Source organism: Turicibacter sp. HGF1, from assembly GCF_000191865.1.
Classification (GTDB): domain Bacteria; phylum Bacillota_I; class Bacilli_A; order MOL361; family Turicibacteraceae; genus Turicibacter; species Turicibacter sanguinis.
This window is the reverse complement of record NZ_AEXQ01000069.1, coordinates 1-51,252: the sequence shown is the minus strand read 5'-3', so window position 1 is coordinate 51,252 and position 51,252 is coordinate 1. Positions and strand designations below refer to the sequence as shown.

The 51,252-nt window shown below is 34.2% G+C and carries 46 protein-coding genes and 4 other annotated features; of the genes, 41 read left to right on the top strand and 5 right to left on the bottom strand.

Going from position 1 to position 51,252, the window contains the following annotated elements:
* Positions 1-4: 4 nt before the first annotated feature.
* Entirely contained in the window at positions 5-823 is an 819-nt protein-coding gene (locus tag HMPREF9402_RS06825; RefSeq protein ID WP_009606906.1) for a metallophosphoesterase, read from the bottom strand.
* A 470-nt stretch (positions 824-1,293) separates the two neighbouring features.
* On the opposite strand from HMPREF9402_RS06825, the gene polA reads away from it, so the two are divergent.
* Entirely contained in the window at positions 1,294-3,930 is a 2,637-nt protein-coding gene (gene polA, locus HMPREF9402_RS06820) for a DNA polymerase I (protein WP_009606914.1), read from the top strand.
* 921 nt (positions 3,931-4,851) lie between these two features.
* Here the strand turns inward: polA and HMPREF9402_RS15025 are convergent.
* Positions 4,852-5,220 (bottom strand): response regulator, encoded by a 369-nt coding sequence (locus HMPREF9402_RS15025; protein ID WP_009606917.1) that lies wholly within the window; start codon positions 5,218-5,220, stop codon positions 4,852-4,854.
* A 58-nt stretch (positions 5,221-5,278) separates the two neighbouring features.
* Between HMPREF9402_RS15025 and HMPREF9402_RS06810 the strand changes: the two genes are divergently transcribed.
* Positions 5,279-7,993 carry an ABC transporter ATP-binding protein/permease gene (locus tag HMPREF9402_RS06810; protein WP_009606903.1) on the top strand — a complete coding sequence of 905 codons (2,715 nt, stop codon included), beginning with the start codon at positions 5,279-5,281 and terminating at the stop codon, positions 7,991-7,993.
* 417 nt (positions 7,994-8,410) lie between these two features.
* On the opposite strand, the gene HMPREF9402_RS06805 is transcribed toward HMPREF9402_RS06810, so the two are convergent.
* Positions 8,411-9,514, bottom strand: a complete 1,104-nt coding sequence (locus HMPREF9402_RS06805; RefSeq protein WP_039930885.1) for an LPXTG cell wall anchor domain-containing protein — start codon at positions 9,512-9,514, stop codon at positions 8,411-8,413.
* A 255-nt stretch (positions 9,515-9,769) separates the two neighbouring features.
* Between HMPREF9402_RS06805 and srtB the strand changes: the two genes are divergently transcribed.
* The 3 genes from srtB to pepF all read left to right on the top strand — a co-directional run bounded on the left by srtB (position 9,770) and on the right by pepF (position 13,460).
* Positions 9,770-10,540 (top strand): class B sortase, encoded by a 771-nt coding sequence (gene srtB / locus HMPREF9402_RS06800; RefSeq protein ID WP_009606913.1) that lies wholly within the window; start codon positions 9,770-9,772, stop codon positions 10,538-10,540.
* A 183-nt stretch (positions 10,541-10,723) separates the two neighbouring features.
* The gene (locus HMPREF9402_RS06795) at positions 10,724-11,248 is read left to right on the top strand and encodes an NUDIX hydrolase (RefSeq protein WP_009606905.1); all 525 of its coding nucleotides are present in this window, start codon (positions 10,724-10,726) and stop codon (positions 11,246-11,248) included.
* Between the two features lie 412 nt (positions 11,249-11,660).
* A complete protein-coding gene (gene pepF / locus HMPREF9402_RS06790) occupies positions 11,661-13,460 on the top strand; it encodes an oligoendopeptidase F (RefSeq protein WP_009606909.1) in 1,800 nt (599 codons plus the stop codon).
* Between the two features lie 43 nt (positions 13,461-13,503).
* Here pepF and HMPREF9402_RS06785 read toward each other — a convergent pair whose 3' ends face one another.
* On the bottom strand, positions 13,504-13,974 hold the full coding sequence (locus tag HMPREF9402_RS06785) for a GNAT family N-acetyltransferase (protein ID WP_009606908.1): 471 nt from the start codon (positions 13,972-13,974) through the stop codon (positions 13,504-13,506).
* A 245-nt stretch (positions 13,975-14,219) separates the two neighbouring features.
* Between HMPREF9402_RS06785 and HMPREF9402_RS06780 the strand changes: the two genes are divergently transcribed.
* The 19 genes from HMPREF9402_RS06780 to radC all read left to right on the top strand — a co-directional run bounded on the left by HMPREF9402_RS06780 (position 14,220) and on the right by radC (position 36,586).
* Positions 14,220-15,650, top strand: coding sequence for a hypothetical protein (locus HMPREF9402_RS06780; RefSeq protein ID WP_009606915.1), 1,431 nt, complete (start codon positions 14,220-14,222; stop codon positions 15,648-15,650).
* A gap of 40 nt (positions 15,651-15,690) precedes the next feature.
* Positions 15,691-16,524, top strand: coding sequence for a DNA-formamidopyrimidine glycosylase (gene mutM / locus HMPREF9402_RS06775; RefSeq protein WP_006785454.1), 834 nt, complete (start codon positions 15,691-15,693; stop codon positions 16,522-16,524).
* A 14-nt stretch (positions 16,525-16,538) separates the two neighbouring features.
* The gene (coaE, locus tag HMPREF9402_RS06770; RefSeq protein WP_006785455.1) at positions 16,539-17,153 is read left to right on the top strand and encodes a dephospho-CoA kinase; all 615 of its coding nucleotides are present in this window, start codon (positions 16,539-16,541) and stop codon (positions 17,151-17,153) included.
* 39 nt (positions 17,154-17,192) lie between these two features.
* Positions 17,193-17,558: a hypothetical protein gene (locus HMPREF9402_RS06765; protein WP_006785456.1), complete on the top strand. Its 366-nt coding sequence runs from the start codon at positions 17,193-17,195 to the stop codon at positions 17,556-17,558.
* Positions 17,559-17,621: 63 nt separating this feature from the next.
* Positions 17,622-18,989, top strand: coding sequence for a replication initiation and membrane attachment family protein (locus HMPREF9402_RS06760; RefSeq protein ID WP_006785457.1), 1,368 nt, complete (start codon positions 17,622-17,624; stop codon positions 18,987-18,989).
* A 5-nt stretch (positions 18,990-18,994) separates the two neighbouring features.
* Positions 18,995-19,903 (top strand): primosomal protein DnaI, encoded by a 909-nt coding sequence (dnaI, locus tag HMPREF9402_RS06755; protein WP_006785458.1) that lies wholly within the window; start codon positions 18,995-18,997, stop codon positions 19,901-19,903.
* An 84-nt stretch (positions 19,904-19,987) separates the two neighbouring features.
* Positions 19,988-20,202: a binding site (T-box leader), on the top strand.
* A 76-nt stretch (positions 20,203-20,278) separates the two neighbouring features.
* Positions 20,279-22,216, top strand: a complete 1,938-nt coding sequence (thrS, locus tag HMPREF9402_RS06750; RefSeq protein ID WP_006785459.1) for a threonine--tRNA ligase — start codon at positions 20,279-20,281, stop codon at positions 22,214-22,216.
* A 163-nt stretch (positions 22,217-22,379) separates the two neighbouring features.
* Positions 22,380-23,396: a hypothetical protein gene (locus HMPREF9402_RS06745; RefSeq protein ID WP_006785460.1), complete on the top strand. Its 1,017-nt coding sequence runs from the start codon at positions 22,380-22,382 to the stop codon at positions 23,394-23,396.
* A 43-nt stretch (positions 23,397-23,439) separates the two neighbouring features.
* Positions 23,440-23,564: a sequence feature (ribosomal protein L20 leader region), on the top strand.
* 25 nt (positions 23,565-23,589) lie between these two features.
* On the top strand, positions 23,590-24,126 hold the full coding sequence (gene infC, locus HMPREF9402_RS06740; RefSeq protein ID WP_170837685.1) for a translation initiation factor IF-3: 537 nt from the start codon (positions 23,590-23,592) through the stop codon (positions 24,124-24,126).
* Between the two features lie 24 nt (positions 24,127-24,150).
* Positions 24,151-24,348, top strand: a complete 198-nt coding sequence (gene rpmI / locus HMPREF9402_RS06735; protein WP_006785462.1) for a 50S ribosomal protein L35 — start codon at positions 24,151-24,153, stop codon at positions 24,346-24,348.
* A gap of 41 nt (positions 24,349-24,389) precedes the next feature.
* Positions 24,390-24,749, top strand: a complete 360-nt coding sequence (gene rplT / locus HMPREF9402_RS06730; protein WP_006785463.1) for a 50S ribosomal protein L20 — start codon at positions 24,390-24,392, stop codon at positions 24,747-24,749.
* A gap of 142 nt (positions 24,750-24,891) precedes the next feature.
* On the top strand, positions 24,892-25,977 hold the full coding sequence (locus HMPREF9402_RS06725) for a M42 family metallopeptidase (protein WP_006785464.1): 1,086 nt from the start codon (positions 24,892-24,894) through the stop codon (positions 25,975-25,977).
* A gap of 455 nt (positions 25,978-26,432) precedes the next feature.
* On the top strand, positions 26,433-28,436 hold the full coding sequence (locus HMPREF9402_RS06720) for a hypothetical protein (protein ID WP_009606907.1): 2,004 nt from the start codon (positions 26,433-26,435) through the stop codon (positions 28,434-28,436).
* Entirely contained in the window at positions 28,414-29,397 is a 984-nt protein-coding gene (locus HMPREF9402_RS06715; protein WP_006785466.1) for a hypothetical protein, read from the top strand. The genes HMPREF9402_RS06720 and HMPREF9402_RS06715 overlap by 23 nt, the downstream gene beginning before the upstream one ends.
* Before the next feature lie 491 nt (positions 29,398-29,888).
* Positions 29,889-30,109: a binding site (T-box leader), on the top strand.
* Between the two features lie 270 nt (positions 30,110-30,379).
* Positions 30,380-33,016: a valine--tRNA ligase gene (locus tag HMPREF9402_RS06710; RefSeq protein WP_006785467.1), complete on the top strand. Its 2,637-nt coding sequence runs from the start codon at positions 30,380-30,382 to the stop codon at positions 33,014-33,016.
* Between the two features lie 270 nt (positions 33,017-33,286).
* Positions 33,287-33,799, top strand: coding sequence for a PASTA domain-containing protein (locus tag HMPREF9402_RS06705; RefSeq protein ID WP_006785468.1), 513 nt, complete (start codon positions 33,287-33,289; stop codon positions 33,797-33,799).
* A 35-nt stretch (positions 33,800-33,834) separates the two neighbouring features.
* Complete coding sequence (locus HMPREF9402_RS06700) at positions 33,835-35,115, top strand: bifunctional folylpolyglutamate synthase/dihydrofolate synthase (protein WP_006785469.1); 1,281 nt, start codon at positions 33,835-33,837, stop codon at positions 35,113-35,115.
* Positions 35,116-35,244: 129 nt separating this feature from the next.
* Entirely contained in the window at positions 35,245-35,880 is a 636-nt protein-coding gene (locus HMPREF9402_RS06695) for a sporulation protein (RefSeq protein ID WP_139058189.1), read from the top strand.
* Between the two features lie 34 nt (positions 35,881-35,914).
* Complete coding sequence (gene radC, locus HMPREF9402_RS06690) at positions 35,915-36,586, top strand: RadC family protein (RefSeq protein WP_006785471.1); 672 nt, start codon at positions 35,915-35,917, stop codon at positions 36,584-36,586.
* 31 nt (positions 36,587-36,617) lie between these two features.
* Here the strand turns inward: radC and HMPREF9402_RS06685 are convergent, their stop codons facing one another.
* Positions 36,618-36,956, bottom strand: a complete 339-nt coding sequence (locus tag HMPREF9402_RS06685; RefSeq protein ID WP_006785472.1) for a DUF1622 domain-containing protein — start codon at positions 36,954-36,956, stop codon at positions 36,618-36,620.
* 308 nt (positions 36,957-37,264) lie between these two features.
* On the opposite strand from HMPREF9402_RS06685, the gene HMPREF9402_RS14550 reads away from it, so the two are divergent.
* From HMPREF9402_RS14550 to nagB, 17 genes are all read left to right on the top strand, one after another.
* Positions 37,265-37,423, top strand: coding sequence for a hypothetical protein (locus HMPREF9402_RS14550; protein ID WP_006785473.1), 159 nt, complete (start codon positions 37,265-37,267; stop codon positions 37,421-37,423).
* A 95-nt stretch (positions 37,424-37,518) separates the two neighbouring features.
* A complete protein-coding gene (locus tag HMPREF9402_RS06680; RefSeq protein WP_009606904.1) occupies positions 37,519-38,121 on the top strand; it encodes a GNAT family N-acetyltransferase in 603 nt (200 codons plus the stop codon).
* A gap of 293 nt (positions 38,122-38,414) precedes the next feature.
* Positions 38,415-39,266, top strand: a complete 852-nt coding sequence (mreC, locus tag HMPREF9402_RS06675; RefSeq protein WP_006785475.1) for a rod shape-determining protein MreC — start codon at positions 38,415-38,417, stop codon at positions 39,264-39,266.
* Complete coding sequence (gene mreD / locus HMPREF9402_RS06670) at positions 39,259-39,774, top strand: rod shape-determining protein MreD (RefSeq protein ID WP_006785476.1); 516 nt, start codon at positions 39,259-39,261, stop codon at positions 39,772-39,774. Before mreC ends, mreD begins: the two co-directional genes overlap by 8 nt.
* Before the next feature lie 201 nt (positions 39,775-39,975).
* The gene (locus HMPREF9402_RS06665) at positions 39,976-40,767 is read left to right on the top strand and encodes a hypothetical protein (protein WP_006785477.1); all 792 of its coding nucleotides are present in this window, start codon (positions 39,976-39,978) and stop codon (positions 40,765-40,767) included.
* A 20-nt stretch (positions 40,768-40,787) separates the two neighbouring features.
* A complete protein-coding gene (locus HMPREF9402_RS06660) occupies positions 40,788-41,606 on the top strand; it encodes a site-2 protease family protein (protein WP_006785478.1) in 819 nt (272 codons plus the stop codon).
* A 46-nt stretch (positions 41,607-41,652) separates the two neighbouring features.
* Positions 41,653-42,024 carry a response regulator gene (locus HMPREF9402_RS06655; RefSeq protein ID WP_006785479.1) on the top strand — a complete coding sequence of 124 codons (372 nt, stop codon included), beginning with the start codon at positions 41,653-41,655 and terminating at the stop codon, positions 42,022-42,024.
* 188 nt (positions 42,025-42,212) lie between these two features.
* Positions 42,213-42,288 (top strand) — a sequence feature (ribosomal protein L21 leader region).
* 18 nt (positions 42,289-42,306) lie between these two features.
* Positions 42,307-42,615 carry a 50S ribosomal protein L21 gene (gene rplU, locus HMPREF9402_RS06650; protein WP_006785480.1) on the top strand — a complete coding sequence of 103 codons (309 nt, stop codon included), beginning with the start codon at positions 42,307-42,309 and terminating at the stop codon, positions 42,613-42,615.
* A gap of 11 nt (positions 42,616-42,626) precedes the next feature.
* Positions 42,627-42,938, top strand: a complete 312-nt coding sequence (locus HMPREF9402_RS06645) for a ribosomal-processing cysteine protease Prp (RefSeq protein WP_006785481.1) — start codon at positions 42,627-42,629, stop codon at positions 42,936-42,938.
* A gap of 11 nt (positions 42,939-42,949) precedes the next feature.
* Positions 42,950-43,234: a 50S ribosomal protein L27 gene (rpmA, locus tag HMPREF9402_RS06640; protein ID WP_006785482.1), complete on the top strand. Its 285-nt coding sequence runs from the start codon at positions 42,950-42,952 to the stop codon at positions 43,232-43,234.
* 148 nt (positions 43,235-43,382) lie between these two features.
* The gene (obgE, locus tag HMPREF9402_RS06635; protein WP_006785483.1) at positions 43,383-44,666 is read left to right on the top strand and encodes a GTPase ObgE; all 1,284 of its coding nucleotides are present in this window, start codon (positions 43,383-43,385) and stop codon (positions 44,664-44,666) included.
* Between the two features lie 537 nt (positions 44,667-45,203).
* The gene (locus HMPREF9402_RS06630; RefSeq protein WP_006785484.1) at positions 45,204-46,139 is read left to right on the top strand and encodes a LysM peptidoglycan-binding domain-containing protein; all 936 of its coding nucleotides are present in this window, start codon (positions 45,204-45,206) and stop codon (positions 46,137-46,139) included.
* A gap of 269 nt (positions 46,140-46,408) precedes the next feature.
* The gene (locus HMPREF9402_RS06625; protein WP_006785485.1) at positions 46,409-47,338 is read left to right on the top strand and encodes a dihydrodipicolinate synthase family protein; all 930 of its coding nucleotides are present in this window, start codon (positions 46,409-46,411) and stop codon (positions 47,336-47,338) included.
* Positions 47,339-47,438: 100 nt separating this feature from the next.
* Entirely contained in the window at positions 47,439-48,404 is a 966-nt protein-coding gene (locus HMPREF9402_RS06620) for an acetylxylan esterase (RefSeq protein WP_009606902.1), read from the top strand.
* Between the two features lies 1 nt (position 48,405).
* A complete protein-coding gene (locus HMPREF9402_RS06615) occupies positions 48,406-49,374 on the top strand; it encodes an acetylxylan esterase (protein ID WP_009606911.1) in 969 nt (322 codons plus the stop codon).
* Positions 49,371-50,309, top strand: coding sequence for an ROK family protein (locus HMPREF9402_RS06610; RefSeq protein WP_009606912.1), 939 nt, complete (start codon positions 49,371-49,373; stop codon positions 50,307-50,309). The genes HMPREF9402_RS06615 and HMPREF9402_RS06610 overlap by 4 nt, the downstream gene beginning before the upstream one ends.
* Before the next feature lie 129 nt (positions 50,310-50,438).
* Positions 50,439-51,215 (top strand): glucosamine-6-phosphate deaminase, encoded by a 777-nt coding sequence (gene nagB, locus HMPREF9402_RS06605; RefSeq protein WP_006785489.1) that lies wholly within the window; start codon positions 50,439-50,441, stop codon positions 51,213-51,215.
* The last annotated feature ends 37 nt before the right edge of the window (positions 51,216-51,252 follow it).

Sequence of the window (51,252 nt, the reverse complement as noted above, 5' to 3'; positions counted from 1 at the left end):
TTTTTTATTGCTCTTTTATGAGTAAAAATGATTGAAGGGTGGGTCTTCTTAAAAGGGCTGCCACCTCATTAGAGCGGTTAAGTCCTTGGTTAACATGTAAAGTTAGACGATCGGCAAAACGGTAAGTGCCGTTATAGAATTGACTACAATAGTTGGGTTGAGTCTTATCATTTGACGTAATGCCTCGGCAGTGGCCAGATAGTTGTAATTCAACCGGATAATCGGTAACAACTGATGCAAGAGTCGGTTCATGAAGTAATAAAATGTTAAAGGTATTAGCATCGCTGTTCTGTGCTAGAAGGGTTTGAAGTGGAGGCGTTGTGGTTAATGAATTAACACCGATTAACGTGATAGATTCGCTTGAACCATTGTATAAAGGTAAGGATTCGTTTTTTAGAACTCTAAAGCCGGCATTCGTTAGAAGGTCGGTTATGGCCTGTTCATTTTCTAAATCATCGTCTCCAAGAACTGCTACTTTTGCTAAAGGGCTCTGGATGTTTGAAAGTAACTTTGAAGCTTCATTACTTAGAGCTGATGAGATAGTTCCCTTTTGAAACAGTCCTCCTGTGAAAATCACGATATCTGGATTTAAACGGTTGATTTCATTCACTGCTTTTTCAAATACGGATAAATCTTCTTCATTCTCAAGTAGTGTATCTCCAAATTGAATGAGGCGGATTCCATCAAAGGTAGTTGGAATATTCGGGTTTTTTATAATCGTTTCATCCACTTTGATCGAAAATTTTAAGATACAAAGCGAGTAGAAGAAAAAGAGTATGATAAGACCTGCGACCGTTAAAACATAGATAGGAAATTTTTTCACGTTTTACTCATCCTTTACCAAAAAATCTAAATATATTTTATTATATCACAGATTAATTCGGTTTGGGAAAATGCATTAAACGTAAAAGAGTAAGTGGATAAGGTGGTAAAAAGCAAACAGTAAGGAAAGGATTCGAATAGTAGCAGAAAATTCACTGTCCTTTTTGATAAAGGTGAAGGTAATTAAGCTAAGGTATCCTAAAATTGGAATCCAATCGAGCATAAATTTAGACGTCTGGATAAGTTGCGAGATGAGGGGTTGATTAGGTTTGAAGGGGAAGGTCAATAATAAGGTGATATTGAATAAGAGGAACAGACTTTGTGAGTTTTTTGTTGTTTTTTCGACCATTTTTAGCACCATCCTTTTAAAAGTATGTTTTAAATATGTATCAGTTTATAAATTGTGTTAAAATAATATTAAAGTATAGTTAATTAGGCGTTCAAATATGCCAAAGATAAGGGTTGATTAGCATGAACACATTAGTTTTAATTGATGGAAATAGTTTAATGTATCGCGCATATTATGCAACGGCATATAGCGGGAATTTAATGAAGACGAGTCAGGGGATTTTTACGAATGCTCTTTATGGATTCGTTAATATGATGAATAAAGTGATGGATGATTATCATCATACGCATATGCTAGTGGCGTTTGATGCAGGTAAAACGACATTTCGTCATGAATTTTTAGAAACGTATAAAGATGGTCGTAAGCCGATGCCAGATGAGATGCGTTCTCAAATTAATTTAATTAAGAAGTATCTTGATTTACTAGGTGTCAAGCGATTAGAGCTACCAACTTATGAAGCAGATGATATTATTGGAACATTGGCTCGTCTTGGAGAGAAAGCCGATTTTGAAAAAATTCATATTATCACAGGAGATAAAGATTTACTTCAAATGGCGGATGAGAAAACGACGGTTCATATTACAAGAAAAGGGGTAACCGATATTGAGTCGTTTACACCAGAAGCGGTGTTTGAAAAATATGAATTATCACCAAGCCAAATTGTTGACTTAAAAGGTTTAATGGGCGATCCATCAGATAATTTACCAGGAATCCCAGGTGTTGGGGAAAAGACAGCAATTAAATTATTAAAAGAGTATCAAACAGTTGAAAATTTAGTTGCTAATACGGCTTCTTTAAAAGGGAAGATGAAAGAGAAAGTAGAGGCGAATGTTGAGCAAGCTTTGCTTTGCAAACGAATGGCGACCATTCATACGGATGTGCCGCTTTCTGTGACTTTTGATGATTTATTATATCAAGGACCTGACGTAGCGGGTTTAATTGAATTGTTTAAAGAAATGGAGTTTAATGCTTTCCTAAAAAAAATGAAACTGCAAGAGGTGAAGGATGAAACACCTAAAGCTCCTGTTGCAATCATCGGAAGTTTAGAAGAATTAAACACTAAAATCTTTAAGCATAGTGCGATTCATGTTGAGATTTTTGAAGAGAACTATCATCATGCTAATATTTTAGGGATTGCGGTTGTAAATGATGAAGAGTCTTATTATGTCCCATTTGAATTAGCGAAGCAGTCTGAGGCCTTTATGACATTCTTAGCAGATGAAAAGATTGCAAAAGATATCTTTGATTTAAAACGTTCACGAGTTGCCCTGATGTGGCAAGGATTTGATTTACGTGGGGTGGCATTTGATTTATTACTCGCAACGTATATTATTAATCCGACGAATGTCAGCAATGAGTTTAAAAAAGTGGCGATGAGTTATGACTACGATGATGTGTTGTACGATGAAGAGGTTTATGGTAAAGGGGCTAAGCGTGCTATTGCAGAAGAGAGTCAAATTGCCCGTCACTCGATTGATATTGCGACTGCCGTTTTGAAGTTAAAGGAGACGGCGCTTGAACAGTTGAAAGAACAAGATCAGTTAACGTTATATGAAGAGATGGAAATGCCACTGGCAGATGTGTTGGCTGAGATGGAATTTAACGGAATGGCTCTGGATTTAAAGACACTTGATGAGATGGGGCAAGATTTAAAAGGACGCATCACGGCGCTTGAAAATGAGATTTATGAACATGCTGGAATGTCATTTAACATTAACTCACCTAAGCAATTAGGAGAGGTTTTATTTGATAAATTATCCTTACCAGTTATTAAGAAAACGAAAACAGGATATTCAACAAATGCCGATGTATTAGAGAAATTAAGTGATGCCCATCCAATCATTAAATCGATTATGGAGTACCGTACGTTAACCAAACTTTATTCAACTTACATCGAGGGTTTAAAGAAAGCATGCTACAGTGATGGAAAAGTTCATACGATTTTTAATCAAGCTTTAACTCAAACAGGACGTTTATCATCGATTGAACCCAACCTACAAAATATTCCGATTCGCTTAGAAGAAGGGCGTTTAATTCGTAAGGCCTTTGTCCCAAGTGAAGAAGGTTGGGTTATTTTAGGAGCGGACTACTCACAAATCGAACTTCGTATTTTAGCTCATATTTCAAATACGGAGTCATTAATCGAAGCCTTTAAAGAAGGTGAAGATATTCATAAAAAAACAGCAATGGATGTGTTCAAAGTATCTGAGGAAGAAATGACATCAGACTTACGACGTTCAGCTAAGGCAATTAATTTCGGAATTATTTATGGAATGAGTGCCTTCGGATTATCTGAAAATTTAAATATTACGCAAAAAGAAGCGAAAAAATATATTGATCATTACTTAAAGACTTATTCAGGAATCAATCAGTATATGGAAGATACCGTGAAAGATGCAAAATTCCATGGTTATGCAACGACTTTATTTAATCGTCGTCGTTATATCCCTGAATTAAGTCAGAAAAATTATGCACTTCGTCAGTTTGGAGAACGTACTGCAATGAATGCACCAATCCAGGGAACAGCAGCCGATATTATCAAAAAAGCCATGATTGACGTCGCAAATGCCATGAAAGAAAAACAAGTTAAATCTCGTTTATTACTTCAAGTGCACGATGAATTAATCTTCGAAGTTCCACAAGAAGAGTTAGATTTAATGATCGAACTTGTAACCAAAACAATGGAAGACGTTGTAAAGCTTCAGGTGCCATTAAAAGCAGACTACTCATACGGACCAACATGGTACGACGCGAAGTAACCCTGAGTAAAATCTTTCTAAATCTCGAATTTTCGAGATTAGAAAGATTAAATACCCAGGATAAGATAGTCTAACGCTTCATACTTCAGCGAGAATATCTAAAAGGCTGAGATAACCGCTTTGACTCTTGAAAACCCCTAAAGGGATAAGAATATCTAAAGTTTCACTAGAAGTTCAACTAGATATTCTAAAATGCAAGGGAGTAGCCTGTGTTTCTTTTTTTGAAACATGGGATGCTCCCGATTTTTTAGATGAACTGATTTCTAAAAGAAATCTAGAGAATCTTATGTATTTGCTCTCAAGAGTCAGGTTATCGAAGATAGATTGTATTCCAGTTACTGTGACTGTAGGGTATGAAGTATAGTGAGTTGACGTCTACCTCACTCCTCTGCTTTTTAGGAGTAGTGTAGACGAAACTTTATGGTTTCCCTACACCACGTAGCGTAACTCGTGGTTTTCTATCGCTAGTAGGGCGAGCATTTGGTCTTCGAAACTCAACTGAGGTCCAGTTACTGAGTCTGTGGGGTGTGAGGTTCACGTGTTTAAATCACAAAGTACTATGACTTAGACTTTTAGTTATGAATCATTTATAAGATTTGTAATTCGTTTCCTATAAAAAGATGAATAATAGTTAAATCTGTGTTACTAAGTGTTAGACATTGGTTTATGATATAAAATAAAAAAACTTCTTTAATTTCAGAATTGATTTCTGGTGTAGAGAAGTTTTTTTATAAGTTAGGGTGGAGATGGAGGGAGCGGTTAGTATCCACGTCCGAAAGAAATTCGAAATACCTATTATCTCTAAATAACTGAAAACATCAAAGAAAGTCGCATATCTTTTAATACTTTTTTTACTTTATTCATATTTTAATACTACTTTATAACTAATTCCTTATCGTGAAATAGTTAACGCATTCTAATCTAAAGTGATTTTCCAATATGTAACTTGTGTTTATTGATAATCTGAGAATGACACAAAAGTGCCCTCATACGAAGAAGTATCTCCTCTTTGTTAACAGATTTCACCATATAATCATAGGTATCTACTAGGAATCCTTTACATGTTTCTTCGAGTAATTGTTTAGCTGTAAATATTAGAATCACTATATTATTCTGACAGTTACGTAGATACTCTGTAAATTCATAGCCATCCATTTTAGGCATCATCACATCTAATATAATTAAAGCAATGTGTTGTTTATCTATATCCAAATTATTATATTTCAAAAGATTAAGTGAAAATTTAAATGTATTAGAAAAAAAGCATAAATAAATTCCTAAAATTAACATTCAGTTTATAAAAGCATTGTAAAATATGATGACAAGGAAACAAAGGGGGAGAATAAAGATGCTTCAAATTGAAAAAATCCATAAAAAGTACATAACTGGAGATTTAGTGCAAACAGCTCTTAATGACGTAAGTTTAAATCTTCGTGACAATGAGCTTGTTGCTATTCTTGGACCTAGTGGTTCGGGGAAAACTACCTTACTTAATATCATTGGTGGTCTAGATCATTATGATAGCGGTGACCTAATTATTAATGGAATTTCGACTAAAAGATATACAGATAGAGATTGGGATTCTTATAGAAACCATACAATCGGCTTTGTGTTTCAAAGCTATAACTTAATACCTCATCAGACGGTACTTTCAAATGTTGAACTTGCACTTACTATTTCTGGGGTTTCAAAGTCAGAACGTAAAAAACGTGCAATAGAAGCTTTAGAAAAAGTTGGATTAGGTAATCAACTTCATAAAAAACCTAATCAAATGTCTGGTGGACAAATGCAGCGTGTGGCTATAGCTCGTGCATTAATTAATGACCCAGATATTTTACTTGCTGATGAACCTACGGGTGCACTTGATTCTGAAACTAGTGTTCAAGTGATGGAACTTCTAAAAGAAGTAGCAAAAGATAGACTGGTTGTTATGGTTACACATAATCCTGAGCTTGCAGAAGAGTATGCTACTCGTATCGTAAAAGTGCGTGATGGAAAAATTATAGATGACTCTAATCCATATCAGGTAGATGCTTCACAACTTGGGCAAGCAAGACATGAAAATATGGGTAAATCTTCAATGTCATTTTCGACATCGCTTTTATTGTCTTTCAATAATTTAAAAAGTAAAAAAGGAAGAACATTATTAACAGCTTTTGCGGGCTCTATTGGAATTATAGGGATTGCATTAATTCTATCGATTTCTAATGGAGTTAATACTTATATTTCTGATATTCAAAAAAGTACAATGTCTTCTTATCCTATATCCATTCAATCTCAGTCTATAGATTTAAGTAGCATTATGTCATCAGGACAAGAGAATATGAAGAAACTGAAAAGCGGTGAGGTTGACCATGATTTAGATGCAGTTTATTCAAATGGTACAGAACTTGAAATGGCATCTAAGATGACGACAAGTATTACCGAAAATAATCTAACAGAATTTAAAAAGTACTTAGATGATACAGAAAATGAAATTCACCAGTATATTGGTGAAAACGGAATTGTGTATTCTTACGATACAAAATTCGATGTATATACTTATGACTCAGAGGATACTCTTGTAAATACAGATGGTAGTACATTAGAGGGGAGTCAATCTTCTGCTTCAGTCAGCTCTCCAATGATGGCAGCTATGAGTTCAAGTAGTTCTAATCATTTTGAAGAGTTATTACCAGGTACTGAAGATGAGTTAATCAGTTCAACTATTACAGATAGCTATGATGTTTTATATGGTTCATGGCCGAGCAAATACAATGAGCTTGTTATAGTGCTTAACCATAATAATGAGATTTCTGCCACAACTCTTTATAAACTTGGACTTCTTCCTTCTTCTGAATATAATGAATTAATATCGAAGATAGAAGACGGAGAAACAGTTACTTTAGATACACAAAAACTAAGTTATGAAGATATTATAGCTCAAACATTTTATATGATCCCTAGTTGTGATTTATATGTAGAAAATGATAATGGTACTTTCGATTATATTGGAGACGATAACTCAGAGATAAAAAATCTACTTGAAGATGCAGTTGAGTTAAAAGTGGTAGGTATTATTCGTCCTAAAGAAGATACAGAAACTGTTTTAATTAGCAATACTGTAGGTTATACAAAAGCATTAACAGATTATATCATTGATTATACAAATAACAGTGAGGTTGTAAAAGGACAGGAAGCTAGTAAGAATCTAAATGTATTAAATGGTATGGAATTTTCGCCTAGTGATGATGTAGATAAAGTCAAAGATGCAAAAACTTATATCGATCATTTAGGAGTTAGTGAAAAAGCTAATCTTGCTAAACAGATTTTACAATACACTTATTCAGATAATCCAACTGCAACATCTCAAATGATGTCAATGAATGAAACACAACTTGCAGCGGCACTAGATGAAAATTTAGATGATGAGGCACTTCTTTCGATTTATGATCATTATATATCTACTGGAACTTATGATGATAATATGAAAACTTTTGGTGTTGTAAGTTTAGATGCACCATCTAGTATCAACATATATTGTGATAGTTTTGAGGACAAAGATGTTATAGCTGATTATATTGGGAAATACAACGAATTGGTTGATGAGGAAACTCAAATTACTTATACAGATTATGTAGGACTTTTAATGTCTTCTGTAACAACAATTATAAATGTAATTTCATATGTATTAATTGCTTTCGTTGCAGTTTCCTTAATAGTATCTTCAATAATGATTGGAATTATCACTTATATTTCAGTTATGGAACGTACTAAAGAAATCGGAATACTTCGTGCAATTGGGGCCTCAAAACATAATATTTCTCAAGTGTTTAATGCAGAAACATTTATAATCGGTATATGTTCAGGAACAATTGGAATTGGAATTACGCTGTTACTTCTAATACCAGCAAATTCTATCATTCACACTTTAACGGGTACAGATACTGTTAATGCCTCATTACCTTTTAGTAGTGCACTTCTTCTTATTGCTTTAAGTATCATACTAACTTTAATGGGGGGGGTCATCCCTGCCAAAAAAGCAGCAAGGAAAGATCCAGTAACTGCTTTAAGAACAGAATAAAATATTAGAAAATTAGGAAGGAAGCTGCGAAGAAGATATATATAGTGACTATATTTACCGCAACACTTTTATGTTATTAAAAGAAAAAGGATATTTATAAGTGATGCTGACGTTAGAGAAATTTTCAGGATTAGATTCAACGGAAATTAATGATGTGAAAATATTTCAATAAATGTTAGGATAATACTCTTATTTAAAGAAGGGTTAGGTGTTTATATATCAAGATTAATACGTATTTCTAGGGGGGATCTATAATGGGAATCTGGAATATATAATGAAGCATGAGGTTCAATTATTTAGAGAGGTTTTTTATAGATGTGAAAGGAAATCATCTATTGAAGATAAAAGTAATATAAAGTAGGATCAATAAAAAGGCGAGAAGATGAAATCTTTTCTCGCCTTTTTTGATGAATATTATTATTTAGCTACTGTTTTTTTAGGTGTCGTTTTTTTGAAATATAATAGACCGATAGTAGAGATGAGGGCCATTCCAATCATAAGAGATAGATTAGTCTCATCTCCTGTATCAGGCATATCTGTTTCTGGAGTGATTGGTTTTTCTATTTTGATCACATTTCCTTGATCATCTAATTGATAGTCATATTTTTCTGATGCGATTAAGTTTCCTAAATCCATCCCTCGATCATCAAGTTTAACGGTTTTAAAGTTTAATTCAGAAGACTGATCGACTTGAATTTTTCCTGAATTTTTAAATCTGATGTCGCCTTCAACGGAATGGCTCAAATCAACGACAGAATTATTCTTAATATTTATGTTTGTTCCATCAACTGTTAAAGCACGTCCTAGGCTTTCGGTAATTGTAAGTTTGGAATGGTCGATGGTTAAATCTAGCCCTTCAGCCGTTGTATTGATCCCATTGCTTAACCCCTTCATGTTGACAGTAGAATCTTTTATATTGATTGTTCCATCTAAAAATCCACGTGCAGTATTTTGAAAGTTTAAAGTAGAGTCAGTGATGTTAATTTTTCCATTTTTTCCGGCATTCGTTTTTATCACTCCTCCTGATAAACTTTTTTCATTTTTGGCATTTAAAACAGAATTGTTTTCGATATTTAAGGTACTGTCATTGTAGACATAAATTAAAGCATAGGGTGAAGTATAGTTACTTGCCTGTAGCGTTACTTGATTGAGTGTTAAGTTAGCACTGCTTCCATAATCACCTACTCCTAAGATACAATCTGCATGACCTTTGATTTTATCTAGAATCATTGTTCCATTTTTAAAGGTTACATTTGCGCCATTAGTCAAATAATTTGAATCTTTTGTGAGAGTTAAAGTATGGCCATTTAAATTAATCGTATAATTAGTTCCATTTATTTTTAATGCATCAGAAAGTGCCACATTATCACTTAAAGTAATGTCCCCTTGGGAATTACTTTTAGCTAAAAATTCTGAGCTTGTCATATTTCCCTCTACCGATCCATTTGCAAATACTATCATGGTCGATATCATGAACACTGTCAAGATAGTTAGAAAATTTGTTAATAAGTGTTTTTTCATTTTTTTACGTTTCTCCTTCTCTAATAGTTGTGATTTTATTGTGTTTTAAATAAATCTTATTTACTCAACTATATTTACCTACATACTAAAAGTTATTACTTTTTTTCGATAATTTTTAACATTGTTCATAAATAACTTCCTTAACAATCCTGTTATAAAATGCATAATGTAGTCATCATTCATTGATAATTTAATATATAGAATTCATAAAATGTCTATTATTTATAGTAAATGTAAAAGGAGGGGGGGATTGTTTTGAAAAAAAATATAAGGGTAGTTGTTAAGTTAATTCTGATTTGGATGTTATGCTTCTCTTCTTCTGCTATTTTAATTAAATTAACGGCGTACAAAAAAGCAGATAATGTATATGAAAATATTAGAGAAATGACTAAAGCGACGACAGATACGCCCCCTATTGAAGAGACTGAAGCTAATGAAGAGAATAAAGAAGTAGATCAGTCGATTGTAGATGATAAATATGATAAACTTTCTTCTATCAATTCGGACTATAGATTTTGGTTACACGTCGACAACACTAATATTGATTACCCGGTGGTTCAGAGTCAAGATAATCAATATTATCTAAAACATGATTTTAATAAAAATTATCTAGCTTCCGGTAGTATATTTATGGATTATCGAAATAAATTTGAAGAAGATCACAGTATTATTCTATATGGTCATGATATGAAAAATAAATCAATGTTTGGAGAAGTCGCTAATTTTAAAAAGGAAGATTTTTTTAATGAAAATAACCTGATTAGAGTTGAATATAAAGGGATGACCTATATTTATGAAGTTTTTTCGGCCTATGTAGCAGATTTTTATCATGGGGATTATCTGAAAATTCATTTTGAAGATGAAAAAGATAAACAAGCGTATCTAAACTATATAAAAGATCGATCGTTATATCAAAAACAGATTGAATTAAACGCGAATGATCAGATTATGACGCTGTATACTTGTAGTTATGAGTTTGAAAATGCTCGTACAATCGTTCATAGTAAATTAATATCTAAGGAATAAAGGATAGGGGTTATATTTTATCTAAAACGATATCGTTGTATTGAGAGAGATGAGATAAGATTGTGAGCAGCGAAGGTTATTTTTTAATGGAATAAAATCCCAATCTATATTATGATGAGCATATCTATCGAAGATTTATTATACAGTAGAGGGTCAAGAGACATTGGTTCTTAAAAGGAGATGGTGATTATAGAGATTTGGGATTTATATACGCAAGATAGAATTAAAACGGATAAAACGATGATCAGAGGTGAAAAAATCATTCCAGGACTTTATCGATTAGTCGTCCATGTCTGTATTTTTAATTCTCAAGGTGAAATGTTGATTCAACAAAGACAGCCTTTTAAAAGTGGTTGGTCAAATAGGTGGGATGTGACAGTTGGGGGCAGTGCTATTTCTGGTGATACGAGTCAATCAGCAGCAGAACGTGAAGTTTATGAAGAGATTGGATATCGGTTATCACTTGATGGGATTAGACCTGCTCTAACGATTAATTTTGATGATGGATTTGATGATTTTTATTTGATTCAACAAGATTTAGAAATTGATGCACTAAAACTGCAATACGAGGAAGTTCAGAGCGTTAAATGGGCGTCAAGGGATGAAATCTTAAAGATGATTCAGGAAGAAATTTTTATTCCGTATCAGCCATCGTTAATTGACTTACTATTTTTTATGAGAGATAAAAAAGGGGCTCATACGAGGTAAAGCATTGGTCATCAATGCTATCAAATTTTAAAATCTATGATATCCATGCGATGACAGAAGCGGGATTATCAAAGGAGGGATTATTAAAAAAGTTAACCTATGATTGTTTAGGTAGGTTATAGAATGAAGTTTTTAGTCCCTGAACAATCTATCTCAAATATTCAACAATCTAAACTTTTTCTTTGGATGTGTAGTGATTTAAATTAGGTTACGGACGAGGAATTAATTTCACGTTTAGAGAAGCATGATATTTAAGAATTTAGAGGGTTATCCCCTCTTAGTAAAATGGATACTTGCTTCGATTCCCTGAGACAGTCACCGCATAAAAAAATAACCGGATGATGAATTATCAGTGGTTAAATGTAGTAAAATGAAAGTATGATGAATTGATATTGATAAAAAGGAGACATTTATGAGTCAGACAATGGGTTTAAAATCACGAAATGAAATTGAAGAAGAATCGAAGTGGAAAATTGACAAAGTTTATGCAAGTACAGAGGCTTGGGAAAAAGATTTTCAAGCAGTAAAAGAAAAAGCGCCGAAATTAAAAGAATTCCAAGGACGTCTTGGAAATATCACTGATTTAAAGGAATACTTAAAGGTAGAAGAAGAGTTATCACGTGTATTAGAAAAGTTATATGTGTTCGCGCATATGAAGAGTCATGAAGATACCTCAAACTCAGAGTTTCAAACATTAGTGAATAAAATCGATCCGTTTATGGCACAGTTTTCAAGTTACAATGCGTTCTTTACGCCGGAGATTTTATCGCTTGAAGATGGAACAATTGAAAAGATGTTAGAAAGCGATGACGAATTAAAAGTGTATGACACGTTCTTCAAAGTGTTATTAAAAGAAAAACCACATATTCTATCTAAAGAAATGGAAGAATTATTAGCATCAGCATCTGATTGTTTAGGGGCTTCTGAAAGTATTTATACGATGCTAACGAATGCGGATATGACGTTTGGAACGATTAAAGGTGAAAAGGGTCAGGACATTGAATTAACAGAAGGAAACTACAGTTCGTTAATCAAAAGTAAAGATCGTCGTGTCAGAGAAGATGCGTTCAAATTATTATTTAACACGTATAAAAAATATGAAAATACCATTGCAACAAGCTTAACAAGCTCATTAAAAACATTTATTTTCTATGCGAAAACAAGAAAATATGCGTCTTCATTAGAAGCTTCATTAAAACCAAATGATATTCCAGTTGAAGTTTATAAAAATGCGATTCAAACCATCAATAACAACTTAAAATCTCTTCACCGCTATGTTGGTTTAAAGAAAAAGTTATTAGGATTAGATGAAATTCATATGTACGATTTATATGTGTCTGTCATCGATATCCCAAAACAACATATCGAGTATAGCGATGCTATTGAAATGGTGAAAGAAGGATTAAAACCACTGGGTCAAGAATATTTAGACATCTTTGATGAAGGAATCAAAGACGGATGGGTTGACGTTTACGAAAATAAAGGTAAAAAAAGTGGGGCTTACTCATGGGGAAGCTATGACACGATGCCTTATGTGTTATTAAATTATAACTATGAGTTAAATGATGTTTCAACACTGGCTCATGAAATGGGACATTCGATTCATTCTTACTATACAAGAAAAGAACAACCATACGTTTACGGAAACTACACCCTGTTCTGTGCGGAAGTGGCATCTACCACGAATGAGATTCTTCTAATCAATGACCTCATTAATAAAGAACAGGACAAAAATAAAAAATTGTATCTGATTAATCAGGAGCTTGAACAAATTAGAGCAACGGTGTATCGCCAATTAATGTTTGCAGAGTTTGAGTTAATCACGCATGAAACGTTAGAAAATGGTGGTGCGTTAACGTCAGACGACTTCGATAACATCTGGTATGATTTAAATAAAAAATATTTCGGACCTGAGATGATTGTAGACGAAGAGATTAAGTCGGAGTGGGAACGAATTCCTCACTTCTACAGTGATTTCTATGTTTACCAATATGCCACAGGGTACGCGGCGGCATCGGCTTTCGCTAAATCGATTTTAGAAAACGGGGAAGCAGCCGTTGAGAAATATAAAGGATTCCTAAAAGCAGGAGGTTCTTTATATCCAATCGATACCTTAAAAAATGCAGGTGTTGATATGACGACCTCAATGCCATTAGAGGCAACGATTGAACGCTTCAATGAATTACTTGATATGTTAGAAGAATTAATCTAAAAAAAAGGAGAATGAAAACAGAAGTTTTCGTTCTCCTTTTTACTTATTTTAACGGCAATTCTAATCGTCTGTTTCTCGTACTCATGCCCATTTTTTCATAAAAAGCTATAGCTGGTTCATTAAACTCCCAAACCGTCAGTTGTAAAGAGGTAGCACCTTGTTCTTTGGCATATTCTTTTAAGTAATCAAAAAGTTGTGCACCATAGCCTTGATGTTGGTAAGAAGATGAGATACAAAAATCATCAATGTAGGCGATTGTTGATGGCTTCATGATGGTGAGTGAACGTGTTTTAAGGAGGTTGATGATACCGTATCCGATGAGGTTTTGATTAGAATTTTCGATGACGAAAAGATTTGAGGTTGGTTCTTCAAGTAACTGAAGAAAAGAATCGTATGAAAATGGTTGTTTTAGATCCAAATAGACATCTGGTCGATTTAGGACGTGAAGTTGATGAACTTCTGAAACTAGTTTTGAGATTTGATTGTAGTCATTTAAAGAAGCCTTGCGAATCATAATATCCCCCCGTTTTTGATAGTAGATTTATTTTAATCTATTTTACTCATTTAGGGAAGCGTGATAGTTGATGATGGAGATATTTCTTTAGCGCCTTAAAATTGAGTTTCTTTTAGGCGTTAGAGGTTGTGAAAATCTTTTTTTAGTCAGCGTTTTTCTTTGTGAAAAATTCGAATAAATGATAGGTGATAGGCGCTTTCTGTGTTAAAATGGTAATAAAAGCAAGTTTCGTTGGGGTGGACGTTATGGGGGGATTAAAGCAGTTAAAAAATTATTGGTTCTTTTCATTAAAAATTGTTATTGTTATGGTTGTAGCATTGATTATATGGGGGGCCATGATTTATAATCGACATGTTATCCTGTATGAAAAACAGTTGAATATCTTAGTTAATTATATTTATGATGAAGTATCGCCAGATGATGTGACTTCGGTTTATCAGCGATTTATTAATTTAGATAGTGACTATGGACAACGAATTAAAAAGGATTTAGGAGATTCTTTGATTAGTCGTTATCAATATTATGCGAATTTATATATGCTTCGAAAAATTGAGTACGAAGAGTATTTGCAGTATGAGCAAATTATTGAACCGTTATTTTTCTCGAGTTCTAAAGTAATTGAAACAATTGATGAAGTATCGAAGTATTATCAATCACAAAGAGCTTATATTAAAGGTGTGAATTTGCAACAACAGGGATTCATTGAAGAGGCGATTGAAGCTTATGGTCAAGTGATGTTTAATGATCAGTCTTATTATGAATTGGCTAAAGGTAGAATCATGCAATGTGTTCAATTGATTAAAGAACAATATTTGGCGGAAGCAAATGAATTTTATGAACAAAAAAATTATGTTGAGGCAATTAAACGATTGAATTATTTGATTGATAATGAAAATGACGAGGGTATCACGTCGCTAAGATGGTATTATCAATCGGAGTTTTATTTAGAGGTCATGAAGGAAATCGAGGAATTGATTGAGAATAATCAACTGGGATTTGTTATTAACTTTTTACAAGAGATTGAGCCGTATTTAGGAAGTAGTTATGAAGAGACACTTCATTTGAAGCTATCTGAAGTAACACTTCAGCGAGCTCAACGACGAGATAAGGCACTCGGTAAATATGCGGGGAAAATTCAAGTCTTAGTGAATACAGAAAGTAATCAGCAAGTGATTACCTATAATCAGCTGGCACTTCAATCATCGACCGCTTTTAATCCCGTTAACTTAGCCACTTATGCTTTTACAAATATAAAAAAAGGAACGGCTGAGGGTGTAGATAAGTCAATGGTTGAACAAAATATTAATGTGATGCCTTATATCGTGGCAAATAGTGATATTACAAGTGCGACGATGCCTGTTGTATTTGGATATTATGGTCAGACGATGAATGATTTTGATTTGATTGAGCTTCGTCAAAATGGAGAGGCAATCGTTTCGTTTGAAATGGATCCGTCTGAAAAGCGTCAAGTTTGGATTGAAGATGAAGTTATCGAATGGATTACGATTGAATTAAGTCAAGAGGAAGTCGAGCAGGTGCAACAATTGATTTTACAGACATCGGATTTAGAGATTGTTTTTAAAGGCAAATACTTAGATTATCAAGCACCGATTTCAACGCTTGAGCGTGACTTGTTAATCATGATGTTTGAGATTTACCAATCCATTGTGAAGTAAACAACATGAAAATGACATGAAAAAGGATGGACTAATTGCTATGCCAGAATTACCAGAAGTTGAAACAGTTAAAAATGTGTTAAATAGCCAGATTAAAGGCTTAAGAATAAAAGAGATTGAGTTACGATACGAACCGATGGTTAAAAATATGAGTGCAGATGTTTTTAAAGAAAAGCTAACGAATCAAGTGATAGAAGAGATTAGTCGTCGCGGAAAGTATTTAGTTTTTCATTTTCAAGATTATCAACTCCTTTCGCATCTTCGTATGGAAGGTAAGTACTTTTATGAGGCAGATGATTTTGAATTAAACAAGCATATTCATGCTATCTTTAAACTCGATAATGGACGTCAGTTACTTTATCAAGATACGCGTAAATTTGGGACGTTTCATTTATATGAAAAAGGTCAAGATTTAGAAGAAACCTCTGCTTTTAAAGTGCTTGGGGTGGAACCTTTTTCAGATGAGTTTACCCCAGCGTATGTTAAAGGAAAAATAAAAGGGAAAAAGAAACCGATTAAGTCATTATTACTAGATCAAAGTGTAGTTTGTGGACTGGGTAATATTTATGTAGATGAGGTGTTATTTAGGGCAAAGATTCATCCTTTAACCCCAAGCTATGAATTATCCGACAACGAGATTGAAAATGTGGTAAAATATACAGTAGAGGTGTTAGCAAAAGCCATCTCATTAGGTGGGACAACCATTCGAACCTTTACATCCACACATGGTGTATCAGGAACGTTTCAAGAAGAGTTGTTAGTTCATCAACGATTGGGTGAAGTGTGTAAAATCTGTGAAACCCCTATTGAGAAAATTAAGGTTGGTGGACGTGGAACTTACTTTTGTCCAACATGCCAAATAATTAAGTCTTAAGGGGGATTGTATCCATGTTAGTAGTTGGATTAACGGGTGGAATTTCATCAGGAAAAAGTACGGTCACTCAGTTGTTTTTAGACAAGGGTGTGACGGTTTTAGATGCTGATTTAATTGTCAGACAGATGCAACAACCAAATACGGTACTTCTAAAAAGATTAGCAGATGTATTTGGACAGGATATTATTTTAGCGGATGGGAACCTAGACCGCGGGGGGCTAGGGCGTTTAATTTTTCAAGATAAGGCTGCAAAAGCAAAATTAGATGAAATTATGAAACCCTTAATCCGTGAAAAGTTAGTAGAAGGGATTGAACTCGCGAAAAAAGCTAATGAATCGATGGTGGTTCTCGATATGCCACTTTTATATGAGTTTGAGTTTGAATCACTGACGGATGTGACGATTGTCGTTTATGTCAGTCAGGAAACGCAAATTAAACGACTGATGGCAAGAGACCAAATCGAGGAGGCCTATGCGCTCGCCAAGATTAATTCTCAGATGTCACTGGATAAAAAACGTGATCTTGCGAACTTCGTTTTAGTTAACGAAGGTAAAGTCAGTGAGTTACGAACTCAGTTTGAGACACTGTATCATCAGTTATGCTGCTGTCTTAAACATAGTCATAATTAATATAGTGGAAAAGTATAGGAATTAAGGGAGGAACTAGAAATGGGATTTATGGACTTATTTAAAACACACTACGAATCAGGTGAAAAAACGACGGATGAGGCGTTAATGACTCATTACTATAAAGCAAAGTATCAACCAACGAAAGCAGCGATTATTGAGGTTGCTAAATCATTAAACTTTGAGGTAAAATTTGAAGATGATGATCGTCAAGAATTAATGCTTAAGCGTAAAGATGCTGAAGTGATTGTGACGATTGTTAAAATTACGCCGATTGAATCAGCGGTTGATTTTACGATTAATACGCCTGGTCTCATTACATTTGGAAAAGGTAAAAAACTGATTCAAGAATTCTATAAAGAATTAGATAAAAAAATTATGTTTAAAGGATTAGCTTTAAACCGATAATAGATTGATTAATCCCTATTTTTAATAGGGATTTAACATTTTAAAAGAAGGAGTGTTTGAATAATGGGAGTATCTCTTAAACCGAATACAACATTCGACTTAAGTCCCATTCAAATGATGACTTCGGAAGAAATACAAGTTTTGACGTTGCTGTATCAACCCATTATTGGTCCGCAAGCCGTGAGTTTATTTACGACTTTAAATACGTTAGCACTAAAAAAACAGGAACAATCTTTAACGCATCATTTGTTATTACAGTTACTCAATACGAATATTGAGGAGTTTTTAGAGTGGCGTTATAAATTAGAAGCCGTTGGATTAGTTTCTGTGTATATCACCGAAGAATCTCATCATATAACGTATGTTTTAAAAAGACCGATGAAAGCTCGTGCCTTTTTTAGCGATGGAATTATTAATGTCTTTTTAAATTTAAAAGTTGGGAATGTAGATTATCAAGCATTAAAGCAATTTTTTATTGAAGATGCTTTTAAAGCAGAAGGAAAAAATGTCTCAAAACCATTTAATGAAGTATTTGATACGACGGTGTTACTTCGTAACTCTCAAACCCTACAAGCTAGTCCACTGCCGGTTAGTGAGATGAAGCGTGAGGGAGTAGAGCTAGAGAAAGCCTTTAATGAAGAGCTACTATTTGCTTTACTCAAGCAGTTTGGACTCGATGATCAAATTTTATCGGATAAACTTCTCGATCAAATTAATAAGATTGCCTTTTTATATAAATTAGATGAAAGTGAATTAGCTCGTCTTATTTTTGATGCTTTAGATAGTGATGGCTTCGTCAACTTAGAGGTATTTAGAAAACAAGCGAAACAATATTTTCAATTTCTAAATAAAGGAAAGCCAATCGAGGTGGTGGAAGTTTCGCAGGTTAATCAAGAGACCATGATTAGTGAAGCGAATGCGGCAAGTGCAAAGGAAAAACAATTATTGATTCATCTGTCACAACATCCACTTAGTTTCTTGAAGTTTAAGCAACATCAAAAAGAACCTGTTCCAGCCGATCGTCAATTAGTTGAGTGGTTAGTGGTGGATCAACAAATGCCATCCGGTGTTGTGAATGTGTTGATTGATTATGTGTTAAATATTTCAGATGGGCGATTGCCAAAGCAATTGGTTGAAAAAATTGCGGGTGAATGGCAGCGTAAAGAGATTGATAATACTGAAAAAGCAATTGCTCAAGTTAAGTCAACGCTTAAAGCGAAGCAAAAACGTGAAAATGAAAAAACGATGCCAGCAGCAAGTAAACCATCTTATCAAAAATCAGCGAGAGTAGTTCGTCAAGAGCAAGTTCCTGATTGGCTGAAAGCACCGCAAACGCAAGAATCGAATAAAAAAACATTGAGTGAAGAAGATTTACAAAAGATTGAACGCATGAAACAATTACAGAGTCAGATTCTAAATGGGAAAGGGTGAATTAGATGAAACGATTAGGTGATTTAATACCGAAAACGTTTGGAGCTGAGCAGGCATATCAAGAGTTATTAAATGAACCAGAGATTGCACAGGCATTAAAATGTCATGAGTCTGAGGTGGATATGTCACGTCTGTCGAGCTTTATATCCGATTTAGATGAGTATTCACGAAATAAATCCAAATGTGAGGGTTGTCTAGGATTAGATTATTGTAAGCAACCCGTTAAAGGACATCGACCAGAACTTGAACCAAGGTATAAGCAACTTAAGATTGCATATACGCCTTGTCATTATGAGTTAAATCAAAAACATTTAGCGAATATTAAAAGTTTTCATATGCCGGGTGATATTGTAAATGCGAATTTTGAACGATTTATCATGGATCCTGAGCGTGTCGAGTTTTATGAAAAAGCAACTTTATTTATTAATGAATACATGACAAATAAAAAAGGTCGCGGTCTTTATTTATATGGCCCTTTTGGCACAGGGAAAACATATATGTTAAGCGCCATTGCAAATATCTTATCTCAACGTGGAATTGTTTGTGGCTTAGTTTACTTTCCTGAATTGGTTGCTGAAATTAAATCAGGATTTAATAGTGACAATAATAGTGGATATGATAAAATTGAACAATTAAAGCAAATCGATGTCTTGATGCTAGATGATATTGGAAGTGAATCGATGACGAGCTGGATGCGGGATGAAGTGCTTGGCCGTATTTTAAATTATCGAATGCATCAGGGGCTTCCAACTTTTTTCACTTCGAACTTGGATTATGAACAATTACGTCATCATTATTCTTATACTCAAAAAGGAGAAGTTGAGGAAATTAAGGGGGCACGTATTTTAGAACGTATCAAAGCTTTAAGTGTTCCTGTCGCTATTACTGGAACAAATTATCGTCAAAATCGCTAAAATTCTTATCACTTTTTGCTTGATTTCAAAAAAATCATACATTATAATATGATTCATACATATACTAATGAGTAGACTGATATATCAAAGGTTTTGATAAGGATATGATTTATTCATACGACTTTCTAGAGAGGGAATCCATGGCTGAAAGATTTCTAAGTACGATGTTTGAATTACTCCCTTTGAACTGGACTTGAAAAAGTTTCCCGCTGACTGCGTTAACGTTAAATTGAGTTGCTAACGAAGAGTCTTTTCTTTGTTGGAAATAGGATGGTACCGCGATTATAATCGTTCCTAATTAAATTTTAGGAGCGATTTTTTTTATACTCAAAAATTTCGCTCCGAGGTAAACGAAAAATAAAAGGAGGAAATACCATGATTAACATTACTTTCCCAGATGGGAATGTGAAACAATTTGAAAATGGAGTTACTGCAGATGCGATTGCGCACTCTATTTCACCAGGATTACGTAAAAAATGTGTGGCTGCTAAAATTAACGGACATTTATATGATTTAACTCGTCCAATTGAAGCAGATGCAAAAATTGAATTAATTACAAATGATCGTCCAGAAGCGTGGGAAATTATTAACCATTCGGCTGCTCACTTAATGGCTGCCGCTATTAAACGTCTTTATCCAGATGCAAAATTTGGAGTAGGACCTGCGATTGAAGATGGATTCTATTATGATATTGATACAGAATCAAAAATTTCAGAAGCTGATTTACCAGCTATTGAAAAAATGATGCAAAAAATTTCTTCAGAAGCTTTACCGATTATTCGTCAAGAATTAAGCCGTGAAGAAGCAAAAGAATTATTTGCAGCTGATGAATATAAATTAGAATTAATTGATGCGATTAAAGAAGGTGAAATCATCACAACTTATTCAGAAGGTGATTTTACAGATCTTTGTAGCGGAGTACATGTTCCAAATACAAAAGATGTTAAGTTCTTTAAATTATTAAGTGTAGCAGGAGCTTACTGGCGAGGAGATAGCGACAATAAAATGTTAACTCGTATTTACGGGGCAGCTGCTTTATCTAAAGATGCTTTAGCTGATCACTTACGTATTTTAGAAGAGCGTAAGGAACGTGATCATAAAAAATTAGGACGTGAATTAGAATTATTCACATTCAGTCCATTAGTAGGTCAAGGATTACCAATCTGGTTACCAAATGGTATGAAAGTTCGTCAACAAATCGAACGATATATTACTGAATTAGAAGAAGATTACGGATACCAACACGTAGCAACTCCAGTTATGGGATCTGTTGATTTATATCGTACTTCAGGACACTGGGCACATTATCAAGAAGATATGTTCGTTCCAATGGAAATGGATAATGAAGAATTAGTATTACGTCCGATGTCTTGTCCTCACCATATGATGGTATATAAAACAAAATTACGTTCATACCGTGATTTACCAATTCGTTATGCAGAGCAAGTTATTCAACACCGTTTTGAAGCCTCAGGTGCTTTAACTGGTCTTGAGCGTGTACGTGCGATGACTTTAACAGATTCTCATCTTTTTGTTCGTCCAGATCAAATTAAAGAAGAGTTCTCTCGTTGTTTAGAATTAATTCACCGTGTGATTAAAGACTTCGGAGTTGAAATTAACTACTATCGTTTATCGCTTCGTGATCCAGAAAACAAAGAAAAATATTTCGATGATGATCAAATGTGGGAAAATGCAGAGTCAATGTTACGCGAGACATTAATCGAAAATAATATTCCATTCATTGAAGCTGAAGGAGAAGCGGCCTTCTATGGTCCTAAATTAGATATCCAAATCAAAACAGCTTTAGGACATGATATTACAATGTCAACTATTCAATTAGACTTCTTATTACCAGAACGTTTCGATTTAACTTATGTATCTGAAACTGGTGAAAAAGTACGTCCAGTTGTTATGCACCGTGGTTTAATCGGAACATATGAGCGTTTCATGGCTTATTTAATTGAAACTTACAAAGGAGCATTCCCACTATGGTTAGCTCCAACACAAGTAACAGTGATTCCAGTTAATAATCAATATCATTTAGAGTACGCAAAAGAAGTTGCTAAAGAATTACGTAAATACCGTGTTCGTTTAGAAATCGATGAGCGTGAAGAAAAAATGGGTTATAAAATCCGTGAATCACAAACTAAGAAAATCCCAATGTCTATTGTATTAGGGGATAAAGAAGTTGCTAATAATGAAGTCACATTCCGCCGTTTCGGTGAGCAAAAAACTCAGACTTTACCATTAAAAGAATTCGTTCATTTCTTAGTTGAAGAAATTGCAGAGCGTAAAAACTATAAACCTGAATAATAAGTCAAAATGAGAAGCTTGTAGCTTCTCATTTTTTTATAGATTTTTGGAATTTTATGAATAGAATGATAGAGAATTACAATAATGAATTTAGTTGATGATTGTGTTTTTATCAGTTAAAAGGAAAGAATAAGTAGGTATTGTAAAGTAGGGAGTGATAAAAATGATTGAAACTATGGTCGTGTTAAGACAGTGGAGTGTAGATGTAATAGCCCTTCTTGTTTTTTTAATCGCTGCTTATCTGGGTTATAAAGATACGTTTCGTTTCAGTTTTCTTCAACTTATTTTGCAACTGATTTCAATGATAGCGACTTATTTTATTTCTATTTTTTTAACTAATAAAGCGATTCAGACGATTCCAGAAAATGCGAATATAGGATTAATGATTCCTGATGAGTTATTTTATTTAGTGCAACCTCACGAAGAAATGATTATTCCACTTATTATGTTTGTTATTATTTATATGTTTATATTTATTATTATAAAGAGCATTCTATATGTATTCGGAAGAAACTATGAATGGGAAAGGTATTTATTCAGAAAAATTAAGTTAAATTCAACGTTTGGAAGGATTCTAAGTTCTGGGTGTACCATTTTAAATACGTATACGTATTTAATCATTGTTTTAATGATTGTTGGATTTCCTTTGTTTAATTTAGTAGGCCCCCATACATTCTCCTCTTTTTTATTAAAAACAGTTCCTTTTATTTCAAAGGATATTGAAGAGTTTTATGCCCCCTATGAAACACTTACTCAGGTATTACAAACTTACAAAGAAGAGGCACATCTCATTTTTGATGGGACGACAGTTAATCTTAAAGTGATGGAAGAAATGATTCAAAAAGACCCAAGTCGTAAAAATTCGTTGCAAGATGCCTATGAATATTTAATCCCGTATATTGCAACAACTTCTGGTTATTTAGCTAATTTTTCAAATAATAAGATTGGAATTAATGAAATGAAAGAATATTTAGCAAATACTCAGGAATATCTGAACAATCAAACCATAACACTGGAAATTTTTAATTCTTACTATGAAGAGTTGATTAAAAACAAAACTTATGATAGACTAGTTAAAGATGAGGTCATTAATGATGATGCTTTAACCGCATTGGTTGAGAGTGGATTCCTAAATGATACGAATCTTAAAAAAATTAAAGAATATATAGCGCTTGATTGACATATACTAATCAAGGTGTTATAATTAATAAATGTGAATATCATGTGGAAAGAAGAAGTACCCACTTCTCACCTGATTGGCTTAAGTCGATAGGTTTAAAAGTCGCATAGTTTTTTTTAACTGTGATTTTAAACGTGGGCGCTTGAATGCCTACGTTTTTCTTTTTTTCCATGAATGTTCTATAAAATTGGAGGTGCTCATCATTAGCAAGAAGAATGTAAAAAACGAGAGCTTAGTCAACGAGGATATCCGCGCTAAGGAGATGTTAGTCATTGGTCCTAACCGCGAACAACTTGGTTTAATGCAACGCAAAGATGCTTTACGTGCTGCTTCTGAACAAAATTTAGATTTAGTATGTGTAGCACCACAAGCTAATCCGATTGTTTGTCGTATTATGGATTACGGTAAATACCGTTACGAACAACAAAGACATGCTCGCGAAGCGAGAAAAAACCAAGTGGTTGTAAGTCTTAAAGAAGTTCGTTTAAGTCCTAACATTGATCAGCATGATTTTAATACTAAATTAAAAAATGCTCAAAAATTCCTTAGTAAAGGTGATAAAGTTAAAGTTAGCGTACGTTTCAAAGGGCGTGAAATTGCTCATACAGAATTCGGTCGCAATGTTTTAACTCGCTTTGCTGAAGGGTGTGCTGAAATCGCAGACCTTGAATCAAATCCAAAACTTGACGGACGTTCAATGTTTCTCGTTTTAGCACCAAAGAAAAAGTAGAAAAGATAAAGGAGGAACTCTACCATGCCAAAAATGAAATCTCATCGTGGAGCTGCTAAACGCTTTAAACGTACAGGATCAGGAAAATTAAAACGTTCTCACGCTTATACAAGCCACTTAGCTCACAATAAAACAACTAAACAAAAGAAACACTTAGCTAAAGCTGCTGTTGTTTCAAATAGCGATTACAAACGTATCAAAGATATGTTATATAGCTTATAATCATTTAAATATTTTTTGTACTACAAAAGGAGGAACTCAATATGCCACGTGTAAAAGGTGGAGTTGTATCACGTAAACGTCGTAAACGCGTTTTAAAATTAGCAAAAGGTTACTTTGGATCAAAACACACATTATATAAAACTGCAAATGAACAAGTAATGAAATCATTACAATATTCATACCGTGACCGTCGTCAGAAAAAACGTGATTTCCGTAAATTATGGATCACTCGTATCAACGCTGCTGCTCGTATGAATGGATTATCATACAGCAAATTAATGCACGGATTAAAATTAGCTGGAATCGAAGTTAACCGTAAAATGTTAGCTGATTTAGCTGTAGCTGATGCTGCTGCATTCACAGCTTTAGCAGAAACTGCAAAAGCTGCAATGAATAAATAATTTTTTATAAACTTCAAACACTACCTTAAGGTAGTGTTTTTTTGATATTTTTAAAGAAAATATTTTTAAAATTATTTTCATCAATGAGATAAAATGATATGATACTACTTATAGAAAATTATGGATAATAGGAGGAAACATAATGACTAAGTTAGATCAAACTCTAACGTTCTTAAAAGAAATTACAGATGCAAATGCTGTACCGGGTCAAGAACGTCAAGCACGTGAAGTGATGAAAAAATATATTGGTGACTCAGCAGATAAAATTTATCAAGATAATATCGGATCATTAATTGCTGAAAAAGTAGGGGAAAAAGATGGACCGAAAATCTTGATTGCAGGTCATATGGATGAAGTTGGATTTATGGTTCAACGTATTGATGATAATGGATTTATTAAATTCGTGACACTAGGTGGATGGTGGGGACAAGTGATGCTTGCACAACAAGTCACTATCACAACAAATAGTGGGAAAACGTATCATGGGGTTATTGGGTCAACACCACCTCATATTTTGACACCTGAGGCACGTCAAAAACCGGTTGATATTAAAGAAATGTATATTGACCTAGGTGTTGAGAGTAAAGAAGAGGTAGAAAAGCTTGGTATTCGACCAGGTGATATGATTACTCCTTATATTGAGTTCCGTACGATGGCGAATGATAAATACTTATTAGCTAAGGCATGGGATAATCGTATCGGTTGTGCCGTAGCTGTTGAAGTGTTAAATAATTTAAAAGGTGAATCTCATCCAAACATCGTCTACGGTGTGGGAACAGTTCAAGAAGAAGTTGGATGCCGTGGAGCAGTGACAACAAGCCAAATGATTAACCCATCCATCGTTTTCGCTTTAGATGTAGGACTAGCTGGAGATGTGCCAGGGGTTACGAATCAAATCCAAGCAAAAATGGGGAAAGGGCCAATCATTACTTTAATTGATGGTGGATTAGTTGGTCATAAAGGATTACGTGATTTTGTTGTGAGCGTAGCGGATGAATTAAATATTCCATATCAGTTTGATATTACGCCAGGAGGAGCAACTGATGCAGCCAAAATGCATTTAGCACATGATGGGGCCCCTGCGATGTCAGTTGGAATTGCATCACGTTATATTCACTCACATACTTCAATGATTCATCGTGATGATTATGAAAATACAGTTAAATTAATGACAGAAGTTGTTCGTCGTTTAGATCAGGAAACTGTCAACAAAATTACATTTGAATAAAAAAAAGACTATCTCTAAAGTGAGATAGTCTTTTTTAATGAAGTTTTAACATAAAAAAAGAGTCTATTTTAAAAAAGTTTAAACAGACTCTTTTCTAAGAAAGTTTGAGGTCCATTCTACCTCAAAAAAAGGGTAATTATAAAACATTGGAATGGAAAGAGAATAATATACTGATACGGCATGATGGGGTAAACCGTATCAATTAGGGTAGTGTTATGCTATCCAATTTCTTGGATGAAGTAATTATATCATAATTTATGGTAAAAAAAATAGTCGAAATAATAAAAAAAATGTAGAAAAATGGTAAAGAACATTTCGGTTTAAAATGTTTGTTAAGCGATAAAAGATTCTATGTTTAAAAAAATGATGAAGTCTTAGTCATCCTCGCAAGTTTTTACATATTTTAAAGACTTAGGAATATAATGAAATGACAAAGAAAAATAGGAGGGTAAAAAATGAGTTATTCATTTAATTGGGATTGTACACTACCAATCAAAAACATAGAAGATATTGTATCGATTAATATTGTACCTGAGACAAACGTTTATGATGAAGGGGATTATTTATCACTTCGCGGGCAAGTGTGTATTGATGGAGAATATGTTTCATCGACTAAAGAGCAATTTTTATTTAATGAGTGTATTCCTTTAGATATCACGCTACCTAATAACGATCGTACGACGAATATTAAAATTGATGTAGAGAATTTTGATTATACGATTGAAGATGGAAATAGGTTATGTTTAAATATTAGATTATGCATTGCAGGATATAATTTAGATAGTACACCAACATTAATTGAACCTGATGAAGAGGATGAAGGGCAGGAACAACCGCCTGTTATTTTTACTAAGGAAGCTATTTTTTCTCCTAAATCAGTTGCGTCGAATGATGATGAGGATCTTGACTATTTAGATTTTGATGACGTTGCGATGCCATCTCACCAGGAAGCGGTGGAATTAGTTGATGAGGAACCAGTTAAAAAAGATGCTGCACTTCCTAAACCATTTTTATCAGAGGTGGCTCGAAAAGAAATAGCAGTTAACCAAGTTCAAAATGATGGAGAGGAAGAAGGAGAAACAGAAATCTTTACTGAATCAAATGATGAATTTGTTCCTGTGGTTGGGGGGGATGTTGAGGCAGTTGCACCGATTGAGGAAGTAGGAGAAGAGCCAGATTTAGTAATTGAAGGTGAGGTAGTGGAGGAGCTAGAACCAGTGATTGAAGCCGAGGTAGTAGAAGAGCTAGAACCAGCGATTGGAGTAGAGGTGGTGGAAGACCGAGATCCAGTGATTGAAGTAGAGGTAGTAGAAGAGTTAGAGCCAGTGGTTGAGGCAGAAGTAGTAGAAGAGTTAGAGCCAGTGGTTGAAGCAGAAGTAGTAGAAGAGTTAGAGCCAGTGGTTGAAGCCGAGGTAGTAGAAGAGTTAGAGCCAGTGATTGAAGCAGAAGTAGTAGAAGAGCTAGAGCCAGTGGTTGAACAATTATCTGATTCAGGTGCATTTGTTGAGCAGGCATCTCGAAAAGAAACATTAACAGATAAAATTAAGCAAATTTTAAATAAAGAACCGGTTGTTGTAGAAAAAAAATCAGAACCTGTTCCAACTACTCCTGCTACTGAGGTGGTTGAAGAAGTCGTACCGGTTAAAGAGGAAGTCGTTAAAGAAGTTGAGGAAATTCAAGTACCCGTTGAACAAAAAGTTGTTGAGCAAGTGGCTACGATTGAGCAAACGATTCAACAACCAATCTCACAATCAACAGGATGGGAAGAAGTTATTTCAGAACAAACGATGCCGACTAAATATCATCCAGTGATGCCAATTCCAGTGGTGCAAGAAGAAGTGACAGAACCAAAAGAAATGATAGAAGAGGAAGAAATTTTACCGTATCCATTAAAACAAAATATTAAAGAAGTAACTTTTGAAGAGCCTGTTGTGAAAGAAAAGTCTAACTTGTTTGATATGTTATATGGATTAGATCAAGAGGAGGAAGTGGCGACGGTGGAAAGTCAAGAAACTGTATCTGAAACGCCAGTTTCGACATCAATTCAAACTGTCTCACAACCTGTTATTCAAAAAGTTCAAGTAACACAACAAATGACACAACCAGTTCAAGTAACACAACAAATGACACAACCAGTTCAAGTAACACAACAAATAACACAACCGGTTCAAGTGGAACAATCATTAGTTGCTGTACAACCTGTTGAAGAAGAGGTAAAGGAAAGTAAGGTAGCCGTCAATATGTCATCATCAAGTGATGATTCGATTGCAAGTCAATTCTCAGATGGGGAAAGTATTATTAAAATCGTGTTTGTTCAAGAGGAAGAAACAACCATTGATGATATTTGTACAAAATATAATGTAACCCAAGATCATATTTATAATTGTGCAAATGTTCAGTCTCCTCTTTGTCCAGGCGATCATGTGATGATAAATTATGGACAATTTAGAAGAAATTAAAATTTTAATTGAAACAAATTATAATCTGAGTGTTGAAAAGGTTTCAAACATTACCTCTAAATCTTTGAAAGTTTCGACAGCACAACACGAATATGTTTTAAAGCTAGCAGAGGGTAATGATGAATTTATTATGAAGCAATTATTTGCTTATAAGTCATTACCTAAAAATATTTTACCCATTTATAGAACGAGAGATCGACAACATTTAGTTCCTTGTCGAGGTCAATTTTTTTATCTGACAGATTATGTTCAAATTATTGCTGTTCCACTTGAAAAGCAGTTATACTATTATGTTGAATTGTTAAATGACTTGCATGAGAAAACGCGTTTAATGACGGATATAAGCGATGAAGAAATTTCTAAAATTTATAATAAAGAGTATAAACGACTTGAGACGAGTTATTCGAAGTTACAAAAAATTATGGAGGCGTGCGAACTTAAGAAGGATCGCTCGCCTTATGAGTGGTATTTTATGATGGTTTATCCGATGATTTATCGGATGTTACAGCAGGCTCATGAGGAGTTGAAAAAGTTTTACGATTTATTAAAAAGGGATCATAAGATGCCGATTAGTTTAATTCACGGTGATGTGAATGTGGCTAATGTTTTAATAAGCGAAAAGGATACATATCTGATTAATTTTGAAAAAAGCCTGTTTTCTTTATCTTCATTGGATATGTATTATTTGGTTGAGGTTTATTATCAGGTTCCTGGAATGAAATCAATTATTTTAGATTATGTTAAAAATGAAAAAGCCGCAATTTTGCGGCACTATTTTTTCTTTAAATCATTATTAGTTGACTTATCAGAGCTCGGTGAGTCTTTACAAGACCACTCGTTGATTAATATTGCAGTATTAAATGAAACATTAGCTCCTCATTTATTAGCTTTTCAAGTTTATAATGAGTTTAACACACCCACCACAACAACGCCAACAAGCCCCCAAGGATCATCAACATGACAAAGTCAAACTGTGAAAAAGAAAAAATGATGAGGAATAATTGATAAAAAAATAAAAGACAAATAATTGATTTTAAAGAGCTTAGATAAGCTCGCCATCCACCTCTTCTTGGATTATTTTTTGGATACATCATATCCACCCCCTTAATATAGTTTATGCATGAGATAAGGGATATAATATATAAGCCCTGATTAATTTTCTACAGAAAGAAAATTTTATCTCATTATCTAGTAATGAAGGGCGGCTTTTCGAGGGGAGAGAATGTGTATTCAGACTTGATAATCGAGCATTTGAATAACCAAGACTGACTTTCACGATCTAGGTTATTAATCATTATATATAAAACATCTAGCAAATTTTTAAGTTAGATGTTTTTTTGTTCCATTCACTTAATATCTTTTATAAGGTATTAGAATTAATTTGAAATTCTTATTCAGCTATTGAATAAACTTGTTTGATGTTGTAGAATACTAACATATATAGCATGATAGGTAATAACCGTGACCAGGAGGAGTAAAAGTATTTTTACATTTTAGAGAGGAGTTCATGTGCTGAAAGAACTCTATGTGAAGACTTTGAAGGTAGCCTGCGAGTTGAGTTTCTGAATAGAGAAGTTAGTAAGAAATTCCGTTTGCTGCGTTAAAGCATAAGTGGTAAGTATAAACTTACAATTAAGGTGGTACCGCGGAATTTTAAGCATTTCGTCCTTTCATAGGACGGAGTGCTTTTTTTGTTAGTCGAGCTTGTCGGTTTACTGATACGGACTTAGTTTAACTATGTTAGATGTTCTTCTTAAATGAATTAAGAGCTAAAACGTCTATACGCCTGTGGTGGATATCACTAATTCGATGTCGTCTATCAATTGTTTGGTCTTGAGATGAAAGAATAAAATTTCAAGATGTACATGCACACTTTTGCTAGCTTATTTTCTGATGATTAAACGGGACCTTATCGTGAATTTGAATTGAAGGAGGGCATTAAAATGACTAAGAACTTAGCACCTAAGTATAATCATTTAGATGTTGAACAAGGTAAATATGCGTTCTGGTATGAACAAGATTGTTTTAAAGCAGAACCACAATCAAATAAACCAAAATATACAATCGTTATTCCGCCACCAAACGTGACAGGAAAATTACACTTAGGACATGCTTGGGATACATCGTTACAAGATATCATTATTCGTATGAAACGTATGCAAGGTTATGATGCTTTATGGTTACCAGGAATGGATCATGCTGGAATTGCAACTCAAGCAAAAGTTGATGCACGTTTAAAAGAACAAGGATTATCTCGTTATGATATTGGACGTGAAGCATTTTTAGAAAAAGCGTGGGAATGGAAAGAAGAATATGCAGGCTTTATCCGTCAGCAATGGGAAAAAATGGGGTTATCATTAGATTATTCTCGTGAACGTTTCACATTAGATGAAGGATTATCAAAAGCAGTTCGCCGTGTATTCGTTCAATTATACGAAAAAGGATTAATTTATCGCGGTGAACGCATTATTAACTGGGATCCAGCAGCTCGTACAGCTTTATCTGATATCGAGGTTATTCATAAAGAAATCGAAGGAGCTTTCTATCATTTCAAATACATGATTGAAGGAACAGATGAATTCTTAGAAGTTGCAACAACTCGTCCTGAAACAATGTTTGGAGACGTTGCCGTTGCGGTTCACCCTGAAGACGAACGTTATAAACATTTACTTGGTAAAAATGTTCTGATTCCAGGAAATGCTAAACCAATCCCAGTCATTGCTGATGAATACGTTGAAATGGATTTTGGAACAGGGGCTGTTAAAATTACGCCAGCTCATGACCCTAACGATTTTGAAGTTGGAAATCGTCATAACTTAGCTCGTCCAATCTGTATGAACTTAGATGGTTCAATGAATGAATTAGCAGGTAAATATAATGGAATGGATCGTGCAGATGCACGTAAACAATTAGTGGCTGATTTAGAAGCAGCGGGATTAGTTGTTAAAATTGAAAAACATGTTCATGCAGTTGGGCACTCTGAGCGTACAGATGCAGTCGTTGAACCTTATTTATCAACACAATGGTTCGTTAAAATGGAAGAATTAGCTGCTCGTTCAGTTACAAATCAAGGAACTGATAATAAAGTAAACTTCGTTCCAGAGCGTTTTGAAAATACATTCTTACGTTGGATGGAAAACATTCATGATTGGTGTATTTCACGCCAATTATGGTGGGGACATCAAATTCCAGCTTGGTATCATAAAGAAACTGGAGAAATGTATGTCGGAGAAGAGGCTCCAGCAGATATTGAAAACTGGAACCAAGATGAAGACGTATTAGATACATGGTTCTCGTCTGCTTTATGGCCATTTACAACTTTAGGTTGGCCAGATGTTGAATGTGAGGACTTTAAAGCTTACTTCCCAACAGATACATTAGTAACAGGATATGATATTATCTTCTTCTGGGTATCTCGTATGATTTTCCAAAGTTTAGAGTTTACAGATGAGCGTCCATTTAAAAATGTCTTAATCCATGGATTAGTACGTGATGCTGAAGGACGTAAGATGAGTAAATCATTAGGTAATGGGGTTGACCCAATGGATGTTATTGAGAAATACGGGGCAGATAGCTTACGTTACTTCTTAACAACAAATTCAGCACCAGGTCAAGATTTACGTTATATTGAAGAAAAAGTAGAGTCTACATGGAATTTCATTAACAAAATTTGGAATGCTTCTCGTTTCGTCATCATGAATTTGGAAGGGATGACAGTAGAAGATGTATGTTTACAGGCTGCTACATTAAACGTTGCAGATAAATGGATTTTAGGTCGTTTAAATGAAACAATTGAAGCAATCAACTATAATGCAGATAAATTTGAATTTGGTGAGGTAGGACGTCACTTATACAACTTTATCTGGGAAGATTTCTGTAACTGGTATATTGAAATGGCTAAGTTACCATTACAAGGTGAAGACGAAGAAGCAAAACGTTCAACTCGTATGGTTTTAACTTATGTATTAGAATCTATCGTGAAATTATTACATCCATTTATGCCATTCGTAACAGAAGAAATTTATCAAATGATTACACGTGAAAATACGGCATGTGCAGTAGCAGCATGGCCAGTTGTTAAACCAGAATTCAATGATGCGAAAACAATGGCTGATTTCACATTATTAATGGATATTATCCGTTCAGTTCGTAACATCCGTGCTGAAGTAGATGCGCCAATGAGCAAAAAAATCCGTATTTTTATCAACGCTAAATCAGAAGAGGCATTAGTCAACTTAACAGCAAACCAAGCTTACTTAGCTCGTTTCTGTAATCCAAGTGAATTAGTGATTGAAAAAGATTTAACAGTATCAGAAGAAACAATGACAGCTGTTGTAACAGGAGCTGATATCTTCTTACCAACTGAAGGATTAATTGATGTAAGTGCAGAAATTAATCGTTTAACAGCCGAACTTAAAAAATTAGAAGGTGAAGTTAAACGTGGAGAATCTAAGCTTGCAAATGAAAAATTCGTTTCAAAAGCACCTGCTCACTTAGTTGAAGAAGAACGTAATAAATTAGCTGATTACAAAGAAAAATTTGAAACGGTTAAAGAACGTTTAGCACAACTTCAAAAATAATTATTTTTAAACTGCCTTAGTTTTAGGGCAGTTTTTTTTATCGACTAAGATGATGAATTTTGTAAGTAATTATATTTTTTAGTAAATGTTACAAAAAATACAAGTTATGAGGGACGGTTTTTTCTTTCAAAAACGAATATTAGTTGGTAGAATTATGATAGTATTACAAAAAATATGATATCAAATGATGCTTAAATCAAAAGAGAGTTATAAATTTAGATAAAATGGGAAAAATAATCTATTATTGGATGGGGAAAGGGTGGTATCAACATGAATGAGTCAAAGAAAAGAAAAAAATATCGTTTAAATGCTAAGTTTTATTGTTGGATTTTTCTTTTTGGGATTATTGGCACATTAATTTTTAATGTTAAATATTCAATTCAATCAAATACACTTCCTAATTTTCATGGGTGGTCAGCCGAAGAAGTGATGGCATATGACAAAGAACACGAAAATATAACAGTGATTTATGAATTAGTTTATTCCTATGATATTTTACAAAATAGGGTCATGGAACAATCCATTAAACCAAGAACTGTCATTGGAAAAGATCCATTGGTCTTAACGGTAACCGTTTCTAAAGGGGCCCCTGTAATGGATGATTTTACGGGGAAAAGCGTGTCAAAGTTAATGGAGTTTGCAAATGAACACGATTTAATTGTAGTGTCGACTGAAGGATCAGATGAAGTGGAAAAAAGAAGTGGTAATCAGGTTATTTCTCAGTCTGTTTTAATGGGAGAGACACTTAAGAAAGGTGAAAAAATCCAAGTGACGCTAAATTAAAACAGCTGATTTTGATGTAATTAGGTGGTGTTGAAATGTTTAGAAATGGAAATGATGTCATTGAATGGGTAAATCAACAATTACGATTTGGAATAAAACCAGGACTTGAACGAATGGAAGCTGCTTTAGCGCGTCTTGGGAATCCCCATTTAAAAATAAGAACCATTCATATTGCAGGAACGAATGGAAAAGGATCAACAGTTACGTATCTTCGTTCGGTATTACAGGATGCAGGGTATCTTGTAGGAACCTTTACGTCTCCCTATATTGAATCATTTAATGAACGTATTTCATTAAATGGTGTTCCGATTAGTGATGATGATTTAGCGTGGTGTGCGAATGTCGTGAAACCGATCGTTGAAGAAATTAATAAAACTGATATTGGACCTTTTACAGAATTTGAATTAATCACACTTATTTCATTTGTTTATTTTAAAAATCAGCCCGTTGATGTCGTGATTTATGAAGTGGGATTAGGAGGTCGTTTGGATGCAACAAATATGATCCAACCACTGGCATGTGGGATTACGAATATCGGCCATGATCATGAAGCGATTTTAGGTGATACTTTACAAAAAATTGCAGTTGAAAAACTGGGGATTGTAAAACATGGTGTTCCTTTGTTTACAACAGAGGATGATGACGATGTGTTAGAAATTTTTAAAGTTACCTGTGAAGGGAAAAATAGCCCATATTTAAATGCCTTAAGTACTTATGCTCCAACAAATATTAAGAATCGACATGAAGGGATTCAATTTGATTGGGTTGATTTACCGAATGTTAAGTTAAATATGAAAGGACTTCATCAGGTTAAAAATGCGACTTTAGCCTATTCTATCTTAAAGTATTTAAAAGAAAAAAGGATTTTTAGCATTTCTGAAGTAAATATATATAGGGGAATGAAAGAAGCTTTTTGGAAAGGTCGCTTTGAATTGATTCATGATGAGCCAGCCATTATTTTAGATGGTGCTCATAATCCTGAGGGAATGAAGAACCTATGTGAAACAGTACAAGAGCTTTATCCAACCAAACGCCATGTATTTATGGTGAGTGTTTTAAAGGATAAAGAGTATAGCGAGATGTTTAAGTATTTAAAAGTAGTAGCGGATGAGGTTCATTTTACAACCTTTGATTATCCACGGGCACAATCGGGAAAAAATCAGTTTGAGAGTTATAGCGGTCTGAATGCAGATTATGACGAAGATTATGAACAATTACTTGAGAAGTTATTAGATCACTTAACGGATGAGAAGTGCCTAATTATTACGGGATCTTTATATTTCATTTCAGAAGTTCGAAAATATTTAATGAAATGAGATTTCAACAATTTTCTTAAGATGATTTTGATATCATGAGACTCATAAACTAATTAGTAAAACTAATCATGGGATGATTTGTACGATTGGATGGGGGATTATGGTTAAAAAAATAAAATGGATCCTAAGATGATTCGAGCTTTTTTGTTGTTGACGTTGATATTTACTGTTTTAGGGTTTTCGTTTGGTAAAATATTAGATGGGATTTTATTGCCAAATTCAAGTGAGGATCAACCAACTGTCTCAGTTGAGACACCTGAAGAGACTAAAGCAACGGGCGAATCAGATGAAACAACTGAAGAAAAGACCTCGATAGAGGTGGCAGTAAATGATGAAAATGCCATTTATATTATGCAGTTAGGTGTTTTTGAAACCTATGATAATCTTCTAACGTTAGCTGGAGATTTACAAAAACTAGGGTATAACTATGGTGTTACTAGAACGGATGGAAAGTATTCTGTATTTTCCCATATCTCAGGAACGAAAGAATCATTAGAAAGTGTTGAACAAGCTTTAAAAAGCCAAAATTTAACGTATTTCATTAAACGATTAGAAATTGAAGGTGGAGATTTACGTTGGGATTATTTTTTACAAGCTGTCAAACAAAATCCATTTGAAATGACAAGTGAGTTTATACAGACGTTTACAGATGATGAGATGCACATCTTTGGTTATTATATGACCTTATCAAATGCTTCCTTTGAGACGCTTGCCAATGAGCGTCAAAAAATGTTACTTGAAATCTATCAATGGTTAACTCAATAAGATTGGAAGTGATTGATTTTAAATGGAGTCCTTTATGATTCGTGATTTACCGTTTGATGAGCGGCCACGAGAACGTTTATTAACTGAGGGGGCAGAGTTTTTATCAAATGCTGAACTTTTAGCCATTTTATTAAGAACGGGGACAAAGAATCAATCAGCTCTTCAAATGGCACAGCTTATTTTAAAGCAAACACAAGGATTGAAGTTTTTAAATGAGATGACCATTGAAGAGCTTATGAATGTAAAGGGAGTAGGCAAAAGCAAAGCGATTCAATTGCTTGCAAGTATTGAACTTGGGAAACGTATTTCTAAAGCGAAATATCAAAAAGTTGATGCTATTTTATCACCTAGTGATTGTGTCGATTATTTAGCAGTTGAAATGAAACATTTGACACAAGAACATTTTGTTGTTTTATTCTTAGATACTAAAAATTATATCATCTCGAAAAAAACAATTTTTATTGGATCATTAAATAAAGCGATTGTTCATCCAAGAGAAGTCTTTAAAGAAGCCATTAAACGTTCTGCGGCTTCGGTGATTTGTGCACATAATCATCCGAGTGGTGATCCTACACCGTCTGAACAAGATATTGGCTTGACTCATCGTTTGTATGAGGCAGGCGAATTAATTGGTATTAAAGTGCTGGATCATTTAATTATCGGTGATGATCAATTTGTAAGTCTTAAAGAAAAAGGTTATTTATAAAATTATAAAAGCTCGCTATTACAGCGAGCTTTTATTCTGTTTTAACGTTGGTTTTAGCATCTTCTTTCATTTCCCATTGGATGACAATCGTCATTAAAACTCTCAATAAAAAGATGGAACCGAGGATAATAAGTTCATTTAAACTTTGGATGAGAACAGTTTTTAATATTTCAGCTGCTAATTTAAATTCTAGCCCTGTTGCCATGGAATTAGCAAATTGATGTTTAACAGGGTAGGCATCTTTTGTGAGAAGTGCTCTAACATAATGATAAAAAGCCCTAAATGATCCAATGGTTATAATTAAGATTCCCATCATTTCTAAAATACTAATAATGATAGGTAATATAGTATCAATTATTGATTCAACCATAAAGTCCCTCTTTTTTATAAGATTATTTTTATTATTCGGAATAATGACAAAGATATACAACTTTTCAAAAAATCAGAAAAATTTGTTATTTGTTAGACGTTTCTAGATATATAGTTTAGAAAACTTTAATAAAGTGGGGGGGCTAGGAGGTATGTGTGGATTTATGGTGTAATGATTTAAAAACAGAAGAGTTTGAAGGAAGTGTTGTCTAGATTTCGTATCGAGGACCTGATTGATGTATGATTGAAAATCGTGTGGGGATGTGAGAGTTTTATTATTTATCGACTATAAGAGTTGAAGATTCAGAGATGCAACCTTTTGAGTTAAATGGCAGTTTAGTTGTTTGCAGTGTAAAAGTCTATGGGGTTGAGGTTGATTATTGGATGTTGAATCAAGCAAGGGAAGGATGTCAGGTTTTGGATCCGATTGCTCGATTTTTAAGTAATTACGGTGATAGTGGAAAATAAATGTAAGAGATAGTTGAAAGGATGTCTAAGTCAAAGGGTTAGATGTTATAATGTAACTAATAAAAATGTAATAGAATGAGATGAGGAATGTATGAATGGTCAAGCATGTAGGAACGTGTGAGTTAGAAACGAAACGGCTGATTTTAAGAAAATTCAAACGGGATGATGCAGTAATGGTTTTTAATAATTGGGCAAGTGATGAGGAAGTGACACGCTATGTGGCTTGGCCTATACATCATCATATCGGGGAAACTACTAAAGTATTGATAGGATGGGAGATGGCTTATCAACATCTAACGACTTATCAATGGGCAATAGTTTTAAAAGAAACACAGGATGTGATTGGGTCGATTTCTTTATTTAATATAGTCAACTTACATCAAAAAGAAGGGGCTGTTTGTGAGTTTGGTTATTGTTTAAGTCGAAAGTATTGGAATCAAGGAATTACGACGGAGGCTTCTTGTGCGATTTTAGCTTTTGCTTTTGAAGTAGTCGGGTTTACGAGAGTGAAGGCTCGTCACGATGTGTTAAATGTGGCATCAGGCCGCGTGATGCAAAAGCTTGGTATGACATATGATCGTTTGTTGAAAAACGCCTGTCAAAATAGTAGACGACAATGGATTGATTGTAAGGTTTATCAAATTCAGAAAGAGGAGTTTTTTAAGTCCTTTCAATCAAATATAAAAGGTGGAATGTAAGATTCCACTTTTTATGTGTTTTTGTCTGGTCATTCAGTGTTATTGAGATGATCGGATTCGAATTAAGGATGAGATGACGAAATTTGAGTTAAACTAAATAAGAATATTTCATGTCAGATAGGAAAAAAATACTGTTCTTTTTGGAATATTGTAACTCTTTTTCTTTTAGATAGTGTAAAAAGTGTGTAAACTTTCCACAGTTAAATCTATCTGTTCAAATGGGGTTGTGTATAACATATCAATTCTATATAATTAGCAGTATATATTATTGTTTAAGTTTAGGATGTGTTCGAATGAAGGGTGTTAACCATTTAAAAGTTTTTGGAATTATCGTTTTAATTTTTATGACCTTAATCACGGTGGGGTATACGATGCATAATGAAACGCTTAATCCACTTCCTGAACGTGTGATTAAAGATGGAATGTCAGTGGTTCAGACTGGGTATACAGGGATTGTGGAAGGCTTTAAGCGGTTTGTGACGAATGTGAATGATTTATTTCATACGTATGAGGAAAATAAGTTATTAAAACAGCAGCTTTATAATTATGAGTCTTTAAACGTTTATACGAATCAGTTAGAAGAGCAGTTGGCTTCTTTAGAGGAAACATTAGAGACAGGGTTGTCACTGACCAGCTATGATACGATTAATGCCACAACCGTGATGCGGAATGTTGATCAATGGCATGACTTTATGGTGATTAATAAAGGGAAAAAAGATGGAATTGAGACGGATATGGCTGTTTTATCAAAAGAGGGGTTCTTAATCGGTAAAGTGATTACAGTCAACGAAGTTTCATCAAAAGTTAAATTAATTAAAAATCAAGATTTCGGTAGTAAGGTGTCAGCTTTAATTGATGGGAAAGAAAATTCAATCGGAACGGTTGAAGGTTATGATTACATGAATGATGAGTTAGTGATGACACAGGTTTCAAAAGATGTATTGGTAGAGCCTGGGGATGTGGTCATTACAAGTGGACTTGGAGGTGTTTATCCGCGTGCTTTATTAATTGGCTATGTGGATCGTGCTGAAGTTAGTAAAGATGGCTTGACACAGACGCTTTATTTAAAAGGGGAGAAAAACTATAATAATATGGATTATGTCATTGTTGTAAAACGTGAGGCGGTGGTTCCGAATAATGGTTAGAGTCATTGTTTTATTTATTACCTGCTTTGTTATGGATAATTTGTTAGTTAGTTTTTTACCAATTCAACCGATGTTTGGTTCTTATAGTGCAATTCCTAATGTGTTTTTAATGTGTTTATGCTTCTTTACGTTTTATGATCGTGGAAATAAGGCATTAGTATTTGCGATTATTTTCGGTATTTTATATGATATTTGTTATGCGGATTTGTTTGGAATCTATACGTGTTTGTTCCCGATTATTACGTTCTTACTTCAACGCTTTGTTTCAAATAGTATGCCAGTCAATATTTTATCGATGCTTGCTTTATTCTCAATTGTCATTGTGATTGAAGAATGGGCGGTTTATTTTTTAGTTAATACGATGATGGTAACGAATGTTAGTGGTTATGCCTTCGTAAAATTAATTTTATTTCCAACCTTATTATTTAACTCACTTGTTGTTTTAGTCTTGTATCCCATTTTGAAAAGTCAGTTTGGAAGATATCAAAAACAACTTGAACATATGTAAAAGCATCTCTTAAGAGATGCTTTTTGTTTTATAAAGTAAAGATGACACATTTATAAATGCATTGAGATAATCTAAATAATTTTTATTTAAAATAAGTTTTGAATTTCTCCTCAAATGGTCTAAATGCTTAATTTCCTTCATATGATGAAAGTGAAATATCAGGCTATGAGTTGTAAATGATGTTGTTAGGGGGAATAAATCGTGGCTGATCCTAGAAAGAGAAAAAGCACATACCGGTCTAATTATCAAGGATATCGACCAACACATTCAAATTATTATGCAAAGTATCGAAATAAAAAACAGCAAGATGAGACTAGCCAGATGGTGGGGCGTTTTAGCATGCAGGCAACAGTTTGCTTATGTATTTTGATGGGGGTTTTAATTCTTCAAAAGTTACCACAAACTCCGGCTTATCAAAGTGTAAAGACGATTTTACTGAGTGAGATGCCTTTTTTGAAGTATAAAAATCAATACGAGAAGTTTTTAACTAATATGTTTCCATTTGAATTTAATTTACCAACTCAAGAGAATGACACCACAACAGTTAGTGGAATTATTGGAACAACGGAGAGTGACGTGGGAGTTGAATCTGAAGGGACAGAACAAATGATTGATGTGGCGGAGTACTTAACTAAGATTAATGAAAACATGGTGTTACGTGATTTCCATCACGGTGTCATTGTCAAAACTGAAATCGGAGAAAGTATTCCAAATTTAGTGCCTGGAATTGTGATTCATGTCGGGATTGATCCAGATATCAGTAATTATATGAGTATTGAATTAGATAATGATATGATTTTAACCGTTGGTTTTTTAGAAAAACGAAGTGTGAGTTTGTATGAACATGTTAAACAAGGAGAGTCATTAGGTGTTGGTTCAGTGATTGGAGAACCTGGAACAGAGTTAGGGGATTATGCTTATTTCTATTTGCAATTAGAAAAAGATGGGGAGTACTTAGATGTTAGTGATTTTTTAAATAGCCTAATGAACTAGATGAAATGGAGGGCTTAAGGTTGCATAAGAATAAGATTAAGTTTGAGCCATCTTATTATATCGTGACGTTACTAGCTATCTTAACTGGATATTTTAATCAATATATTGTGTTTGCAATTAGTATTTTGTTGCATGAATGTGGTCATCTCCTGATGGCCTCTTTTTTCAAATGGGAATTAGATGAGCTAAAGTTTTTTGCATTTGGTGGACAGATGCGATTTAAGGGAGAGTTGAATAAGGCGAATAAAGAAGATTTATTGATCAGTAGTGCAGGCGTCATGGTTAATCTCATGTTACTATCCATTTTTCTTTATTTTGCACAACTAGAGGTGAGTGGAATTCAATTAAAATGGATAAACTCATTTATATGGGCGCAATGTTTTATTATCGTATTTAATCTAATTCCATTACCGCCACTTGATGGAAGTCGAATACTTGGAGATATCTTGTCATGTTTTTTTCCGTATCGATACTCTTTAAGAATAATTTGTTACTTTAATATTGTGTTTATCAGTTTTATTGTATTACTTACAATTTTATACGATTTTCGACAATTCTATTTAATCCTAGGTTTTTTGTTTTATTCGACTGTAAAGTTTAATCAAAATGCTCAGTATTTATTTCAACGATTTTTACTACATAAGAAAATGTATAGAAATGTTGATTTACCAAGAAAAATCACGATTCTTTGTGATGATTCCTGGGAGGATAAAATTTATCGAGGGTATTTAAACATGTTTCAGTTTAATGAAAGGTTTCATGACGAGCTAACTTGGTTACAGTTGAAATTTAGGGAAAATAATAAGGTAATTATTGACGTTAAAATTAAAAGTGATTAAAATGATAACTGTCACTTTTTTAAGTAACTATGGAGGCGGAGTTTAAATGGAAATGATGGAACATGATTTTTCCGTTTTAGTAGTAGATGATAATGAAATTAATCTCATGCTAATGGAAGATATTTTAGAAGTAATAGATGTGAAGCATGTTAAAACGGTTGACAGTGGTGAAGGAGCCATTGATGAAATAAAACAAAATCCTAATTACGATGTCGTGGTCATGGATATTTGTATGCCAGTAATTGACGGCTATGAAGCCTCAAAAAGAATTCGTCAGCTCGGGTATTCAGGTCGCATTATTGCATTAACGGCCAATGGTTTATCAAAAGATGATCCGAAATTTTTGGAAGCTGAGATGGATGATATTTTACTAAAACCTGTTGATTTGAATTTAATTAAAAAAGTCTTATGTGCGTAAAAAAACATAAGGCTTTTTGTTTTAAGAGTGAAAAATAAACCAAAATAAAATGAATAGATTATCTCATAGATTAGTTCAGTGAATGTCAAATTGAATAGATAAACGTAAAAAAAGGTAGACATAACCACTTATAAATCGTTGACGAATAGGATTCACTTTGATATAATGAATCATGTTGTTAGCACCTTAGGGTACTACAACCGCTCGGACAAGGTTTCAAATATGAAACTTCATATGCCTTTGATGGCGAGTCTTAGTTAAATTTTAAGGAGGTGCAGGTAAATGTACGCTATTATTAAAACTGGTGGTAAACAATTAAAAGTTGAAGTAGGTCAAGCAATCTACATTGAAAAATTAAATGTTGCTGAAGGTGAAGTTGTAACTTTCGACGAGGTATTATTCGTTGGAGGAGAAAACACAAAAGTTGGTGCTCCTTTAGTAGAAGGTGCAACTGTAACTGCTAAGGTTGAGAAACATGGTAAAGGTGAAAAAATTATCGTGTTCAAATACAAACCAAAAAAAGGTTACAAAAAGAAACAAGGTCACCGTCAACCATACACTAAAGTTGTTATCGAAGCAATCAACGCTTAATTAGTTGACACATGATTACAGCCAATTTTAACTATAAAAACAATAAAGTAGAGTCATTTGAGATTAGCGGCCATGCCTTTGCAGGTGAACCAGGTGAAGACTTAGTCTGCGCTGCGGTGAGTGCTGTTTCGATTGGCTTAACCAATTCCATTATCAGCTTAGATGAATCAGAACTTACAATTAAAATGGAAGATGGTTATTTATTCGTTGAAAATATTCCATCAACTGATGCGGCTCAAACGCTGATGTTTGGAATGTTGACTTCTTTGAATACGATTGAAGAAGATCATTTTAAATATTTAACAGTAATAGAAAACAAATAGGAGGTGGAAACATGTTAAAATTAAATTTACAATTATTCGCATCTAAAAAAGGTGTTGGTTCTACAAAGAATGGTCGTGACTCTGAGTCAAAACGTTTAGGAGCTAAATTAGCTGATGGACAATTTGCTACTGCAGGATCAATCATCTACCGTCAACGTGGAACTCGTATTTATCCAGGTGTAAACGTAGGTATGGGTGTAGATCACACTTTATTCTGCAAAATCGATGGTGTTGTTAAATTCGAGCGTTTAGGACGCGACAAAAAACAAGTTTCTGTTTACCCAGCAGCTAACTAATTGATTGAATAATTCCCCTAATCATCAGATTAGGGGTTTATTTTTATGTAGATTTCTTTGTATGAGAAAGACTAAATCAATTGATAATATAAATAGATAATCAAATTGATGAAGCTTTTGCTTCGCAAAATAGAATTGAGGGATTGCCTTGTTTATAGATCAAGTCAAAATTAAAGTGACGGCAGGTGATGGAGGAAATGGTGCTGTTGCCTTCCGTCGCGAAAAATATATCGCCAATGGTGGACCTGCAGGTGGAGATGGAGGAAACGGTGGAAGTGTCGTTTTCGTCGCAGATGAAGGATTATCAACGTTACTCGATCTTCGCTATAACCGAGTTTTAGCCGCTAAGAATGGTGAAAATGGAATGGCAAAAAGTTGCCATGGTAAAAATTCAGACGATTTAATTGTTAAAGTTCCTGTTGGAACAATCGTTTATGATACGAGCACAAATTTAATTATTGCTGATTTAACTGAAAATGGACAACGTGCTGTTATTGCAAAAGGTGGACGCGGAGGACGTGGAAATATTCATTTTGCTACACCAAGAAATACAGCGCCAGAACTTGCTGAAAATGGTGAGTTAGGACAAAAACGCGAAATTCGTGTTGAATTAAAAGTTTTAGCTGATGTTGGATTAGTTGGATTCCCGAGTGTCGGAAAATCAACTTTAATTTCTGTTGTTTCAGCTTGTAAACCAAAAATCGCTGCTTATCACTTCACAACATTAGTGCCAAATTTAGGTGTTGTTGGAGTTCCGGATGGTCGTTCATTCGTTATGGCTGATTTACCGGGATTAATTGAGGGAGCGGCAAGTGGAGCTGGACTTGGTCATCAATTCTTACGACATATTGAACGTACACGTGTTATTTTACATGTTATTGATATGTCAGGAATGGAAGGCCGAGATCCTTATGAAGATTATGTAACGATTAATAACGAATTAGGACAATATCGTTATAAACTTCTTGAACGCCCACAAATTATTGTGGCGAATAAAATGGATAATCCGGATGCAGAAGAAAACTTACGTATCTTTAAAGAGAAAGTAGGAGACGATGTTACAATCGTTGAGATTTCTGCTGCAACACGTCAAGGAATTGACCAATTATTATACAAAACAGCTGATTTATTAGAAACAACTCCACAATTCCCATTATATGATGAAGAAGAAGTGGAACAATCAGTTATGTATAAGTTTGCTCCTGAAGAAGCTAAATTCCATATCACTCGTGGAGATGATGGAGTTTATGTGGTAACTGGAGCCCATATTGAAAAAATCTTCCATCAAACAGACTTTAATCGTGAAGCATCTGTTATGCGATTTGCACGTCAATTACGTCATGCTGGAGTTGATCAAGCATTACGTGATCTTGGGGTACAAGATGGAGATCTTGTTCGTATTCTTAACTTTGAATTTGAATTCAAAGACTAATCCTATTTCAAAAAACCATGTTACATGTCGTAATATGGTTTTTTTGTTTTATGCGTTACTTTAAAGCCAACATGGTACAGCATGAATATGTCAATTCATCTCATTCTTTTATTGTTTTTAAATTAACAATAATAAATAAAATATTTACTCTAAATTCATAATCAAAATGGGACGGTATTGGTTTAAAGAGCGCCAGATTAAATAAAAAAATTTTTATTTGTAATGGATTAGCATTGACTATACGTCTAGATTTGTAATGGTGTGAAACTGTTATTAAATGACTCTAGCAACGCAGAGATTTTTCTTCTTGATAGGCCAGTCTTTCTTGCAGGATATTTTCTAGAGTAATCGAAGATAGATTTTATTTTTAAAAATAGGTCTAGCTTCTAAAAGACCTAACCCTTGAGAAGAATTACATCATTTAAAAATCTTTATCTTTAGATAATAGAATCTTTTTCTCATGAAATACGAAGTTATATTCAAGAAATGGTTAACATATATTGTAAAGAGAAAATTGTAGAGAGGAGAATCGGACTTATGAAAATCCATATCGTGCAACGAAATGACACATTTGATTCTATTGCAGAAAAATACAATGTTAGTGTCCAGGATTTGATAGGGATGAATACACATATTAATCATTTAACTCCACTCGTACCCGGATTAAAAGTTAAAGTGCCATCACCAGTCAGAAAAGATGAGCCAAATGTAGCACAAAACATTCAAAAGTATTATCCTAATTTAGATAAGGAGAGTATTAATTTACAAACTGCAACAACTACAGAGCCTGTTGTTGTCAACACAACCCCAACAAAAAAAGTAACAGTAACAGAGAGTCATATGCTTTCTGAAACACCGACAACGACGACAACGACTACGCAAACGGTAACCCAAAAACCAGTTGAAAATATGACTTCTTTAGTGACAGAGACGCCAGTCACAGTGAGTACCCATCAAGAAATGACTACTGTCCCACTTGTTCAAACCAAAACCGAAGAAGCCGTAACTATTCCACTTAAACAGGTTCAAACCAAAACCGAGGCAGTAAAAGCGCCTAATGAGGGTGTAAAAATTGCAAGTACTCAACAAACAATGGAGGAATATCTAGTTAATATGAATAAATCATATTATCAAGGTGCTCCGTCTTATACGACAACAAATTATCAAGTTCCTAATGTTCCTCAGATGACCTTCCCATATGCAGGTGTTCCATATCCACCAATGCCAAGTCCTTATTCGATTCCTTATCCACCAGTATGTGGAATGACAAGAGGACCAGAAGATGAACGCTTTTTTATGGGTGGATTTGGTTATCCATTTTACGGAGGTTTTGGATGGGGAGGCTATCCATTTTACGGAGGATATGGATGGGGGTATCCATATTATGGCGGTTATGGATGGGGCCGTCCTAATTACGGATGGGGATATGGACACAGAGCACCATCTTGTGGCTCATCTTATCCTTACTATTAAAACTAAGTTAATCCCATTTCCTAAAAAGGAGTCTATTTCAAAAGAGATAGACTCCTTTTTAATCTATATTAAAACGATATGGATAAAGTCACACTTCATATTCACTTTTTTTTGAACTCTACTTTATCCCGCCGGTAAGCGTTTACTAATAGTAGTTTTAGTGTTAAGATAACAATGAAATTGGAGGAAAACTCCATTTTAAAAGAAGTGTTTGAAAAATATTTTTATAATCGATTCAAAAGCTACTTAGGCGGAGGGGACTTAAAAAGATGAGTAAATTTAGTATTCAAGACTTTAAAGGGGTTGTACCAGCATTATTAACGGTATTTGACAAAGACGAAAATATTGATGAGATGGGAATGAGGCAGTTAGTTTCCTTTTTACTTGATAAAGGGGTAAATGGATTATATTTAACTGGTTCAACAGGTGAAGGATTTACCATGTCATCTATTGAGAGAATGCGTGTTGTTGAAATTGTCATGGATGAGGTAGCAGGGCGCGTTCCAGTCGTTGTTCATGTTGGAGCTATTGGAACTAAATTATCAATTGAATTGGCACAACATGCTGAAAGAGCTGGAGCAGATGGAATTTCAAGTGTCCCACCATTTTATTGGCGATTTAATGAGGATCAAATTGTAAAATACTATGAAGATATTGCCAATGCAACCTCTCTTCCAATGATTGTTTATAACGTACCGCTTGTTGGATTACTTGGGATGAATGCTATTAAACGATTAGCTCAAATTGAAAATGTTAAAGGAATTAAATACACAGCCTTATCTTTATATGAAATTACTCAAATAAAAGATGAAATTGGAGAAGATTTCTTGGTTTACTCCGGAGCAGATGAAATGGCCATGGCTGGACTATTAGCTGGAGCAGATGGAATTGTTGGATCATTTTACAATGTGATGCCAGAATTATTTATTAATATTTACAATGCGGTCCAGAATAAGGAATTGGACGAGGCAAAGCGTCTACAAAAAGAAGCAGTCGAAATTATTATGTATGCTTTAAGTTATCCATCGTTCTATGCTTTAATGAAAGTGATGCTTAAATGGATGGGAATTAATGCAGGGTACTGCCGTCGTCCATTTGAAAATGTAACACCTGAAAATGAAGCCATTTATAAAGAAGGATTCAAGGTATTAAAAGAAAAATACGAAATTCATGATGTTGAATTTTTAAAGCATCTTTAAGAGATAAATTGATCTGCACACAAATTTAAATAAAGATAACACCCGTCAAAGTAGCGGGTGTTATTTTAAAATAAATCCTAGTTTAAAAGGAGAGACGCGGATGCCAATGGTTGATATGCCTTTAAAGCAGCTTGAAATCTACGACGGAACGAATCCGATTCCACAAGATTTTGATGATTTTTGGAATGAAAGAATTTTAGAAGTATTAAATGTTTCGTTAAACTATGAAATGAATCCATATGAAATTTATCAGTTTGAGACTTGTGAATATTATGAGATATCGTTTATCGGAATACGTGGGGGTAAAAGATATGCGAAATATATAAAGCCCAAATCGTCCAAAAATGTTCCACTCATTCTTCAGTTTCATGGCTATCCTGGAGCGAGTCGAAGTTGGTTTGAGCAAACCTCTTTCGTTGGGATAGGATGCGCCGTAATTGCAATGGATTGTCCGGGTCAAGGAGGTAAAAGTGAGGATTTATCCAAACGAATTGGAACGACGGTATCTGGTCATATTGTAGCAGGATTAGATGGGGATCCTAAACAAATGTATTATGTTGAGTTAGCTCAGGATATCTGTCTTCTTTGTCGCATTGTTGAACAGTTAGAAGGGATTGATCACACACGAATTTTTGCTAATGGAGCCAGTCAAGGAGGTGGATTAGCTCTTATTTGTACGGCATTAAATCCAATGATAAAACGATGTGCTACACTGTATCCATTCTTATCTGACTATGAACGTGTGTGGGAAATGGATTTGGATCAGATAGCCTATGAGGGACTTCGCTATTACTTTAAGTGGTTCGATCCATTACATGAACGAAAAGAAGAAATATTTACAAAACTCGGATATATTGATGCTCAGCATTTCGCTCATCGAATTCAGGTACCTGTGTTATTAGGAACAGGATTGATGGATCAGATATGTCCGCCTAGTACGCAGTTTGCTGTTTTTAATCATTTGAATGGACCGAAAAAACACGTCATCTTTCCTGATTATAAACATGAAGAAATTGGAATTTTTGATAATTTGTTAATTGATTTTTTTCTAGAGGGGAGTGATTAAGATGCCAATGATGGATATGCCTATACAGGAACTTAATTGTTATTTAGGAAAAGGAAATTATCCCTCGGATTTTATTGACTATTGGAATCGACAAATAGCGCGACTAAATGAGAGAGACTTAGAGTATGAATTGGTAAAAAAAGAGTTCTTAAATGAGTGTGCTGACTATTATGAGTTATATTTTAAGGGAATTGATGGTGCAAGAATTCATGCGAAATATATTTGTCCAAAGAATCGCCAAAATGTACCGCTTATCCTTCAATTTCATGATTATAAGCAAAGTAGTAAGAGTTGGTATCATCTAACGCGCTATATTGGCATTGGTTATGCCGTGTTAGCAATGGATTGTCGAGGACAAGGCGGAATGAGTGAAGATTTGGGAGGTGTTTTAGGAACAACTGTCTGTGGTCATTTAATGATAGGCATTGATGATGAACTGGATCAAATGTATTATCGAAAAGTTTATTTAGATGCCTATTTATTATCAAAAATTGGATCACAATTACCTCAAATTGATACCCAAAAAATAGTCTCTTATGGACAAGGACAAGGTGGAGCACTTGCGATTGTTGTGGCCGCAATGAATAAAGAAATTAACAAATGTGTGGCTAAAGATCCTTTTTTAGCTGACTTTAAACGAGTATGGGAAATGGATTTAGATTCATTAATGTATGAAGGACTTCGTTATTATTTTAGATGGTTTGATCCACTTCATGAGCGTGAGGATGAGGTGTTTTCAAGACTTGGGTATTTAGATGTGGTCCATTTTGCGAAGCAATTAAACTGTAAATTTTTACTTGGAACAGGTTTGCTTGATTCATCTTGTCCACCAAGTACGCAGTATGCTATTTTCAATCAGGCAATGTGTAATAAGATGCACTTAGTATTTGCAAAGTTTGATCATGAACTTTGCAATCGATTTGAAGATGAAGTTTTAAGATTTATTCAATTTGAGGAGGGGTGTGTATGAAATATTTAGGCGTTGATATTGGTGGGACGGCTGTTAAGTTAGGGATTGTTGATAAAACGGGAGAGATTATTTCAACGTATAGTAAAGGTGTTGCAGTTGATGCTTATGAGACCCCTATTATTGAAACAGTTAAGGTAGCAATTGATGAGTTTTTTGAAAAAGAGCAGGTAGAGTTGGCAGATTTTTTAGGGATTGGAGTATCAGCAACAGGACAAATCGATTATCGAAGTGGGTGTGTCATTGGTGTTGGGGGAAATATTAAAAATTGGTGTCATACAAATATTAAAGAGGAATTAGAGCTTAAATATGGATTGAAAACGACCGTTTTAAATGATGCGAACTGTATGATTATCGGTGAGAAGTGGTTAGGGCGTGCGAAAGGTTACGAGCATGTCATCGGAATAACCATTGGAACAGGAGTTGGAGGTGGAATCCTAGTGAATGGCGAGATTTTGCAAGGGACTACTGGAATTGGGGGTGAGTTAGGGCATTTTTCGATTGATTCTCATGGTGTGAAATGTCGTTGTGGAAATATAGGGTGCTATGAAAATTATGCATCGATGACGGCGTTAGTTAACAAAGTTTTAGAGGGGTATGATGAGTTAGATTTACCTGTTTCAAGGGATGAGGTAAATGGACGTGTTATTTTTGAGGCGTTAGAAGCGGGGAATGAAAAAGTAGCTGATATGGTAGAAGAATGGATTCTTATGATTGCAAAAGGACTTGTGAGTTTGGTTCATTTATTTAATCCTGAAATTATTGTGATTGGTGGCGGTGTTTGCACGCAAGAAGAGCGATTTATTAAGCCTATTAGAGAGTATGTCTTATCTCATGCAATGGAACAGTTCAAAAAAGAATTGAAAGTTGAATCGGCCATGCTTTTTAATAATGCCGGTTTAGTTGGTGCAGTTTATTATCATATTCATCATATTTAATGAAAGGCCAGTTAGGCCTTTTTAAAAAAAATCAAAAACTTGTATAGACAGGACTTGTATAGACAGGTATAATGTAGGTAAGGAAGATAATCAAGAATTTGAGAAGATTTTGATTAAGGAGGAATAAGGATGAAAATTATTAAAGTTAAATCTGTAGAAGCAATGGGACAGGCTGCTCTTTCGGAAGTCTTAAAGGTTGTAAAAACAAAAGAAAATCCTGTTTTAGGTTTAGCAACTGGAAGTAGCCCGATTGGATTATATCAGGCGATGATTGAAGATCATAAAAAAAATAAGACGTCGTATCAACATGTTAAAACGATTAATTTAGACGAATATGTTGGGATTGATGCAACACATTCTCAAAGTTATGCGACATTTATGAAAGAACAGTTATTTAATCATATTGATATTGATTTAAATAATGTTAATATTCCATCAGGAGATTGTTTGAATCCGCAGGATGAATGTTTACGATATGATGAAGTGATTCGTCAAAATAAAGTAGATCTTCAAATTTTAGGTATTGGTTCAAATGGGCATATTGGATTTAATGAGCCTGGAACACCATTTAATGCAACGACTCATGTTGTAACATTAGATGAGCAAACTCGTCTTGATAATGCGAGATTTTTTGAGTCATTAGATGAGGTACCAAAATATGCAGTGACGATGGGGATTCGCTCCATTTTACAAGCGAATCAAATTGTGTTAATCGCACTTGGAAAAAATAAAGCGAAAGCAGTTGCACATATGGTAGGGGGAAGTGTGACAACGGATTGTCCAGCTTCAATCTTACAAGTGCATCCCAATGTCATTTTAATTGCAGATGAGGAAGCTTTATCTGAAGTTAAGTTGGATACAAAAAAGTTAAATATTCAATTGGCTTCAACAGCTGTTGCAGAATAAAAAAAGTCAAAAAAACAGATGGTCATCAAACCATCTG

Bases quoted from the DNA above. Each gene is read 5' to 3' on its own strand.
- HMPREF9402_RS06625 (WP_006785485.1), top strand. From the start codon at position 46,409: ATGAGTAAATTTAGTATTCAAGACTTTAAAGGGGTTGTACCAGCATTA.
- HMPREF9402_RS06805 (WP_039930885.1), bottom strand. From the start codon at position 9,514: ATGAAAAAACACTTATTAACAAATTTTCTAACTATCTTGACAGTGTTC.
- HMPREF9402_RS06645 (WP_006785481.1), top strand. From the start codon at position 42,627: ATGATTACAGCCAATTTTAACTATAAAAACAATAAAGTAGAGTCATTT.
- polA (WP_009606914.1), top strand. From the start codon at position 1,294: ATGAACACATTAGTTTTAATTGATGGAAATAGTTTAATGTATCGCGCA.
- HMPREF9402_RS06785 (WP_009606908.1), bottom strand. From the start codon at position 13,974: ATGATTCGCAAGGCTTCTTTAAATGACTACAATCAAATCTCAAAACTA.
- HMPREF9402_RS06700 (WP_006785469.1), top strand. From the start codon at position 33,835: ATGTTTAGAAATGGAAATGATGTCATTGAATGGGTAAATCAACAATTA.
- HMPREF9402_RS06610 (WP_009606912.1), top strand. From the start codon at position 49,371: ATGAAATATTTAGGCGTTGATATTGGTGGGACGGCTGTTAAGTTAGGG.
- dnaI (WP_006785458.1), top strand. From the start codon at position 18,995: ATGAAACGATTAGGTGATTTAATACCGAAAACGTTTGGAGCTGAGCAG.
- mreD (WP_006785476.1), top strand. From the start codon at position 39,259: ATGGTTAGAGTCATTGTTTTATTTATTACCTGCTTTGTTATGGATAAT.
- HMPREF9402_RS06615 (WP_009606911.1), top strand. From the start codon at position 48,406: ATGCCAATGATGGATATGCCTATACAGGAACTTAATTGTTATTTAGGA.
- HMPREF9402_RS14550 (WP_006785473.1), top strand. From the start codon at position 37,265: ATGCAACCTTTTGAGTTAAATGGCAGTTTAGTTGTTTGCAGTGTAAAA.
- radC (WP_006785471.1), top strand. From the start codon at position 35,915: ATGATTCGTGATTTACCGTTTGATGAGCGGCCACGAGAACGTTTATTA.
- thrS (WP_006785459.1), top strand. From the start codon at position 20,279: ATGATTAACATTACTTTCCCAGATGGGAATGTGAAACAATTTGAAAAT.
- HMPREF9402_RS06685 (WP_006785472.1), bottom strand. From the start codon at position 36,956: ATGGTTGAATCAATAATTGATACTATATTACCTATCATTATTAGTATT.
- rplU (WP_006785480.1), top strand. From the start codon at position 42,307: ATGTACGCTATTATTAAAACTGGTGGTAAACAATTAAAAGTTGAAGTA.
- HMPREF9402_RS06715 (WP_006785466.1), top strand. From the start codon at position 28,414: ATGGACAATTTAGAAGAAATTAAAATTTTAATTGAAACAAATTATAAT.
- HMPREF9402_RS06780 (WP_009606915.1), top strand. From the start codon at position 14,220: ATGGGGGGATTAAAGCAGTTAAAAAATTATTGGTTCTTTTCATTAAAA.
- HMPREF9402_RS06620 (WP_009606902.1), top strand. From the start codon at position 47,439: ATGCCAATGGTTGATATGCCTTTAAAGCAGCTTGAAATCTACGACGGA.
- HMPREF9402_RS06745 (WP_006785460.1), top strand. From the start codon at position 22,380: ATGATTGAAACTATGGTCGTGTTAAGACAGTGGAGTGTAGATGTAATA.
- mreC (WP_006785475.1), top strand. From the start codon at position 38,415: ATGAAGGGTGTTAACCATTTAAAAGTTTTTGGAATTATCGTTTTAATT.
- HMPREF9402_RS06710 (WP_006785467.1), top strand. From the start codon at position 30,380: ATGACTAAGAACTTAGCACCTAAGTATAATCATTTAGATGTTGAACAA.
- coaE (WP_006785455.1), top strand. From the start codon at position 16,539: ATGTTAGTAGTTGGATTAACGGGTGGAATTTCATCAGGAAAAAGTACG.
- HMPREF9402_RS06630 (WP_006785484.1), top strand. From the start codon at position 45,204: ATGAAAATCCATATCGTGCAACGAAATGACACATTTGATTCTATTGCA.
- HMPREF9402_RS06725 (WP_006785464.1), top strand. From the start codon at position 24,892: ATGACTAAGTTAGATCAAACTCTAACGTTCTTAAAAGAAATTACAGAT.
- HMPREF9402_RS06695 (WP_139058189.1), top strand. From the start codon at position 35,245: ATGATTCGAGCTTTTTTGTTGTTGACGTTGATATTTACTGTTTTAGGG.
- nagB (WP_006785489.1), top strand. From the start codon at position 50,439: ATGAAAATTATTAAAGTTAAATCTGTAGAAGCAATGGGACAGGCTGCT.
- HMPREF9402_RS06765 (WP_006785456.1), top strand. From the start codon at position 17,193: ATGGGATTTATGGACTTATTTAAAACACACTACGAATCAGGTGAAAAA.
- rpmI (WP_006785462.1), top strand. From the start codon at position 24,151: ATGCCAAAAATGAAATCTCATCGTGGAGCTGCTAAACGCTTTAAACGT.
- HMPREF9402_RS06655 (WP_006785479.1), top strand. From the start codon at position 41,653: ATGGAAATGATGGAACATGATTTTTCCGTTTTAGTAGTAGATGATAAT.
- HMPREF9402_RS06760 (WP_006785457.1), top strand. From the start codon at position 17,622: ATGGGAGTATCTCTTAAACCGAATACAACATTCGACTTAAGTCCCATT.
- HMPREF9402_RS15025 (WP_009606917.1), bottom strand. From the start codon at position 5,220: ATGTTAATTTTAGGAATTTATTTATGCTTTTTTTCTAATACATTTAAA.
- HMPREF9402_RS06680 (WP_009606904.1), top strand. From the start codon at position 37,519: ATGGTCAAGCATGTAGGAACGTGTGAGTTAGAAACGAAACGGCTGATT.
- HMPREF9402_RS06720 (WP_009606907.1), top strand. From the start codon at position 26,433: ATGAGTTATTCATTTAATTGGGATTGTACACTACCAATCAAAAACATA.
- HMPREF9402_RS06810 (WP_009606903.1), top strand. From the start codon at position 5,279: ATGCTTCAAATTGAAAAAATCCATAAAAAGTACATAACTGGAGATTTA.
- rpmA (WP_006785482.1), top strand. From the start codon at position 42,950: ATGTTAAAATTAAATTTACAATTATTCGCATCTAAAAAAGGTGTTGGT.
- rplT (WP_006785463.1), top strand. From the start codon at position 24,390: ATGCCACGTGTAAAAGGTGGAGTTGTATCACGTAAACGTCGTAAACGC.
- pepF (WP_009606909.1), top strand. From the start codon at position 11,661: ATGAGTCAGACAATGGGTTTAAAATCACGAAATGAAATTGAAGAAGAA.
- mutM (WP_006785454.1), top strand. From the start codon at position 15,691: ATGCCAGAATTACCAGAAGTTGAAACAGTTAAAAATGTGTTAAATAGC.
- HMPREF9402_RS06705 (WP_006785468.1), top strand. From the start codon at position 33,287: ATGAATGAGTCAAAGAAAAGAAAAAAATATCGTTTAAATGCTAAGTTT.